Here is a 49,547-nt window from a genome sequence, read left to right on the forward strand (position 1 = left end):
GCACCTAATCTTGACTAATTCTGGGGTAAATACTCGTTGGGTTTTTGCCGGTTGGGCATAGGATTTCACTTTAGTGACTATATAACTAATGTCTCATACGAACCAGCATTGATATCAATGCTAGCCCCTGTCAGCGTGATCAGCAAGTCCAGAACAAAGAAGTGTCACCATGGGAGCAATATCTTCCGGCCTAGTTAGATCGGTTAAAGCAATGTCATTCAGTGCGAACTCTTCTGCCATATTCGCCAGGATTTCATCTGCCATATCCGTTCGAGTGAATCCCGGTGCGATAAGAAACGCTTTGATTCCTTGCTTCCCATAATGTCTGGCGATTGATCTTGTCAAACTTACAATGGCACCCTTGGAGGCTGCGTAAGCTATGTAATCTGTTGTATCACCACGAAAAGCTGCTCTCGATGAAATATTTACAATTCTACCATTTTGATTTTTCAGAGCGTGATCTACAAATTCTTTACAAAGAATACCTAGCGCAGTTGTATTAACCTGAATAGTTTCTTGCCAAACTTTGACCCAATCCTCAGTAGGCAAATTATCCGGAGCGGAGCGGGAGATTCCCGCATTATTTACCAATCCCGAGATCTCTCCATATTTTTTCAATCAATTTTGGGATAAAGCCAACGACTTGATTAATATCTGAAAGATCGCATAATTCAATATAAGATGGGTTTGATAACTCACCCTTGAGCTTTTCTGCTTCACTAGCATCCCTATTACAATGAATAATCACTTCAGCTCCGGATTCTGAAAGTTGTTTTGCGATAGCTCTACCAATACCTCTGGATGCTCCAGTGACAAGTATTCGTTGATTTTTGAGAGAAATATTCATATTAGAAATTACTAGGCAAAATGCTTCTTATGGGTGATTGTAAAATCAGGTTTGCTACCATTTTTCACGAATCATCAAATGCTGAATATGTGCTAAATGGTGCTGTGAATGCCACTGATACATAAGCGTAACTTCGGAAAGAGGAACTGAAGATTGTGATTCTGGGTGAAAATACGTTTTCTCAAAATCCTGAGTTTGCATAGATTTAAGTACGATTGCCCATTTCAAATGAATTCCTTTGATAAGCGTGAGTGACTCTGACACCGGAAGGGAGTAATCTTCTAATTTGGCCCATTCAGCTTCATCGTAAGGCTTAATAGTTGGATTTACTTCTGTTAGCGCCAATTTAAAGCGAATTAGCGCATTCATATGGCTATCAGACAGGTGATGAATCAATTGCCTTACAGTCCAGCCGCCCGGCCGATATGGGGTGTTTAACTGTTCTTCAGAAAAACCCTGTACGGTTTCTTCCAGGTACTGAGGAAACATTCCTAAGTATGTAATTGCCTCCTCTAAATTTTGATCTAAAATCAATTCAGGCTTCTGAAATTTGCCTATAGGGTACTTTAATAATTCGATATCAATCATAGTAATTATCCTCCTGCTGCGATAGTAACCAAATCTACATTTTTTGCTCCGTTCGCCAAAAGTACATTTGCACACGCACTCAATGTAGCACCAGTCGTCATCACATCGTCAACTAATAAAATAGATTTACTTGTAATACTAGAATAAGGTGCAATCTGAAAAACATCATCTACATTATACATTCGTTCGAGTCTAGATTTTTGGGTTTGTGTCTCGGTAAATTTTCCACGGAGAAGAGAAAGTTCAAACTTAACGGATCAGGCATCTGAAAGACCAAGCCCAAATTTTTCACTTTGATTATATCCTCTTCGGCTTTGTTTCAATGGATGCAATGGCACAGGTACAATCAGGTCCCAAAATCTAGAAAATCCATTCTCATTTAGAATTTTTCCATACATTAACCCCAATTCTTGGCCCAGTTGAGGCTTATTTCTATACTTCAGCTGATGCAGAAGTTTTTGGCTACTTCCGCCTTTGGTAAATTTCAGAAAGGCCATCACCATCCCGACGGTACTCAATCCTTTTACCTTATCGCACAAATCATTATCAATAGGTCTCAAATGATAACTTGTGACAGGAAGAGTACCCTTACAAACGATGCAGAGATTCTGCTCGGAGTCATAAAGAGATCTTCCACACATTAGGCAATTGCGTGGGAAAACTAAATCCAAAAAATCTTTTACAAAAAATAAACGCATTGTGAAAAAGGCTTGTTCCTATCTGCCAAGGGCAAATAGTGGTATATTTGCTACTTAATTCTTTCCTAAACAGTTAAGTTAATGAATCTCATAGAAGAATTCAACGAGTACCGCAGTCAGATGAATACAAAGATTTTGGCTGAAGACAATAAAATAATCAAGCGTTTATTTAATCTTGACACTAATGCTTATGCTGAAGGATCGGTAGATGTAAAGTCAAAAGAAATGATTGGACTAGCTTGTTCTATGGTTCTGAGGTGCGATGACTGTGTAAAATACCATTTAGGAAAGTGCCATGAAGTTGGTTTAACGAAAGAGCAAATATTTGAGGTATTCTCTATTGCATCACTGATAGGCGGGACAATAGTTATCCCACACCTAAGAAGAGCTGCAGAATATTGGGAAACACTTGAAAATCAATAATTTACAATGTTTAAACGCGATCTATCATTAGAAAAACGTTGGTCCAAACTATTGGAAGGGCTAAAAGAAACCATAGGAAAAAAACCTGCGGACTTAAATGGCGTACTCTTTCTTATTGGAGTTCAAGAACTTGGTCAAGGCAATAGGATATTTAGTAAGGAGCAAAAGCAAGATTTGATGCATATCGCTGTTTGCAAGGTGCTGAGCTATGACGGTTTTTATGAACTTGATTATGTAGATCAAGATGGATGGCCGCATTGGAAATTAGTAAAAGAGCTTCCTCATTTTGATTTGTTGGATCAGGAAAAGCTTTTAAAGATTCGGGTCTTGGAATATTTTGAAAAAGAATATGAAATAATAATTGATTAAATCGTGAAGATAGTATCGTATAACGTAAATGGCATACGTGCCGCAATGAACAAAGGATTTGTAGATTGGCTAAAGCAGGTAAACCCAGAAATAATTGGTTTACAGGAGGTTAAGGCCAATTTAGAACAAATAGATGCGAGGATCTTTTCACGATTTAGGCTACGAAATCTGTCTTGGTACCCAGCTTTCAAAAAAGGATATAGTGGAGTGGCAATATTGACTAAAATAAAGGCCAAAATCTGTAAAGCTTGGAATGGATATTTCCAGAGTGTGACGAGGAAGAGAAGATTACTTCAAGTAGATTTTGAGGATTTCTGATTCTTAAGTGCCTATTTTCCTTCTGGTACAACCGGGGATATCAGACAAACATTCAAATATGAGTTTCTTGATGACATATATGGATACATGCAGGATTTAAGAAAAACTAATCCAAATTTGATTTTAAGTGGAGACTATAATATTTGTCACAAGGCAATAGATATCCATAATCCGAAGTCAAATAAAAACACCTCTGGGTTCCTACCCGAAGAAAGAGCATGGATGGATAAATTCACAGAATCAGGGTTTATTGATAGTTTTAGGACATTTAATGATCAGCCAGATAATTATACCATTGGTGGAGCTACAGAGCAAATTCCAGAGCAAAGAATCTAGGATGGAGAATAGATTACCATATGGCAACTGAACCAATGAAAGAGACGTCTTAGAAGTTCAACCATTTTAGCTGATGCAAAACATTCAGATCATTGTCCAATATTACTAGAAGTAGAATAAAACAGCAGATACTACTCATTGAAAACAATTATGATGAAAAGCATAAAAATTTCCATTCCATCTCTCATTGAGAATATAAAAATAATTGAAAGTTTCATCGACAACGCTCGAGAAAACTTCGAGATCAATGATGATATCTACGGTAATATTATGATATCAGTGACTGAGTGCATCAGTAATGCCATCATCCATGGAAACCAAGGGGATAAAAACAAACTGGTACATTTGGAACTAGCATTAGAAGATGAATTGCTTTTGTTCACCATTCAGGATGAAGGAGATGGATTTGATTACAATGAGCTAAAAGATCCGACAGCACCCGAAAACATTGAAAAGCCTGGAGGAAGGGGTATTTTCCTAATCAAACACCTATCAGATGATGTGAAGTTTGAAGAAAATGGAACCAAGACGGTTTTATCATTTTATATGAACTAAACTATGCCGATAAATTTCTTTGCAGAAGAAGTCCCTTTTTCCTTGAAAGAAAAGAGAAAAAGAAAAGATTGGTTAAAAAAAATTGCAGAATCTGAAAACCACAAAATTGAAGATCTCAATTACGTGTTTTGCTCTGATGAATATTTACTCAACATAAACCAAGAATATCTTGATCATGATACATATACGGATATCATCACCTTTGATAATTCTGAAGAAGAAAACATTATAGAAGGAGATATATTTATAAGTATAGAGAGAGTAAAAGAAAATTCAGCAACACATAAAGTAAAAGAAGAAAGAGAGTTGAGTAGAGTAATTAGCCATGGGCTTTTTCATCTCCTAGGCTACAAGGACAAAACAAAAGCAGAGGCCATCATGATGAGAAGTAAAGAGGAGTTTGCTATAAAATTATTCGAAGAGATTTAAACGTTCCACGTGAAACAGTATTTTCCAAAAGACGAAATACATTCATGTTCCACGTGAAACAGTACAAAAATAGGATACGATGTTTCCAATATATGATGTCATAGTAGTAGGAGCAGGGCACGCAGGTTGTGAGGCAGCACATGCCGCTGCACAAATGGGCTCAAAAGTATTACTATGTACAATGAACATGAACACAATCGCTCAGATGTCATGTAACCCAGCAATGGGTGGTGTTGCAAAAGGGCAAATAGTGCGAGAAATTGATGCACTAGGAGGAATGTCGGGTATTATATCCGACAAATCTATGATTCAGTTTAGGATGCTAAATAGATCAAAAGGACCTGCTATGTGGTCTCCAAGATCTCAGAATGACAGAATGAAATTTGCTGAAGAATGGAGACTCGCCTTGGAACAAACTCCTAATGTGGACTTCTGGCAAGAAATGATCACTGGACTACTAGTGAAGAATGGCGAACTAAAAGGAGTCAGAACTAGTATAGGACTAGAAATCCAAGGTAAAAGTGTCGTACTAACTAATGGAACATTCCTAAACGGACTAATACATATTGGCGAAAAACAATTTGGGGGTGGAAGAACTGGTGAAGCAGCTGCGCGAGGTATAACAGAGCAATTGGTGCAATTGGGGTTTGAATCAGGAAGAATGAAGACTGGCACACCACCAAGAGTAGATGGAAGAAGTCTTGATTATTCTAAAATGGAAGTTCAACATGGAGACGAAAACCCAGAGAAGTTCAGTTATTCTGATAAAACAACAACTCTGAAAGAGCAAAGAACTTGCTGGATTACCTATACGAATAAAGATGTACACTCAAGTTTAGAAGAAGGATTTGATAGATCTCCCATGTTCAATGGAAGAATCCAAGGACTAGGTCCAAGATATTGCCCATCTATAGAAGATAAAATCAATCGATTTGCAGAAAGAGACAGGCATCAAATCTTTGTAGAACCTGAAGGATGGAACACTGTAGAAATGTATATAAACGGCTTCTCCACTTCACTACCTGAGGATGTACAATTCAAGGCTTTGCGAAAAATTTCTGGTTTTGAAAATGCAAAGATGTTTCGTCCAGGGTATGCAATTGAGTATGATTATTTTCCACCAACTCAATTGAAACTAACGTTAGAAACTCAGTTAATCGAAAATCTTTATTTCGCAGGACAGATTAATGGGACAACTGGATATGAAGAAGCTGCTTCACAAGGATTAGTTGCTGGAATAAATGCCAGTCTCAAAGTGCAGGAAAAGGATCCATTCTTATTAAAAAGGTCAGATGCCTATATAGGAGTTCTAATTGATGACTTAATAAATAAAGGCACAGATGAGCCGTATCGAATGTTTACTTCGAGAGCAGAATTTAGACTATTACTTCGCCAAGATAATGCAGATCTAAGATTGACTCAGAAAGGACATGATATTGGACTAGCTTCTGACGAACGTTTGGCCAAAATGAATACCAAAAAAGAAGAAACAGCAAGACTTATCAATGACCTTAAACAGAAAAAACTATCTCCAGTAAGTATCAATACTGGTTTGGAAGAATCTGGTACAGCAATTATCAAGGAAAAAATAACTGCAGAAAAACTTCTCAAAAGACCTCAAATAGGACTTAAAGACCTCAAATCTTTTAATCCAGAAATAAATGAATACCTATCTAACTATTCTATAGAAGTACTAGAACAAGCAGAGATCCAAATCAAATACGATAGTTATATAGAAAAAGAACAGCAAATGGTAGATAAGTTGAGTAACATGGAAAACTTCAAAATTCCATTGAATTTCGACTATAAAGCTATACCCGCACTTTCGACAGAAGGAAAACAAAAATTGACTAAAATAAGACCTGAGACGATGGGTCAAGCTTCCCGAATAAGCGGAGTGACACCAGCAGACTTATCTATAATCACTGTTTACCTTGGAAGATAAAATGCTAGAAAGACTTACAAAATGTCCACTTTGCAAAAGTGGACATTTTCTTAATTCTGAAGAAATTAAAGATTTTGCAGTAAGCCAAGAGTCATTTATCATATGCAACTGTACAAAGTGCGGATTGAAATTTACGAATCCTAGACCAACCGAAGATACGATAGGACCATACTATGATTTTCCTGAATACTTCTCTCACGAGGATAAAGCCAAAAATCTAACCCAGCTTGTTTATCAAAAAGTAAGAAAATATGCTGTTTCCCAAAAAGTAAAACATCTAAATAGCCTAAAGCCTTCCAAAGGCAAATATCTGGATTATGGCTGTGGCACAGGCGAGCTTCTTACCAAAGCAAAAGAAAGTGGATGGAAAGTAAAAGGTATAGAGCCAAATGAAAAAGCGAGAAACCTAGCAAACTCTAAGGTAGATGGAAAAGTCTATGCATCCATTGATGAGCTACCCAAAGGAAGTTCATTTGAGATCATTACACTTTTTCATGTACTTGAACACGTCCATTCACTTAGAAAGACTGTAAAAAAAATTATAAATCACTTAAATTCAGATGGTTATATAATTATTGCTGTTCCAAACCCAGAAAGTCATGATGCTAAAAAGTATCTAGAGCATTGGGCAGGATGGGATGTACCAAGGCATCTATATCATTTTAACCATAAGTCTATTGTAAGCTTCGGAGAGATTTTTGATTTACAACTTGTGAAGCAAATGCCGATGAATTTCGATAGCTACTATGTATCATTATTGTCTGAAGGATATATCAATCCAAATCAATCCTTAGTACAAAAATATTGGAAGGCCATCATGTCAGGCAAAAAGTCAAACAGTGAAGCGCGTAAGACTGCAGGAAATTATTCAAGTAACATATTTGTGTTCCAAAAGAAGTGAAACATTCAAATCTAATCGCACTTTTAATTTTAAGCCTATTGGCTTTATCATGTGCTAAACAAAGTACACCAATGGGAGGGCCTCAAGACGAAGACCCACCTATAGTCACTGGAAATGATTCCAAAAGACCAGAGTCTAAATACAAAACCCAAGGCGATAGTAATCACTTTTGACGAATACATTAAGCTAGACAATGCCAACAAAAACATCCTGATTACTCCAAGAATCAATAAGGATGAGGTAATTATTACAGCTTTAAAAAACACGCTTGAAATAGAATTAAATCAAGAACTTGAAGATAACACAACCTATGTCTTCAATTTCCAGAAATCTATTCAGGATTTATCAGAGGGAAACCCAGCAGAAAATCTAAAACTAGTTTTTTCCACAGGAGAACAAATAGACAGCCTAAGAGTAACAGGATCTGTCAACAGGTATTTTCCAGGGAAAAATGATAAAATAGAAAATGCCATAGTAGGTCTATATGCTATTGATGATACAACAAATGTCTTTATAGCACCTCCATACTATTTGAGTCAAGTTGACACTGCTGGAAACTTTTCCATATCCAACATCAAAGCAGGAAAATACTTTGCTTATGCGTGGCAGGATGATAATAATAGCTTAAAAGCAGAGTATAAATCCGAAGCTTTTGATTTCATAAAAGATACAATCACCATTAACCAAAACATAGAAGGTTTACATTTCAATCTTTCAAAAGGTGATCAAAATCCTATAAACTTACTTCGTTCGTCACCAATAGGTTCTAATTATACTATTGTATTGAACAAGACACCGAATGAAGTACTATTAAAGAATGACAAAATTGGAAGTGAAATATTTTATACCATAGGAGAAAAAAGAATCAATCTTTATTCAAAGTCAATAATAGCAGATAGCATATCATTTAATTTGAACGTAAAGGATTCGGTTGGATATGAAGTTGATTCATTAATCTGGGCCAAATTTGAAGAATCAGAAAGAAAACCAGAGAAACTTACCATATCAGCTAATTCAGGCAAAAATTTTTACCAAAACCTACCCATAGAACTAACCTTTAACAAGCCTATCACAGACATAAATTACGATTCCCTTTATCTAGCTTACGACACAGCCTCTGTTGTTAAGATTTCTCCAGAAATGTTAAGTTTCAAAGATTCTTTGAGAAGAGATGTTTTAAGAATTAATCTGTTGGTTCCGGACTCTATACCCTATGAGACATTTTCACTTAAAGCGGCAGATTCCTCCTTCAGAGATATAGAAGGGCAATACAATGAAGTTGCCTTGAGTGCTAATTACAAAAAGTTGAAAAAAGAAACACTCTCAGATGAAATATCAGGAAAAATTGAAGGATCAGAGGGACCATTTATTGTACAACTTTTGGATAGTAAAGGAGAGCTGATAAGGGAGTCCTATATAAGAAAGCGGTAATCAATTCTCCTTCAAATTAATAGAAGCAGCAAACTATCAAATACGAGTAATAGAAGATACAAACAAGAACCACCGATGGGATCCAGCAAACTTTGAAGAAAAAAGATATGCAGAACGGACTTTCAATTTCTTAGATCCAGAAACAGGAAATGGTAACATTCTAATAAGAGGTGGTTGGATTGTAGAAGATCTAGTGATCAAAGCTACACCTAATACAGGCATAAAAATGGACCAGGATTAGGCGTGGATAAGTACCAAATCAGTTGTGGATAAAAGTGGACTACTTCAGGATAACTGAACACTTTTCCACCTACCAGACACCAGCAATTCTACCAAGCCCCATAATTGGGGAAAAGCCAACAGTTATCCACTAAACAAAATCATTCTATCAACAGCCCTTTTACCAACAGTGAATAATTAAGACCTAATCCACAAAAATTGGGATATTCAATTACTACAATAATTCTCAACGTCTTACATGTGGACAAAAAGAGGATAACCCGTGGACAACTCAACTTTACTATCCCACTAAGAGTGGAGAAGAATAAACCTTCTTCTTTTCCACAAATCCACAGTCCTAATAACCTTAGTAAAGAATTTTTTTAAAAATCTATTTTACAACTATTATAAAAAGAGAGCGTGGATAACTCTTTGTAATGGCCTCACATTTTGGTAATATTATAAAGTACCCAAAATGACAAACTATGAAGCCATCCAGACTTTTTGATTTGATTCCTTATCAGATCGCTACTTACAATAAAGAGATAGCTCTTTCGAAGAAAGAAAATGGCGATTGGAAATCATTTTCATCGAGAGACCTAAAAGAAATAGTAGACAACCTAAGCTTAGCTTTTTTAAAGGTCGGATTGAAAAAAGATGAAAAAGTTGCGATAATTTCTGAAAACTGTCCAGAATGGAATTTCATTGATTTTGCCCTACAGCAGATCGGTGCTATTTCTGTACCCGTTTATCCTACAATCACCTCTTCAGATTTTGAATATATTTTTGATCATGCCGAAGTCAAAATGATTTTCGTTGGTGATCAGGAGATTTATGATAAAGCCAAAGAAGTAAGCGGAGATCGATTAATTTATAGTTTTTCTACAATCGAAGGTGCAATATTCTGGGAGGATTTCTTGGCGATAGGTGTAAATGAAAGTATTGAACCGTTAGAGCTGTTGAAAGAGACAGTAATGGGTGAGGACATGTTCACCATCATTTACACTTCTGGCACGACTGGGCGGCCAAAGGGTGTAATGCTTTCACATAATAATGTTCTTTCGAATGTATTATCCATTGCTGCGATTATGACTCCTGATCGTGGCACTTCCCGAGTACTTAGTTTTCTTCCGCTTTGCCATATATATGAGCGCACAGGTTCTTTCTGTTTTATGTACTTGGGTTTCTCTATTTATTACGCTGAGAGCTTAGAAACTTTGGGGGAATATATGAAAGAAGTCAAACCGAATGCATTTAATACAGTTCCTCGTCTTCTAGAGAAAATCTATGACAAGATAGTAGCTAAAGGCTATGAGCTATCAGGGATTAAAAAACAGCTTTTCTTCTGGGCATTGAATTTAGGATTGGACTATGAACCTGGTAAAAAAATGGGAGCTTGGTATGATTTTCAGTTGAAAATGGCCAATAAACTGATTTTTAGTAAATGGAGAGAAGCTTTAGGAGGAGAAGTACTTCAAATTAATTCCGGTGCATCAGCTTTACAACCTAGGTTAGCTCGGGTTTTTTGGGCTGCTGGGATCAAAGTGTGTGAAGGTTATGGCTTAACAGAGACTTCTCCTGTAATTTCAGCATCTGTCTGTACAAATGAAGAAATGAGAATAGGATGGGTGGGGAAAATTGTTCAGGATGTAGAAGTAAAAATCGCTGAAGATGGCGAAATCCTAGTCAAAGGTCCCAATGTAATGCTAGGTTACTATAAGCAACCCGATATGACCGCAGAAGTACTTCAAAACGGCTGGTTTCATACCGGTGACATTGGTGAGCTAGACGGATCTTTCCTGAGAATCACCGATCGTAAGAAGGAGATGTTCAAAACGTCCGGAGGCAAATATATTGCGCCTCAGCTGATGGAAAATAAATTCAAGGAATCCACGCTGATAGATCAGTTGATGGTCGTGGGTGAAAATAAAAATTATCCAAGCGCATTGATTGTGCCTAGTTTTGAAGGATTGAAAGACTATTGCAAGCATAAAGGCATTCCTTATACCACTGATAGGGAAATTATTCTCAAAGCCGAAATCGTTGAAAAGTACGATCGAGAAATCGAACAAATCAATAAGTACTTTGGTAAATGGGAGCAGATAAAGCGATTCAAGCTTTTGCCGGAAGCTTGGGGAATAGAATCAGGAGAATTGACTCCAACAATGAAATTGAAACGCAAAGTCATCTTGCAGAAATATGCCAAAGAGATTGAGCATATTTATCATGAATGAAATCCAACCAAGTAGATTTTACTATTTATTAACATTAATATATCCTTTTACTTAGGGAGTTTTTTCTTATTAATTATTCTGTTTTTAAGTGAAATATTTGCTTTATCACAATAATTGCAATGAATTACCTAGGTATTCAAGGCGATAATTTGTGATGCATGCATAACTTTTTTCAAATATAGTATGCATGCATACATTATTTTTAGTAGATCAGTACTCCTCGAGAATTGGAGAATTCCGTAGAGATGAAAAGAGAAGAAACAGTTGATTATCATATAAAAAGTGCCTGGCGTGCGATTTCCAGAATGTACAATCAGCAAGCTGCTGAGGAGGGATTTACTACAGCTATTGGATTTGTGCTGATCAATATCAATTCTACAGAAGGTACGCCTGCTACTAAAATTGCCCCAAAACTAGGTCTAGAGACTAGGAGTTTGACCAGAATGCTGAAAACAATGGAGGAGAAAGGAATGATTTACAAAATGCCTGACCCGATAGATAAGCGTTCTGTGAGGATCTTTTTAACAGATGAAGGCAAGAAGAAAAAAGAAAGGTCAGTGAATACAATCAAAGAATTCAATGATCAGGTGCGGGAAATCGTAACTGAAGATGAGCTTCAGGATTTCTTCAAAGTATTTGAAAAAATTCAACTGGTGATAGATCAAGTACAGACCGCCAAAGGAATAGATGTCAACAAACCAATCTTTGAACTATAAACCATATAACGACCACAAGGTATAAACTACCAAAAGCCCAAAATTATGAACAGAACCATTAAGAAAGTTGCCATTTTAGGTTCGGGTGTTATGGGATCCAGAATTGCCTGTCATTTTGCTAATATCGGCGTGCAAGTGCTTTTACTGGACATAGTACCCTTTGAACTTACCGAGCAAGAGCAGAAAAAAGGACTGACCAAAGAAGATCCAATAGTCAGAAATCGAATAGTGACCAGTGCTTTGCAAAGCACACTAAAGTCAAATCCATCGAGCTATTTATGACAAGGCATTTGCTTCCAGGATTACTACAGGAAATTTTGATGACGATCTCCCAAAAATCAAAGATTACGATTGGGTGATGGAGGTGATCGTTGAGAGACTTGATATCAAGCAGTCTCTTTTCGAAAAAGTAGAAAAATACAGAAAGCCAGGTACACTGATCACTTCCAATACTTCCGGTATTCCTATGCACATGATGTGTGAAGGAAGATCCGAAGATTTCCAGGAAAATTTTGCAGGTACACACTTTTTCAACCCACCTAGATATTTACGCCTATTAGAAATCATTCCTGGACCAAAATCTAAGCAGAAAAACATAGATTTCTTGATGGAATATGGAGACAAATTCCTAGGCAAGGAAACCGTTCTTTGTAAAGATACTCCAGCATTTATTGCTAATAGAATTGGTGTTTACGCGATTATTTCTGCAATGCACACCATCGAAAAAATGGGCTTAGGTGTATCTGAAGTTGATAAATTGACTGGAACACTAATCGGCCGGGCAAAATCTGCTACGTTCAGAACAATGGATGTGGTTGGTTTGGATACTACGGTTAACGTGGCCAATAACCTTTACAAAGCCTTACCAAATGATGAGTCTCGTGAGAAATTCAAACTTCCGAAAATCATGGAAGTACTGTACGAGAAAAAATGGTTAGGCGACAAAACTGGATCTGGATATTTCAATATGATCCGACACAAAGACGGAACAAAAGAATTGAAGGAAATTGATTTTGAAACCTTTGAGTACAAAGATCTAGAAAAGCCAAAATTCAAAGCGTTGGAAGCTGCTAAGGAGTTTGAAGACTTGAAAAAGAGAATCAAATTCTTAGTGAATTTTGATGACAAAGCCGGAGAATTCTACCGAGCCACTTTCTATGATTTGTTTAAGTATTGCTCCAATAGAATCCCTGAGATAGCTGATGAACTATTCAGAATAGATCAAGCAGTTTGTGCTGGATTTGGATGGGAACTCGGGCCTTTCGAAAACTGGGATTTACTCGGTGTGAAAGAAACGGTTGAAAAAATGGAAGCTGCTGGAGAAAAGCCAGCTGCATGGGTTTATGAGATGCTTGAAGCAGGAAATGAATCTTTCTACAAGGTAGAAAACGGTAAGAAGCACTACTACGACATTCCAAGCAAGTCCTATAAGGAGGTACCAGGAATGGATGATTTCATCATTTTGGATACACTTAAATCTGCTGGAAAAGTCATTTGGAATAACCCTGGAGCATCAGTCTATGACTTAGGCGATGATGTGATCGGTTTGGAATTCCATACTAAGATGAATTCAATGGGAGCTGAAGTGATCGAAGGGATCAACACAGCCATTGGAATGGCTGAGAAATCATACAAAGGCCTAGTGGTAGGTAATGAAGGTGCTAATTTCTCAGCAGGAGCAAATCTAGCCATGCTATTTATGTTCGCTGGAGACCAGGACTTTGATGAGATCAATTTGATGATTGCACAATTCCAGAATACCATGATGCGCGCGAGGTATTCTTCCGTTCCCGTGGTAGTTGCTCCACACAATATGGCATTGGGTGGTGGTTGTGAACTTTCACTCCACTCAGATCACATTCAGGCGCATGCAGAATTGTACATGGGCTTGGTGGAAGTTGGAGTTGGATTAATCCCTGCCGGTGGTGGTACTAAGGAAATGACCTTGAGATTTTCCAATGCTGTAAAATCCGGAGATGTAGAATTGAATAGGCTGCAGGATGCATTTATGAATATCGCCATGGCAAAAGTTTCTACCTCAGCGGAGGAAGCCAGAAACTTGGGCTATCTGAGAAAGGATGATGGAATTACCCTCAACCGAAATCGACAATTGGCGGAAGCGAAATCGAAAGTCATTTCTATGGATGAAGCCGGCTATACTCAGCCAATTGAGCAAACAGATATTCGTGTACTTGGAAAAGAGTCATTGGCACTTTTTGAAGCTGGAATCACTGGAATGAGGTATGGCGCATACATATCTGAGCATGACGCTTTGATTGCCAAAAAACTAGCCTACGTAATGTCTGGCGGGGATTTGTCCTCGCCAACTGAAGTTTCTGAGCGATACTTATTGGACTTGGAGCGCGAAGCATTCTTGAGCTTGACTGGTGAAAAGAAAACGCTGGAGAGAATCCACAGTATTTTATTCAAAGGAAAACCGCTTAGAAATTGATGTCTAAAGTACTAAGTACAATGTACCAAGTAACTCAATACTCAAAAAACTCGAAATAACATGGAAGCATATATAGTAAATGGATATAGATCAGCGGTTGGAAAGGCCAAAAAAGGTGGATTCAGATTTTACCGCCCAGATGATCTAGCTTCAGATGTGATCAAGCATCTGGTAGCAAATACGCCAGGATTAGAAGCCAAAATGGTGGATGATCTGATCGTAGGAAATGCCGTTCCGGAGGCGGAACAAGGAATGCAAATGGGAAGAATGATTTCTCTTCTTGCTTTAGGAATAGAGAATCCTGGCTTTATCGTCAACCGTTATTGCGGTTCTGGAATTGAAGCTATTGCCTTGGCTGTTGGAAAAGTGAAAGCCGGAATGGCAGATTGTATCATTGCTGGTGGTACAGAATCTATGTCTATGGTGCCAATGATGGGTTACAAAACTGTCCTGAATTACAAAATAGCTACTGAGCATCCTTCCTACTACATCAGTATGGGTTTGACTGCAGAGGAACTGGCAAAGGAATACGAAATCACTCGCGAAGAATCAGATGCTTTTTCGGTCAAATCTCATGAAAAAGCCATTGCTGCTATTGCTGCTGGCAAATTCAAAGATGAGATCGTTCCTGTAGAAGTGGAAGAAACGTACCTCGATGAAAAAGGCAAAAAGAAAACCCGAAAATATGTAGTGGATACGGATGAGGGACCTCGTCCTGGAACGACCATGGATGTTCTTTCAAGTTTGAAACCAGCGTTTAAAAATGGCGGGCAAGTAACAGCGGGTAATTCCTCACAAACTTCTGATGGAGCAGCTTTCGTAGTAGTGATGTCAGAGCGAATGGTGAAGGAATTAAACATAGAGCCAGTTGCTAGAATGATGTCTTATAGTGCAGCAGGAGTTGATCCAAGAATTATGGGAATTGGACCTAAAGAAGCTGTTCCGAAGGCACTGAAGCAAGCCGGATTAACTCTAAATGACATTGACCTGATCGAACTGAATGAAGCGTTTGCCTCACAGGGATTATCAGTAATCAAGGCGCTGGACCTCAATCCAGATATCGTAAACGTAAATGGTGGAGCTGTTGCTCTTGGTCATCCGCTGGGATGTACCGGAGCTAAACTTTCCATACAGATGTTCAATGAACTCCGACGCCAGAATAAGAAATACGGACTAGTCACTGCTTGTGTTGGTGGTGGTCAGGGTGTTGCCGGAGTCTATGAATTGTTGAAATGAGTATAAAGACATAAGACGTTAGACATGAGAAAGTAGAATCTAACGCTAGTCTTTTCAATATGATTGTTCCAATTTATCTATATCAATCATGCACAATTACAAAGAATTATTTGTCTGGAAGAGAGCAATTAAACTATGTGCTCACATTTATAAGTTAACTGCAGATTTTCCTAATGAGGAACGATTTGGCTTGATTTCCCAGATGCGAAGAGCTTCTGTTTCTGTTCCTTCCAGTATTGCTGAAGGAGGAGGGAGAAGAACTGATAAGGTGTTCGTGCATTTTCTTGGTATTGCTCATGGTTCAATCTGCGAACTGGAAACCCAACTCTGATGTAAGTATAGAATTGGAATTTACTGATTTAGAAAAAATTGATTTTGTCACAAGCGAAATCACTGAAATACAAAAAATGCTGTACGCACTGATTCTAAAGTTCGATGCAAAATCGAGCTAAGTCTTATGGCTAGCGTCTAAAATCTAACGTCTTTAACATGGCTACAAAATCAACCCAAGGAGGAGAATTCCTCATCAAGGAAACAGATGCGCAAGACATCTTTATTCCAGCAGAATTTACCGAAGAGCAAAGAATGATGGCTCAGGCCTGTCAGGATTTTATCGATACGGAGATCACCCCTTATGCACAGGAGATCGATAGCATGAAAGATCCTGATTTAGTCCCACGCATTTTCAAAAAAGCAGGAGATCTTGGTCTTTTGGGAATCACAGTTCCAGAGGAATACGGAGGAATGGGGATGAGTTTCAACACATCCATGTTGATCGCGGATATTATTGGTGCAGCGGGTTCTTTTTCTACAACCTACGGAGCACATACGGGGATTGGAACACTGCCTATTTTGTATTACGGTACAGAAGAACAAAAGAAAAAGTACCTTCCTAAGCTTGCTACTGGAGAATGGGCAGCATGTTATTGCCTTACTGAACCAGATGCAGGTTCAGATGCAAATAGCGGTAAAACCAAAGCGACTCTATCTGAAGATGGTAAGACATACCACCTGAACGGTCAGAAAATGTGGATCTCAAATGCTGGTTTCGCAGTATCTTTCTCATTGTGTTTGCCAAAATCGAAAATGATAAAAACTTGACCGCCTTCATCGTAGAGAAGTCACTTGGCGGAATCACAATGAATGAAGAGGAAAAAAAGATGGGAATCAAGGTTCTTCCACCCGTCAAGTATTCTTTAACGATTGCCCAGTGCCGGTGGAGAATATGCTTTCTGATCGTCAAAATGGTTTTAAAATCGCTGTAAATATCCTAAATATCGGTAGAGTAAAGCTCGGAGCTGGTGTACTTGGCGGAGTTAGAACGGTGACCTCCCATGCGATCAAATATTCCACAGAGCGTAAGCAATTCGGAGTGAGTATTAATTCTTTTGGTGCGATTAAATCCAAACTCGCAGAAATGGCAACCAAATCTTACGTCTCGGAAGCACTTTGCTACCGAGCTGGACAGGATATTGAGAATAAGTATCAATGCGCTCGAAGCAGAAGGAATGGCTGCTAATGAGGCAAAACTGAAGGGTGTTGAGGCTTTTGCGATTGAATGTGCCATCGCCAAAGTGCAGTGCTCTGAAGTGCTGGATTATGTGGTCGATCAGGGGGTACAGATCTATGGTGGAATGGGCTACTCTGCGGATGCGCCAATGGAACGTGCATATCGTGATGCTAGAATATCTAGAATCTATGAAGGCACCAATGAGATCAACAGAATGTTGATGGTAGGTATGCTCCTGAAGCGAGCGATGAAAGGAGAGATTAATATTTTCGATCCAGCAATGGCAGTTTCCAAAGAACTGACCTCTGTTCCTTCATTTGAGACAATTGATACTTCTGAGCTATTTGCAGCTGAAAAAGAAGTTCTGAAAAGCTAGAAAGTATTCCTGATGGTTGGTGGCAAAGCTGCCATGGCCCTTCAGGATAAAATTGAAGATGAGACAGGAAATCATGATATGAACCTTGCTGACGTGATGATAGAAATCTACGCAAGTGAATCTGCGATCCTTCGTACCGAGAAATTGGTTTCAATGAAAGGCGAAGATGTCTGCAAGAATCAAATTGCCATGGCGAAGATCTATCTTTCTGAGGCGGTTGACAAAATCAATACAGCTGCGAAAGAAGCCATTGGTAGTTTCACCAAAGGCGATGAGCAAAAAGTAATGCTTATGGGTTTGAAGAGATTCACCAAGACTGAACTTTATAACACCAAGGAATTAAGAAGACAAATCGCTGATTTTATGATTGATCAGGGAAAATATCCGTTCTAAGTTGTGATAACTTGAGTACCAAAGCCTCCGAAATGAAAGAGTTCGGAGGCTTTTTTGGTTTTATCCGCAGAGTCCACAAATAAAATGCGGAGAGCACAAGTCCTTAATTTTTCGAGCGAATGAGGGCTCAATTTTGACCTAATAGTATTTCATAATGATCTAATTCATGAAAAAGCTGCTCTAGTTCTATTTTTTGATGACCGAACTGATAGAAATGAAGATCAGAGTCTGTAATTATCTTAAAGTTTGACTGGGATCATAGAGTCCTTTTTGGTTTAACTTGCCTCTTTAAATGACTAAAGCTTTTAACAGTAACCAAAAACACGATGCACAGTATAGCCCCTTTTAAAATTATAGGAATTACCACACGAACTTCTAATTCTTCCGGAAAAGCAGCCGAAGACTTAGGAGCTCTTTGGGGAAGATTTTTTGAAGAGCAAGTTGGAGCAAAAATTTCAGGAAAACTTAATGACGATATTTACGCTATCTATACCGATTATGAATCTGACTATACTGGAGAATATACTTGCCTAATAGGATATCAAGTATCTCGCTTAGAAAATGTAGCCAAAGGCCTTGTAGCCAGAGAATTCGATGGAGGCAGGCATATCAAGTTTGTAGCTGCTGGAAAAATGCCTGAGGCAGTCTGTCCGAAACTTGGCAGGAAATCTGGTCCAAGGATTCTGAAATAGACAGAAAATATACTTCAGATTTTGAAGTCTATAGCTCCAAATCGCAGCAAGGAGATAATTCTGAGGTTGATATTTTTATTGCAGTCAAGTAAGGATTCCTGGTAGATTGCCCGCTAAAAAATAGTTGTTGACTCAGGTTGGGAGTCGCAGAATTCCCACTACCTTAACAGGAATCAGTTACATCATTTCTCAAATGAAACTATGGCAAAGCAACCAGAAGGTAAACCTAAGAACGATAAATCTGCGGCTACCAAAACGTTAAAGGAAAAGCGTGCTGCAAAGGCCGCTAAAAAGGAAAGTAAGAAAAATAATTAGTCAACAAACAGAGGTCACAAGCCTCTGTTTTTTTATGCTAGCCATTTTAACTAAAATAGCCACAGGTGTGGTGAGAGAATTTTACGGCTAAGAAAAATCACCTATATTTGAATCAATTGCACGGGGTGCCTTCCTTTTGGTGAGGCTGAGATAATACCCGAATTACCTGATTTGGATCATGCCAACGTAGGGATGCTAAAGCCAGAAAACGCCTTTGTTTTCTCTTGGTTGTCTGACCGCAGGAATTGCAGTTAACATTTTTGCAACCTTAAATTCCCTATGGAACTAGAGAAAAAGAACTTTGAATTACTGCCCGACGCGCAGAAAAACTGGCAAAATCGACCTGAGTGGTTTTTCAACCGCGCACACACAGATACTTATGAGCTATGGTACGAAGGGCGATACAAGCGCGCCGAAGTCTGGCAAAAGAAGGTCATGGAGCAGTTGGTGTCCAAAGACAAGCGAGTAAAGACACTCTTGGAATTCGGCTGTGGCACCACCCGTTTTACACGTTGGTGGAAAGAAATTGGCATTAAAGCTACAGGAGGCGATATTTCTCCACTGATGCTATCCCAAGCTATCCATTTGTTTGATGGTGATTTGGTAATGGCTGATTCCCATTACATGCCTTTCAAGGATCATACCTTCGACTCGCTGGCATTCATCACTACGTTCGAGTATTACAAAGATCCTGTGAAAGTAATTCGTGAATCTGCCCGTGTTGCCAAATATGGTATTGCAATGGGAATGATGAATCGAAATTCACCAAAGGTGCTTAGGAGAAGAGTTCAGCAGGCTTTTGGTAAAAACCCGTTCTATGTCACGGCTACTTTTTACACACCAGCGACGCTCATTAAGATTATTGAGGAAGCTTTGGAAGGAAGAGATTACACAATTGAATGGTCATGTACAGGTCTGCCAAAATGGTTTCCTGTCCAGCAATGGAGTGTTCCGTATGGCGACTTTTTCGGATTATATGTCAAGTTGAATGATGTAGAATAATGGCAGATCAACTCGGTAAAATCAACTTTGAAGGGTACCAAGATTTACTCGCAGGTAGATTTGGAGCTGCTCGAAAAGAAGTAAAACAAGGCCCTGCATTCGGTGTAGACGTCGCTATTACGTCCCTTCCGGGAGGTTTGGCGATGGCGACTACAAGCGATCCACTTTCCTTGATTCCCTCTTTGGGATTGCAGGAGTCCGCCTGGCTCAGTGTGCACCTCATGGCCAATGATATGGCTACGACAGGCTTTACACCGCAGTATGGACAGTTTGTCTTGAATTTGCCGGATACACTTTCCAATGCCGATTTCAATACCTATTGGAGTTTTATCGATCGATATTGCCACGAAATCGGGGTTGCTATCACAGGAGGCCATACTGGATTTGTTCAGGGACAAAATTCGACTTTTGCCGGAGGAGGTACGTTGATCACCATTGCAAAAGAATCCGAAATGCTTTGCTCCACAGGAGCTCAGGAAGGGGACGCCATTTTGGTGACGAAATCCTGTGCATTGACAGCTACAGCTATATTGGGGATGAGTTTTCCCCAAACTATCAAGCAAAAGCTTGGGATGGAAATTTACCATTCTGCGTGTGAGCAATTTCACCAAACTTCCTCGCTTCAAGATGCACTTTGCGCAGCTGGAACGGATAAGAAATACCCGGAAATCCATGCCATGCATGATGTCACTGAAGGTGGGGTGTTGGGTGCAATCTATGAAATGCTTGTAGCTTCGGATAAGGGCGGTGAAATTGACATTGACCAATTACCAATTGGCAATGTAGCTGCAGCGATTTCAGAATTGTTTGGGCTGGATCCAAGATATTGCGTAGGTGCTGGATCCATGGTCATTGCTTGCGATGGCAATAAATCTGAGGATGTGATCAAGCGACTTGCTGAAATAAATATTCTCTGCACTCAAGTGGGAAGAGTGACTGAAAGTATAGCAGGCATTCAAATCCAAAAATCAGGGATTACCTCTCCCTTAGTCTATATGGAGACTTGATCCCTATTGGGCAGCTTATTTTGATGCATTAAAAGCTGGATGGAAATGAAGGAAAAAGCGAAAATTAACTCTGGAATATATTTGGTGATTGATCCTTCGATGGAAGAAAGCACGCTTTTAGAATCATTGGAAAAAGCTATTTCGGCAAAACCTTGCGCTCTGCAGATTTGGGATAATTTCCCTTCTTCGGTTCAGGTAGCACCACTTATTTGTAAAATAAAAGAGATCTGTAGAGGTACTGGAATTCCTATTTTAATGAATAATCATCCTGAATGGGCCGAGCTGTTTGACATGGATGGAATTCATTTTGACGAGTTGTCCCCTGATCATACCGTATCGTTTCCTAAGTTAAAACAGCAAGGAAAACTCATTGGCGTGACGATCAATAATGACTTGGACCTGATCAAAGCTGCTATTCGGGCCAATGTGGATTACCTCTCTTTTTGCTCCATGTTTCCCTCATCGACCGCAAATAGCTGTGATTTGGTGGAGTTCGAAACGGTTCAAAAAACAAGGAAACTCACATCCATCCCAATTTTCCTAGCAGGTGGGATCACTACCCAAAGAATCGAACACCTAAAACCCTTAGAATTTGATGGCATCGCTGTGGTGTCTGGTGTGATGAAAGCTGCAGATCCAGAGACAGCCATTTCTCAATACAAACAATTACTTACTGACTTAAAAAAATGAAACTAGAAACGATTGAAAAGCTCTGCTGTCCATTTGATAAGCAAGATTTAACCTTAAAAATAATCCTCAAAAATGCAGAAGAAAACATCTTAGAAGGCTGGCTAAACTGTTCAAGCTGTAGTAGAATCTACCCAATTATCAAAGGTATCCCCATCATGAATCCTGATGACTATAGGGAAGCACACTTGGAGCAACCAGTATTGGATAGATGGCAAAATCAATTGGAAGGTAGAGAAATAAAGGATTTTAGGTTAAAAGAAAGCCCTTCTACTATCTGATGTTGCTGAAAAGAGTGTGGATGGTTCTATTATTTACTAGGAAAAAAGTAGCTTAGGAATACTCTTGAATTACCATACTATTTTTAAAAATGAAGAAATGGATTAAGAAAGCCAAAAACTTGATAACTGCTAAGCTGTCACTTATCTCTCCTGGTTTTTATGCATTTAAAGGCGCAGCCTTTGGCTTAATAGCATTCACAGTTTTATTGATTATCCTTAATGTTGTTAAATTTTCTTTTCAGATAGGCGATCCGTACTATTTGCTTTTTGGTCTATTGACTATCATTGTTATGGCTCTTCTGGGGGCGTTGGGAGTTTGGATTATAAAGCTTCTTTACCAAATCCCTAGGGGGTTCAAATTTGCGCTTCTTATGTGCTTGCCTATTCTGGCTATGATAGTTTATTTCCAGGTGGTATTGGTAGTACTATTGGCAGTGCTCTTTTCGATACTCGGCGCGGTATATTTTATCTTTGTACGTTCGAGCTTCTCCAGATTGACCACACCAAAAAAAGTGGTTGCTTCAATAGCTTTGTGTATTGCTCTTTTTGGAATCGGAGCCTCAGTATATTACTATTCTATTATTGGCTTGGATGTAGATCCAATTGAAAATGCAGCATTACTTACTGCAGACAAAATTCCGGCGATTTTGGGAAAATCACCTGGAGACAATGGAGAGTATTTGGTCAAAACAATTACTTATGGCAGTGGAAAGGACAAACATAGACCTGAGTTTGCTGAGAAAGTAACCTTTAATTTTTTAACAGATTCAGTGAACGGAGTTGCTTTTCTAGATAACTGGAATGGCTTTTCTGGTTGGTGGAGGGAGAAATACTGGGGTTTTGATGATAAATCGCTTCCAATCAATGGTAGAGTTTGGTACCCGGAAGGGCAAGGCCCATTCCCATTAGTTTTAGTAGTTCATGGAAATCATAGCATGCAGGATTATTCTGATCCTGGTTATGATTACCTGGGAGAACTATTGGCTTCAAGGGGAATGGTTTTGGTATCAGTCGACGAGAATTTCATCAACAGTTCGTGGACGGACATAAGGGAGGGATTAAGCGAAGAAAATGATGCCAGAGGCTGGTTGCTTTTGGAGCATCTCAAGGTTTGGCATGATTGGAACTCAAGTTCAGATCACCCATTTTTCAATAAAATAGACACTACAAAGATAGCTTTGATCGGTCATTCCAGAGGCGGAGAAGCAGTGGCTCACGCCGCTATGTTAAATGAATTGGATTTTTATCCGGACGATGCTTCTGTCAAGCTGGATTATCATTATAACATCAAGTCGATCGTCGCCATCGCTCCTGTAGACGGGCAATACGAGCCAGACTGAGATAGTAGAACAAAATTGAAGGATATCAATTACTTCGTGATTCACGGAGCTCAGGATGCGGATGTTTCTTCCTTCATGGGGTCTATGCAATACGAGCGGATCAGCTTTCAGGATTCCTCCTATCATTTCAAATCTGGACTCTATGTTTATGGTGCCAATCACGGGCAATTCAATACTTCTTGGGGAAATAACGATACCGGTAATCCTTTTCTGGGACTTTTGAATCTTAAGCAGCAGCTTGATGATTCTACACAGCAGAAAATTGCCAAGGTCTATATTTCAGCATTTCTTGAAGCTACTTTGCAGGGGAAAAAGGAATATTTACCACTTTTCCTAGATGCCAGAAAAGGGAAGAATTGGCTTCCGGAGACGATTTACCTGAATCAGTTTGAGGATTCAAACCTGCAAACCCTGGCAAATTTTGACGAGGATTTTGATGTTAAAACTCTAACCACTGATTCGGCGGGTGTAGAATCCACGAACTTATCGGTTTGGAGGGAAGCTGAAATCCAATTGAAATGGGCGAAAAAAGGCTCGAGAGCAGCTTTTTTGGGATGGAATTATGAGGTGGAAGATAGTTTGAAAGATGAAAAGGCTATAGACATTGTCGCAGACTCCTTAATTGCCAGCTACAGTTTAAACTTTGATCCTAATTCTTTTTTGCTCGATTCCACCAGTGTTTTGATGTTTTCCATGGCAGAATCAACCGAAGATGCTAACCCGAAATCCTCAGGAAAATGGCTTGTTAACGCTAATGATAATAATAACACTGAAGAAGAGGTGGATGAAGAAAATTCTGACGAGGAACTTGAAGAGGTTGTGGAATCAGATGAAGATGACACTGAAGAGAAGAAAGCGAAGAAGCCGCTGGATTTCACCATCCACTTACTAGATTCTGCTGGGCAATCTGTCAAATTCTTATTGAGTGAATTTTCTCCATTGCAGCGTGAAATTTCCGTGACCATCTGGAAATCTGATTTTATAAAAGGAAATAGTCAATCTGAAAAAGTATTTCAAACCTTCGCTTTCAACCTAGAAAAATTTGCCAAATCAAACCCTAGCTTCACTCCTACCCAAATCAAGACTATCAAGTTTGTCTTTGATCAAAGTATCTCCGGAGTTGTGGTAGTGGATAATATTGGGTTTAGTAAAGAGTTTTAGAAAGCATTATTAAAGGTCGAGGACTAGATGGCAGTCAGTTCAAGCGAAGTCGAGAACCTTTCGACTTCGCTCAGCCTGATTAACCATAATCAAAGGCCTACCACGTTTAATCCTTCTTCACAGTTGTGGTATCAGGTTTAGTGGAGGCTGGTGTGCTTTTAGGAAAAAATCCTTTCAAGAGCTTTTTGGCTTCATCCACAGCTTTATCTTTTGCTACATCCACCTGTTTTTCCAATTCCTTCTTTACACTATCCTGTGCTACTTCTGATTTTGCTTTGAGTGCCAATTTCATGCTGTCCTGAGCAGCATTGAATTGCTCATTAGCCTGTGTTTGGAGATTTTTTGCCTCACCACTTACTCTAGCTTTCAGTGCATTCGCAAGCAATGATTCTATACTGTTTCCTCCGGCAAGGGTGATTTTCGGCGAATTGTACGTTCCTGAAAGGTTCAAGGCCAATGGAATAGTAGTATTCTCATCCGTGGAAGTTCCAGTGATAGAGGATAAAAGAGCATTTGCTTGGGATCCGAATTTCCCGGCAGGAATCTGCATATTTACTAAGTAATTTATCGAGCCATCAAAACCCGCCGTACCTTGCACGTTTGCCTGATAATCCCACAGTTTCACATCGAATGGCTTCACATCCATCACGCCATTTTCAATCGAAATAGGGATGGTAATATTCTTGAGCTGAAGAGTATTCACATCTTTTAGCTTTGTGAGACTAGTGATTCCTTCTAATATTTTACTGTCTTTCAGAGCTGTCTCGGCCACTTTCAGCAAACCTTTTCCATCAAGACTTGACAATAATGGCATCATATCCTGGCCCAGTTTTCCGGAGAAATTTAGATCGGAATTGAATTTTCCTGTCAGGTTTTGAGCAATTGGAGCAAAAGCTTTAATGGTATTAAATGACTAAAAAGCTTCTGCAATGCTGAGTTCTGAAATGTTTAAGCTGAAATTAAATGCGGGCTCAGTCAAATCTCTAGGATCATAGTTACCTGACAATCCAATAGTACCTCCCATCGTTTTCATTGATGCATCTGAAAAGCTCAGAACGCCATTTTTTAATGACATATTTCCTTTCACCTCTTTTAGGTTCAAATTGTCATAGATTACTTCATTTGCGACCGCAGTCATGGTAAAGTCAATATTATTTGGTAGCTCGATTACTGATAGCTCAGTACTTGTCGTATCAGCCGAAGTATCTTCGCTCATCCATTCATTTACATTGAACCTACTGCTATTCATGGCGGAGCTGACCTTTCAAGGTTCCATTTTCACCAAGGAAGTACTCCATGTAATTGGAAAGGTAACCAGTGGCCTGCAATGGGCTTTCTCCAATCTTCGAATCGAATTCTGTTAAATTTATACGCTCTGGAGTGAATTCTGCTTTTGCGCTAGCGATCTCAACACCCTGAGGGACATCAGTAGAAGAATACTTGAACTTGCTGATATCCATGCTGCCGCGAGTCTCCAGTTGATTGTATTTTTCAGCCTGAACAGCCGCATAGGATCCTTTCGTATTGATATCCGCTTGAATATGACCTTCCATAGTCATGTCATCCATTGGAAAAATGGCTAATATCTTCCTGAGATCAACTCCTCCGATAATTTCTCCATCCCAGAAGAGTTTGTCAAAATCTCGGATTTTCATGTTTCCTCGTATTGCTTCACCTTCCAGCTCAAATCCAAACTGACTTAGATCAACCAGAAAATCCGTCATATTTCCATTAGGATTCTGCACGGAGGCATTCACGTTTAATTTCTCAATGGGTGCTGGATAATCTGCACTTTTTGCATATCCATTAGCCAGCAAAAGCTTTGCATTGATGGCAGGAATAATACCTGCGACAGAATCATATCGACCTTTGGCAGTAGCATCCACATCGAGATTTCCTTTTAAGGCAAGCCCCTCAATTGGGAAAATGGAGGTCAATTCCTCCAGATCTAATTTGCCTTTCAAAGCAGCATCGATTGTGTAACTTACCAAATCAGATAGATACAATTTTCCTGAAATAGGATTACTTCCAAAGTCTAAATTGAATGTGGGAATTGAAATGGAAGTATTATCAATATTATCCGTTTCGTTTTTTACCTGGAGGTCAAGATTCACGTTTTTCACTGGCTTTGGCAAGTCTGGGTATTGGAACATGCCGTCAGCTACTTTGAGCGAAATATCAAAAGAAGGAATTTTCACATCATTGTAAATCCCTTTGATAGTTCCATTGAAATCCATGGTTCCAGAGGTTTTTAAACTGGAAAAACTCTCCGAGTAGATACCAGGAATAAGTGATAAAATACTCTTGAACTCATTGTCAATTCCAGTTAAAACTAGATCCATTTCTATGTCATCGCTAGGCATTGCCAAGAATCCGCTCAATCCAAAAAGAAAATCGTTTAGCTGAAAATTACCTTCTCCCAGCGTGAACCTCATATTTTCCATGTCAATATTCAGCAGGGTTTCGCCCTTGAAAGTTTTGTTGGTAAGGTAACTTACATCTTCATAGGTAATGTCTGCTATCAAAGCTTCCATGTCAATCGGAAGGGCATACACATCTGCTGTAAAATCACCGGACCCCTGTGCATTGATCCCTCCTAAAGCCATAAAATAATCAAGTTGTCTATCGTCATAGACCAAATTGAGATTGCTGATTTCCATCTCATCCACTCCGATTTTAAAATTGCTATCAGCCGTATCTTCCGTCACTGTTTCTGAAGGGAAAGTGATGTCATAATTTGCTTTCCCATCTTCCAATACCTTGATGTAAAGATTTCCACCATTCAAATGGACGCCAGTGAGCGTAGGGTAGTCATCAAAAAGCACGGATTTAAGGTTGAAATCAATGGCCAATTCACGAAGTGAAACCAAAGTGTCCTTTTCAAAAGGGGCATTCCCAACAATATCGAAATCAGTGATTCTTGCCGATACGTTTGGGAATCTTCTAAAGAGGCTTAAGCTCACATTATCAATGTCATAAATGACTTTTGCATTCACAGATTGGGCAATTTCCCGGTCAATTCGGGCAGCAATTTTGTCTTTGAAAAGAAAAGGAACAGCTACTGCTTGGAGCTATCAAAAATATAAATACACCTAAAATGATGATCAGTGCCTTTTTCATATATGGTTTTATTAAGCGAATAGGTGGGTTTGCTGGAATAGGTAGATTCCAGTCAGGCAATAGATACGTAATTATTGCCCTTTGTAGGCTAAATAGTTACAAAATTTAAGCCGCGAAGCTTATACATTCTCCAAAGAGCTTGCATTTAGGAAAACTAAGTACAAGGATATTTAATTTAAGACCCTGGAAAGGAGATGCCTTTCACTCTACGATAGAGATTCAGGGCGTATTTGTCAGTCATTCCAGAAATGAAATCCACTAAGGACCGAAGTAAAGGATATGGGTTAACTTCAGCCCCCCAGCCCTTCAGTGGGAAATCTTCCGGCAGAAGTCGAAGTATGCTTTTGTCTTGCCCTGAGAATTTCTCTGGGTCATAAAATTGATGGTAAAGAGCTTTGGAAAATACTTCTAACAATCCTTCCAAAACTTGAAAACCTGCCGCCTCTTTTTCCAAAACCACTTGAGAACGATAAATTTTTTGAACCGAAACGTCAGTGATTTTCTGAAGTGCCTTGGCCGAAGGGATGATATCAGTCAGAGCTTTGTCAAAATTGCCTTTGCACATACTTTCCTCTAACCGGCCAAAGACTTCTACACATTCGCTGATTAACTCCCCAATTGCTAAGGCTCGCAATGCACCAAGGTTTTGTGTGACAGTTCTAGGCTCCTTTAATTTTTTCGGATCAAATTTATCCTTCAAAATCTGGAGCTAGAAGCTTCACTGTTTCCTCAAAGCTTACCAATCCCAAGGTACAGCCATCTTCCAGATCAATAATGCTATAGCAAATATCATCCGCAGCTTCTACCAAGAATGCCAAGGGATGGCGATACCAGCATTCAGGACTGGATTTTTCCATTCCAAGCACAGCTCCCATTTGCTCAAAATCGGCTAATTGGTTGATGAAAAACCCGTATTTTTTCTGGCTTCTTCGAGCAATATCCCGCTGTGCTATCATGCTTGGACGTGGATATTTGGTAAATGCCGCCAATGTTGCATAAGTGAGTTTCAGTCCAAAAAACCGCTCGGAAACAAGCATTCTAAAACCCTGAGCGTTTCCTTCGAAATTGCAGAGATCAGCTAATTGCTCTGTACGTACATGCGATTCCCAAGCATTTTCCGGCAGGATGAAATTTAAAGAAATCAGAAATAGCCTCTTCTCCTGCATGACCAAAAGGAGGGTTTCCAATATCATGCGTTAATGCCGCTGCGGCACACAATTGCTCCAATTTCAAATGGAGTAATACCGGTTTTATTCAGCTGCGGGTACTTTTCCAACAGCATTTCCCCTGCTGCTTTTCCCAGGGATCGCCCTACACTGGACACTTCTAAGCTATGGGTAAGTCTAGTATGTACGAAAGCCTGTTCAGGCAGAGGAAAAACCTGAGTTTTATCTTGAAGATTACGGAATGGAGAAGAAAAAATTATTCGATCATAATCTACTTCAAATTTGCTTCGGGTTACTTGTGTAGGTATAAATCCCGGATTATCACCAAATCTGCCTCGGGATAAAAGGCGTTCCCATTTCATCATGCCCAAAAATAAGAAGGTATTGAGACATTACTTTACTATTTGTCATTTTTGAGTTGGCATGGTCATTGGCATTTCCTTACCACTAAACTAAACTCGATTCGTATGAAAAATATATTTTCCTATCTCCTTATAGCATGCTGGGCTGTTTTTTCAATGTCATGCTCTTCCGATGATGAGAATCCAAGTGGAGAGTCAGCACGCGTTAATATTTTATTAGTGGATGCACCAGCCTCTTACGATGAAGTATGGGTAGAAGTACTAGCCGTTCGTGTGAAGATAGATGAGGACGGGATAGAGGATGATGACATTGATGACGACGATGAGTCTTCTTGGGTAGAAATTATTTATGACGAAAGTCAACCAATTAACCTTTTAGAATTAACAGGAGGAACTAGTGAGCATTTAGGAACAGAGAATTTTCCTGAAGGAGAAATCGATCAAATCAGATTGATTCTTGGTGAGAACAATTACGTAATCAAAGACGGTCAACGTTTTGACATGAAAACACCAAGTGCTCAGCAGAGTGGATTGAAAATTAAAGTGGATGAATACATAGAAGGTGGGATGTCTTATGATTTGGTAATTGATTTTGATGCTGCTAAGTCTATCGTAGAGGCAGGAAATTCTGGGCAAATCATCCTTAAGCCTGTATTGAGAGCATATTTAGACGAAGTTTCTACTGGTATTATGGGTCAAGTTCTACCTTTGGAAGCTCAGCCAGTTCAGGTAACTGTTGAAGGGGAAGGAGAATCTATGAATACATTTGTAGATGCAAATGGCAATTATAAAATCACTGGATTAGACGAAGGGGTTTATAAAATTACCTTTACTCCAAATGATTCCTATGAAATTGTAATGGTAGAAGGGATTATCGTTGAAGATGAAATGGTTACTACGGTGACTTCACAGGTCTTACCGGAAAATTAAGGTTTTAGATAATTTAGACCAGCTAAGGCTGGTCTTTTTTTTATCTAGGTTATCTTGAACTACTGTATTCAATAGATTTGGCCTAAATTTGCTTTGTGAAAAAACTTTACTTTTATCTATTTCCAGTAGCATGTGTGCTTTTCCTAGCATCTTGCGAAGACCCTGATTCAAGTCCAAGATCTTTACTCAATCTGATATTGGTAGATAGTCCTGCCAAATGGGATTCTGTTTTTGTGGAGATTGAGGGAGTAGATATAGAGGTATTGGCAGAAGGTCGAGAGACTCAGAGCCAGACTTTTTTCCTGAAATATAAATCCGGTGACAAAAGGATAAAAGTTAGTGATCTGGTGGGAAGCACTGCACTGCTATTAGGAAGAAGTGAATTGCCGATTGGTCAAATAATAAGTGCTAAGATTATTCTAGGGGATAACCATTCCATGTTTTTTAATGAGAAAAAATATGTGTTGGCGCTTTCGGATCCTACAAGAAATGAAATTTCATTAGAAACCTCAATCGATATAGAGCAGGGAATTTCCTATGATATCTTGCTGGATTTGGATCTTGAAAAGTCCATAGTCCAAGTATCAGAATCTCCACTAACCTACGAGCTAGATCCAACCTTTACTTTGATAAGTGGAATTGGTACGGTGGATATCAGCGGGACGTTGAAACCAACGACTCTTTATCCGGCGATTTACCTAAGCAATGGTGAGGATACCATATCTACGCATACTGATGCCACTGGCAAATATTATTTCAGAGTTCAAGCAGGTTCTTACAATATTTTATTTGATCCGAAGGACGAGTTGTATTTAGATACAGCCTATGCATCAAAGTTGGTGGTGAGTGAAGATAGTGTACTTGCTCCAATCACGTTTAAGAAAAAACCCTGATGAAAGCTGATGAACTCTACATGCAACGAGCTCTAGAACTTGCAGAACTTGGTAGGGGAAAAGTCAGCCCAAACCCAATGGTGGGTTGCGTGATTGTACATCAAGACAGGATTATTGGCGAAGGATACCATCAGCAATATGGTAAACCGCATGCTGAAGTCAATGCAATAAATTCGGTAGCAAATCAGGATTTATTAGCTGATTCGACGGTCTATGTAACGCTGGAGCCTTGTGCGCACTTCGGAAAAACTCCTCCCTGCGCTAATTTGCTGGTGGAAAAAAAAGTGAAGAAGGTTATTATTGCAGCTTTCGACAGTAATCCACTAGTGGGCGGAAAAGGGATCCAAATTTTGAAAGATGCAGGGATTGTAGTTCAAACGGGTCTTTTAGAACAAGAAGCAAGATTTCAGAACAAACGGTTTTTCACCCAAATAGAGAAGAAAAGACCTTATGTGATTTTGAAGTGGGCACAAACGAAAGACGGGTTTGTTGCTAGGGAGGATTATTCCTCCAAATGGATTACAAATTCTTCCAGCAGACAACTGGTGCACAAGTGGAGAGCTGAGGAAGATGCGATAATGGTCGGTAAAAACACCGCTAAATACGACGATCCGGCATTGAATGTGAGAGATTGGGTAGGGAAAAATCCCTTACGAATAGTAATTGATAGCAAACTCGAGCTGCCAAATTCACTTAAATTATTTGATGAAGCAGTACCTACGATCTGTTTTAATACGCTGAAATCTGAAGTAAAAGGCACCTTAGAATATGCTAAGCTGAACCCAGGCTTTAAGATTAAGGATATTCTGGATGAGTTGAATAAGCGAAATATTCAAAGCGTAATTATTGAAGGCGGAAGTTATTTATTGAATAAGTTTTTGGCTTCCGAACTTTGGGATGAGGCTAGAGTGTTTACAAGCAGTAACAAATTTGGTAGTGGAATAGCAGCTCCTGTTCCCCCTACCCCGGTTTCCGAGACTATAGAGATCTTGGACGACACTTTAAGAATTTATCATCATGTCTGAAAGTCTATACATACCTGAATCAGCTACTAAAGCTGAAAAATACGAAGCTATTTTGCCACAGATCGAAGCCTTGATCAGTGGAGAACCAGATCTATATGCGAACCTAGCCAATATCTCAGCAGCTCTTAAAGAAGCATTTGACTTCTTCTGGGTTGGATTTTATCTGGTGAAAGAAAATCAGTTGGTATTGGGGCCATTTCAAGGGCCGATTGCGTGTACAAGAATATCTATAGGAAAAGGTGTTTGTGGTACAGCGTGGCAAGAAGGCAAGACTGTTCTTGTTCCTGATGTGGATGCATTTCCAGTGCATATTGCCTGCAGCTCTGCATCTAAGTCCGAGATAGTTGTTCCGGTTTTCAGAGGAGGGTTGGTAGCAATGGTTTTAGATGTGGATTCCGATCAGCTGAATGATTTTGATTCGGTTGATCAGGAATATTTGGAGAAATTGATGGGAGTGGTGGGGAGCCAGTTGTGATTATACTTAATATCTGATAGAAAACGATAAATCTATATGAAGAAGGCTCTGGTCATATTGCTTTTAGTGTTTTTCTCACAAATAGTTTTTGGTCAAGATATCGAATCTATATCTGTTCAGGTTATGCTTGCAGATGAGCCACCAACGAAGTATGGTCCTCAAATTTTCGAAATAGCCTTTGTTTCAGAAGGCTCTAAATCTCTCAGTGCTGATTATTACATAGACCAATACAAGAAAAAAAAGAAAGTTAAACTTCAAGAGCCAATTGTAATTGAAGCACAACAACTAGAAAAGTTCGACAATTCGATATCGACAAAGAAATCTGAATTTTTGTTGGATGAGTTGGGCGTTGATTTTTCCAATTTAGGACTCTCAAGCTCATTGTATAAAACTACATTCAAAATAGAAGAAGAGGTAATTAGAATAGATTCTTTCAATATCTGTAGAGAATGGCAAAATTTAAGAAGCTTTTCAACTGGCGGTTTTTCTGTTAAAGTACATATGATGAAAAATGGCGATTCGTTCGATGTATTGGACTTTCGTTCTAATGACATTGGGATGTATAAATTGGATCTACAATCCCTTTTGATAATCCAGCCAATCCTTCAAAATAAAATTCCAGATGAGATGGGAATTGAAGGACTTTTCGATAAAGAATCCCTTATTGAACTATTGAATTATTATTACAAGGTTGTCGAATGTGAAGGATATTATTATAATGAATTTATCAATCAGAATCCTGAAAGAACAAAAGCAGAGAATAGAACTAAGGTTGGATGGAATTTTACCGAATATATGAACCATCTAACTAAAAATTAGTAGAGAATCCCTAAGTAGATATTTCATTGTGGCCGAGCGAAGTCGAGGCCCACAACACATTTCTATACTCTCTTTTTAGAATTTGAATATAAAAGTTGGGTTAAATCCTCCACCCAATCTTAATTGGTTTTCTAAGCGAAAATCGAAATCAAGCAGTCTTATCCCTTACTGACCCTCTCACAAAACTCCTTCACAATTTTCAAACTTTCCTCTTTTCGCTCTATCATTCCCAAGTGTCCGGTGTTTTCGAGTTCGAAATAGTCTGTGATAGCTTTTTGGTGCTTTCGACTCGCATCGATTTTTACGGCTCCATCCAGTGTACCAGCGATCATTAACTTTGAGCCGGAGTAGTTTTTCAATACTTCGAAACGATCTTTCCGATTTCTCATCGCTTTAGTCAATGCGATCAATCCATCCAGAGTACAATGTTTAGCTTGTTCTATCGCAATGTTGATTTCTTGTTCGAATTCCTCTCTTCTCTCATCAGGGATAAGTGGAGGTACAAAAGAAGTAACGAATTTCTCTACACCGTGCTTCTTTAAAAAAATGACTGTGCGATCTCTCATTCCCTTTTTTTCTTCATCATCTGCAAAAGCTGTGGAATGGAAAAGCCCAACTGCTTTAAGCCTTTTCCCCATTAATTCTAATAAGGCCAACATTACATATCCGCCTAGTGAGTGACCGATTACGATGGGATCTTTTATAGAATTCTCCTCCATCCAATCTTCTAGCTGTACTGCAATTTCCTCCAAGCTATTTTGTGAAAGAGCCAGAGGGGAGTCTCCACATCCTGGAAGATCAGGACATATTACTCTGAAGTCGCTGGACAAAGCATTTGAAAAGCCTCTCCACATTTCTCCGATTTCGCAGAAACCATGAATCAAGACAACAGGTTGCCCTTCTCCTTTTTCAAAAAAACTAATGGAAGACATCTTAGGAAATAGTTTTGGAAACCTCAGTGAGGCTTCTAACTGTAGCAGCTATTCCTTCAGGATCAAAACCGCATTCTTTATGTAATTCAAGCTGCTCACCATGCTCAATGATATCATCAGGAATGCCTAAACGCTTCACCTGAGCTTGGTATCCATGATCTATCATCCACTCAATTACTGCAGAACCAAATCCACCCATCAAGCAACCATCTTCTACAGTGATCACCTTTTTGAATTTGCCAAAAATCTCATGAAGCAATTCTCCATCCAGAGGCTTCACAAATCGCATATCGTATTGAGCAGGGTTTAAACCTTCTTTTTGAAGTTTCTCGCAAGCCTCTACAGCATAGTTTCCGATGTGTCCAATTGTTAAAATGGCGATTTCTTCACCTTCTTTTACAATTCTTCCTTGACCTAGTGGAATTTGCTCGAATGGTGTTTTCCACTCAGGCATTACACCTTTCCCTCTTGGATATCGGATAGAATAAGGGCCATTGTGAAGAGATGCGGAATACATCATATTTCGAAGTTCTGCCTCATTCATTGGTGCTGAAACGACCAAATTGGGAATACAACGGAAATAGGCAATATCGTAAGCTCCATGGTGCGTAGGTCCATCAGCTCCAGCAAAACCAGCTCTGTCCAAACAAAGAACCACAGGTAAATTCTGCAAACACACATCGTGCACGACTTGATCGTAAGCGCGCTGCATGAACGTAGAGTAGATATTACAGAAAGGAACAAGTCCTTGAGTTGCTAAGCCAGCAGAAAACGTTACTGCATGTTGTTCGGCAATTCCCACGTCAAAAGCTCGATCTGGCATTGCCTTCATCATGATATTCATAGAAGACCCAGACGGCATCGCGGGAGTTACACCCATGATTCGATCATCTTGCTCTGCCAATTCTACCAAAGTATGTCCAAAAACATCCTGATATTTTGGTGCTTGAGGAGTGCTTGGAGTGCTTTTATATATTTCTCCAGTTACTTTGTCAAATGCCCCTGGCGCATGCCAAGTAGTTTGATTTCCTTTTTCTGCAGGACCATATCCTTTGCCTTTCATTGTCACACAATGAAGGATTTTTGGTCCAGGAATATCTTTAAGATCCTTTAGTACTTCTGCCAAGTGATTGACATCGTGACCATCTACAGGACCGAAGTAGCGAAGATTTAATGATTCAAAAAGATTGCTTTGATTCAATAAGGCGGATTTGATTCCTCCCTCCACTTTGGAGATCACATCTTGTGCGCTTGTACCGAACTTGCTCAGTTTGCCCAAAATCTTCCAAACCTCATCTTTTGCTTTATTGTAAGTTTTGGAAGTAGTGATATCAGTAAGATAATCCTTAAGCGCACCGACATTAGGGTCGATCGCCATGCAATTATCATTCAGTATGATCAATAAATTGGTATCACTGACTCCTGCATGGTTCATGGCTTCGAATGCCATTCCTCCGGTCATTGACCCATCACCGATCACGGCAACGTGCTGCTTTTTGGTCAGGCCTTTGTATTGTGAAGCTACCGCCATGCCTAAGGCTGCGGAGATTGAAGTACTAGAGTGACCTACGCCAAAGGTATCGTATTCACTTTCTTTTCTTTTTGGGAAACCTGAAAGTCCTCCATATAGGCGGTTTGTATGAAAGCGCTCTCTTCTTTCAGTAAGGATTTTGTGCCCGTAAGCCTGATGCCCGACATCCCAAACTAGTTGATCTTCGGGAGTGTTAAGTACATAATGAAGCGCGACAGTGAGCTCTACTACACCAAGACTTGCGCTGAAATGACCGCCGTAAACGGATACATTATCAATAATAAATTGTCGGAGTTCATCACAGATTTGAACCAGTTTTTCTTTCGGAAACTTTTTAAGGTCTGCGGGACTATTTATTTGAGCTAATAATTCTCCTGGTTCAATCAGCATTTTGCAGCGGTAATGTGTTCAAATTAGAATAACAACAATTGTGCATTATTGTTTTTCCATCCAATAAATATTGACATTAGGCGATTGCCTCTTTCTCCTGCCGTTTCCAATTAATTTAGCTTAATTGAATATCTTTGACAACAAGGTGGCAAAATTAACCAATAATTTAGATATCCTTTGAGTTTCGAAATCAAATTACCTCTCTTCGAAGGTCCTTTTGACCTCATGCTCTTCTTCATCGAGCGTGATGAACTGGACATATACGATATTCCTATATCCAAGATTACCAATGACTTCTTGGATTATGTCCACCAGATGGAGCAAATGGAAATGGAGGTTGCAAGTGATTTTATCCTTTTTGCAGCTACGCTGATGAAGATTAAGTCGCGAATGCTTTTGCCAAGACCGGAGCTAAATGAGGAGGGAGAAGAAATTGACCCACGAGAGGAACTGATCAGGAATCTACTGGAATACAAGAAGTACAAATCTGTTATTGAAGAGCTTTCATTTATGGAAGGTGAAGAAATGTCCAAGCAAAAGCGGGGAAATATTGCAGCAGAATTGAAGTCACTTAGTAAAATAGATGATGTGGATGCAGAGATGCAGGACATGGATTTATATAAAATGCTAAAGGTTTTTCAGCGGACAATGGCTAAAATGGCAGCCCGTGTAGATGAAACAAAACACACCGTGATTCAGTATCCCTATACGATTGCCCAGCAAAAGGATTTTGTCCTTGAGAAAATCAGTTTTAAGAAAAAAGTGCCTTTTGATGAATTCATCAGCTACAAACCCGATAAGATTTTTGTGATTTATACCTTTCTAGCAATTTTAGAATTACTTCAACTTTCACTGGTTACCATCATTATAGGGGATGGTTTTAATAATTTCTGGGTGGAAAAGACTGAGCCAATAGCTGTAGCCTAGCCTATGAAATCGAGCATGTCGCAGGTGGCAAATACCCCCATATTTCTTCTCGGCGCGAAATTCAGCCCGATAATTATCGGCATGATACCAAAAAAGCTATTAAACAGATGAAACTGGATAACAAAAAGATCTTTAAAACACTCAATCCTAATAAAATCTGGGTTCCGGTTATCATAGGTTTAGCCATTGTTTTCGCGATGTTTTACTTTGATCCCTCGGTAAACAAAGACTCATTAAGTGGGATTTTTGATGCATCAATTCCTTGGATTGTTGTGGCCGTTTTAGTCATTTTGTTTCGCGATGCTGGGTATGTTTTTAGAATTCGTGAGATTACAGGTAGGCATCTGACTTGGAAGCGGGCTATTTATGTAATCATCCTTTGGGAATTTGCTTCTGCAGTGACTCCCTCAGTAGTAGGAGGTTCTCCAGTGGCTATTTTTATATTGAATAAGGAAGGAATCAAGCTGGGAAGGGCTGTTGCCTATGTGATGGTCACCGCTATTTTGGACAATCTATTTTTTGTAATCGGAGCTCCAATAATTCTATTTTTTGCAAAAGGAAATATTTTCCCAACGAGTAAGGTGCTGGAAATGCAATTGGAAAACAGTATGGAAGCCATATTCTGGATTTCTTATTCACTGTATGCTGCATACAGTATGGTGATGGCTGCAGCATTATTTTATAGACCCAGAGTCTTCAAATGGGTTTTAATCAAAATATTTTCAATCAAATGGCTTCGGAAGTGGAAGCATGATGCTCAGGAATATGGTGACCAAATCATCATAGCATCAAGAGAACTATCGGGTAAAAAATGGAATTACTGGGTCCCAATTGTCGTAGCGACTATCCTTATTTGGAGCTCAAGGTATCTGATGCTTAATGCTTTGATTTCTGCATTTGTACCATTGGCGGCCTTTGAGCATGTTATCGTATTTGCCCGGCAGGTGATTATGTGGATCGTGATGATGATATCCCCGACTCCAGGGCAGTAGTGGAACGGCTGAGTTTTTCTTTGGGCAATTCTTTACAGAGTTTCTGGGAAATTACACATTCGTTACCAGTATCTTATGGAGACTTTTATCCTATTATCCATACTTGATTTTGGGAGCATTTTTCCTTCCTAGATGGATTAAGCAGGTGTTTTTCAAGAAAAAGAACAAGAAAATAAATCCGGGACAAGATGTTTCAGGAAGTTAGTCAACCACAAATCGTAGAAATCACCGCGGGATTGCTTTTCAATGGAAATGATGAGCTCTTTATTTCTCAAATTGCAATCGATTCCAGACAGATTCTTCATCCCGAAAAAACACTATTTGTAGCGCTCCGGGGAGCAAAAGCTGATGGAGCTGATTTCATTCCACAATTAGCTGAATTTGGAGTAAAGACATTCTTGGTTCATCACGATTTTGATGAGAACGTCTTTCCGGATATTTGCATAATCAAAGTTGCCGATACCCGAAGAGCCTTGCAGCTTTTGGCCAAATACGAAAGATCTCTCTTTACAAATCCTGTGGTGAGCATCACTGGCAGCAACGGTAAGACTATTGTAAAAGAATGGCTAGGACAGATCTTGGGACAAAAGTACGCTGTAGCCAAAAGCCCAAAAAGCTACAATTCTCAGGTTGGTGTTCCTCTTTCCATCTTCGGAATAGAGACCTATCATCAAGTGGCAATTTTAGAAGCAGGAATTTCGAAGGCTGGAGAAATGGCAGCTTTGGAAGAAATGATCAAGCCGGATGTGGGGATTTTTACCAACCTTGGAACCGCTCATCAGGAAGGGTTTGAAAGCTTGGAATCAAAGCTTAAGGAGAAGCTTTCGATTTTTGAAGATTCTAATCTCCTGATTTACTGTGCTGATCAAAAATTGGTTTCTGATCAAATAGAGGCCTTATTTCCTGCTGAAAAGCTTATAGGTTGGTCGGACAGAGCTGGCTATGAATTTACCAGATCGGTGAAATTGAAGGAGAGCGGTGCTCGCCTGATATTGATGAAATCAGACCTGAGTACACATACATTTCAGGTGCCCTTTTCTGATATGGCTTCACTGGAGAATATCACCCATGTCATCATAGCCGCGATGACTTTGGGGCAAAGCCCAGAATCTATCCAAGAAGGCATATCACACCTCAAATCGGTAGATATGCGACTTACGCTAAAGCCAGGAAATAAACGATTCTCTCCTGATTGATGACACCTATAACAATGATTTGGCCGGGTTGAAAGTCGCGCTGGACTTTATGCAACAGCAGCGTCCCAAACGTCGCAAAATACTGATCTTGTCGGATTTGCTTCAGCAAGGTTCCCCTGAGAAAATTTATGAAGAAGTCACCGAGCTGATAAGAAAATATCAATTCGATCAGATATTTGGAGTTGGTAAAGAGATATTCTTATTGGAAAGGGAGTTCCCAGAATTTTTCAAGGGATTTACTTCTACGGGAGAGCTTCTGTCTAGTCTTGACCCTGAGGCTTTTGCGAATGATATGATATTGATCACAGGAGCAAGGGTTTTTGGATTTGAAGAAGTAGTCAATCGACTTCAGCAGAGAATCCACGGGACTACATTAGAGATCAATCTGAATGCGCTGACTCATAATTATAATTTTTATAAAAAGCTTCTTTCCCCAAAGACCAAAGTTATGGTAATGGTAAAAGCTTTTGCATACGGAGGTGGAGCTGTAGAAATCGCCAATCAAATTCAGACCATGGGGGCGGACTACTTAGGTGTGGCTTTTTCTGACGAAGGCGTCGCTTTGCGTAAGCAGGGTATCAAGCTGCCAATAATGGTGCTTAATACTATGGAGGAATCGTTTGAGCTTTGTAGTGAGTTTGATTTGGAACCGGTAGTTTTTAGTCCTGAGTTTTTTGAGAGTTTGGCGTCTTGGTGTACCATTCATCATAGGACCATGCGTATTCACCTCGACATAGATACGGGAATGCATCGATTGGGTTTTGAGAGAAAGCAGCTGGATGGATTGAAGGATTTAATTCAGGCAAATCCGCAATTGGAGATTGCTTCTGTTTATACTCATTTGGTTGGGGCGGATGAAGAGATTCATCAGGAGTTTTCTTTATCTCAATTGAAGGCTTTTGAAGAGATGAAAAATGATATTCTGCAAGTGATCACTTACAAACCGCTCATTCATGCACTCAATTCAGCTGGAATCGTTGCGTTTCCAGACTTTCAATTCGATATGGTAAGGTTGGGAATCGGCCTTTATGGAGTTGAAGTGACAGGAAAACATGCGTTATCCTTGCGTCCAATCAGTACCTTAAAAACTACAATTTCTCAAATAAAAACTCTTGAACCAGGAGAAACAATTGGGTATTCGAGAAAAGGCATCCTAATCTCTGGAGGTAAAATAGCTACCCTTGCGCTTGGGTATGCAGATGGGTATGATCGGCGGTTTAGCAATGGTAAAGGCTATGTGTTAATCAATGGAAAAAAAGCTCCTGTGATCGGGAATGTCTGTATGGACATGTGCATGGTGGATGTGAGCGGAATGGACGTGAAAGCTGGTGATGAGGCAATTGTATACGGAGAGAAAATTTCGTTGAAAGAGCTTGCGGATCAGATCGGTACGATCCCATATGAACTTCTGACTAATATTAGTACCCGAGTGAAGCGCATTTATTACCTAGACTAGGGTTGGTTTTGGCTTATAAATTTTTCTAAATTCCCCTATGAAACTCACCAAAAAACGCCTTGCTCATATTGTATTTGAGTCTGATGATTGGGCTTCGAAGACCTTCGATATTGTACTCTTATTTATGATTTTCGGAAGTATTTTCGTGGCAATTTTAGATTCGGTCGGAAGCCTACGAGCTAGATTCGGAGAGGTCTTTTTGATTTTGGAATGGGTCTTTACCATTCTATTTACCATTGAATACTTTCTTAGAGTTTGGCTATCGCGCAAGCCTAGCGGGTATATTTTTAGCTTTTTTGGAGTAGTAGATTTGCTAGCCATTTTGCCTTCTTACCTCAGTTTCTTTGTGCTCAATTCCCAACTTTTCACGGTAGTAAGAGCATTGCGTCTGTTGAGGGTGATACGGATCCTGAAACTTGGCCGCTACGTCGCGGAGGCGGAGTATTTAACTAAATCTCTGAAATCGAGTTCTCACAAAATACTGATTTTCATAGGTTTTGTGGTGACAATTGTACTGATCATGGGCACGTTCATGTTTATTATCGAAGGGCCACAGCACGGCTTTACTAGTATACCAATCGGAATGTATTGGGCGATAGTGACTTTGACAACGGTGGGTTTTGGAGATATTTATCCCGTGACTCCTCTCGGACAGTTAGTTTCGTCGCTAATTATGCTGTTGGGTTATGCAATAATTGCTGTGCCTACGGGGATTGTTTCATCAGAAATGGCGGCACAGAAAAGGAAGGACGAGAAACTGTTAGAAAATAACAGATGCCCAAAATGCAGATTTAGTCCAATTCATGCAGCAGATAACTACTGCAAAAATTGTGGAGAAAAGCTATTCTAATCTCCAAGCTTTAGAAAATCTTGTATGTTTTTTATTTTCCCAAAAAGCAGCAACACATCCTCATTTTCGAATTTGTATTCTGGTGTTACTACTCCGATCACGTTTTTGTATGGCGTATTAATTCCTAAAAGATTTTTTCGCTGCTCTATTTTAATAATCGTAAGGATATTGAGGTAAAATTCTTTTCTGATGTCTGCTTCTGCTACAGTCATTCCCACATATCGGCTAGGCACTTTTACCTCTACGATGTTATATTCATCAGAGATCTCCAAGGAATCCAGGACGCCTTTCATCTCTAGGCGTTTCGACAGACGATCGGCAGTTTCCTCCTCTGGGTGAATGATTTCGTCTACGCCGATGGCTTGAATTACTGTTTCATGAAGTTGGTTGATAGCTCGCGCGATGATACGATTGGACTTTAATTGTTTAAAAATAGCTGTGCTCATGATAGAAGCCCCGATATCCTCCCCGATCGCTATGATGACGACATCAGTGTCTTTTAAGGGGAGGTTTTTTACGGCTGCCTGATCTGTGGCGTCCATTACGATAGAGTGCGTGATGCTATCTTTGATCAACTCTATCCGACTTTCACTAGAATCCACGCCAATCACTTCGTGACCTAGATTAGTCAAGCGCTTGGCTAGATAGCCTCCGAAATTTCCAATTCCTACTATTATATATTTCATGTCTTCTCGATTACGTTATATAAACGGTTTCCTCAGGGTATTTGTACCGTTGTTCTCCTATCCTACGAACGATTGCAATTAAAATCGTGAGTGTTCCCACCCTTCCGATAAGCATTATTACCATCAATACTAATTTACTTCCTAAACTTAATTGTGAGGTAATGCCTAGCGTGAGTCCTACTGTTGAAAATGCGCTAAAAACTTCGAAAGCAACATCAATCATGGGGAGCTCGGGATCAAAAACCATCAGGAGGAAAACTCCTAAACCCATGACCAACACCGAAAGGGAAATCACCGCAAATGCTTTCTTCAGTGTCTCATTTGAAATCTGCCGTCTGAATACCTCTACTCTTGTTTTGCCAGAAGCTATGCTAAATGTGTTAAGCATAGCTACCGCAAATGTGCTTGTTTTTAACCCTCCTCCTGTAGATCCAGGTGAAGCGCCGATCCACATTAGAAAAAGGTAAACCAGAACGGTGGGAACAGCTAATTCCCGCATGTCCACCGTATTGAACCCCGCAGTTCTTGGGGTCACTGCCCCAAAAACTGTAGTCACAAATTTACCATAGGGACTCAGTCCTTTTAGGGTATGCCCCTGTTCTGATATTGCATAGACGACCATACCGATTACCAGGAGAATGCCGGTAGTATATACTACCAATCGTGTGTTGACGCTGGATACTCTTGGGGTATGTCTGTATTTTTCTATCCCGAGGATACTTTTCACATAGCCTACTACTAGGTGCTTTACATAAGAATAATAATTCAGCACTACAGGAAAACCTATTCCACCAAGTACAATCGCCAGTGCAATCGCCAAATGCATATTATAAGCTTCTCGGAAACCTTCCTCATAGAGCCCGTTGCTGAGCGTAGAAAACCCTGCATTGCAAAAAGCTGAGATCGCGTGGAAAAGCGAGAAGAATAGCTGATCTCCACGGCCTGAAAATTGTGCAGAGTCGGTAAAATGATAGATCAAAAAGGCGCAGAATCCTTCCACCAAAACGGTAAAGGAAATGATCTTAAATAGGGTTGTATAAATCTCATTTACATTGTTCTCATTGATGTAATCACGTATGAAAAGTCTGTTTTCTATGGAATAACTACCCTTAAAAAAGAAGCCAAAGAAACTCGTGAATACCATGATTCCAAGTCCACCAATTTGGAACAAAATCATAATTACTACCTGGCCAAAAAACGTGAAATCCTTGGCAGTATCCAGTACGATCAGGCCCGTGACACATACAGCAGAAGTCGCCGTGAACAAGGCGTCTATGAAGCTTATATCCCTAGTAGTAGCTTCAGGAAGGCTTAGCAGGCCCGTTCCCACGAAGATGAGCAGAATGAAAGAGAGTATAAAAACTAATGAAGGGCTGAGTTTTAGTTCATTTATGGTGAGACTAAATTTGCTGAGCTCTATGAAAAATAAGACGATAACCAGACCATTAATGAGATGGTAATGTGCTGTGAAATCCAAAACCAATTGAGTTATTTCATCTCCTAGCACATTCCAGCGGACTAATGAAGTAAGAATCATTAAAAGCGAAAGAAGTAACTCAAGGATTACACGTGCAGGAAAAATTGATTTTTCTACCAATAAAACTCTAAGAAGATAACCAACTCCTATGAGGATTAGGGAGATGTTGAAGAGCTCAGAAGCAGTGACCTCATTTTGAGGGTCTGTAGAATACCCAAAATGAAATAGCAAGAGACCAAAGGCAAACATGCTACTGATCTGAACGACTTTTTCCTGCACCTTAATCACCTTATTGAGAAAGATGATATTGCGATCAGGGTTAGAAAAAATTTTCAGCTTGAACTTCATGGGTTAGCAATAGACTTTAAAGGAATATCAATCGTTCTCTTGGGACTTTTTTCTGGAAAAGTTAAAAATCCCTTCTGCAGGATACAAATGGAATTTCTTATCCAGATTTTGTGATGAATAGATACTCGATTTGCCACTGAAAAGGTAGGCTATCAAACAAGCAATTCCCAAATATATCCCTGTTTCATATCCAAATAACTCCATTCCCATTACTGTACATGCCAATGGGGTGTTGGTGGCTCCCGAGAAAACACCGACAAAACCCATACCTGCCATCAAGGCCAAGGGAAGTGGAATCCAAGTAGCAAGGGCATTACCCAGCGTAGCTCCTGTGAAGAACAGTGGTGTTACTTCTCCACCTTTGAAGCCAGCACCCAAAGTAAAGCTGGTCAGGCCAGTTTTCGCCAACCAATCGTACCAAGGTAATGGAGTCTCGAAAGCTTCTACTATCCTGGGGATACCTAGTCCGATGTAGGTCGTACTGTCCGAAATGTATACAATTCCCGCGATCACCAGTCCGCCTATGACCGGGCGAAGCGGTGGGTAGGAGATGTGTCTAGAAAATAGATGAGAAAAAAAATGATTGCTTTGGGCAAATAATCTCCCGGATAACCCAAAGGCAATTCCAGCTGGAATGATCCAGAGTAGGTTCATCAAAGTATGCGGCGGCACCAGATCCACCAAATAATGCGTATGTGCAACTCCGAAAAGTGAGCTACAAACCCAATTTGCCACAAATGCCGTCAAAAAAGCAGGAAAGAGCGATTTCCATCGGATTTTCCGATGAAGCATCCATTCCAACGCAAATATTGCTCCAGCCAGCGGTGTCCCGAAAACAGAGGCAAATCCACCTGAAACTCCAGCTATTAATATGATTCTTCGATCTGCTGGATCAACTTTAAAATAGTTAGTGAGTTGGTCTGCAAGTGACCCTCCCATTTGCACGGCAGTACCTTCTCGTCCAGCCGAACCACCAAATAAATGTGTCAAAACTGTCCCTAAAAGGACCAAAGGAGTCATTCTAAGTGGAATGGGCTTTTCGGATTTGTAGAGTTCATCGAGTAAAAGGTTATTTCCTTTTACAGAATTTTCCCCTAATCGGTAATAACTCCAGCCTATCACAAATCCTGCAATTGGCAGAAATCCAATGATCCAGAGATGAGATTCCCGATAATCAGTTGCCCAATTCAGGGCAATCAGAAAAATAGCTGAGGCAGACCCTGAAAGTAAGCCGATTAGCAGACTCAAAACGATCCAGAGTAGTACGTACCGAAAAATAGATGTACTGTTCAAACTAGTTTTTTCAATTAGTTGGGCCAAATTAGGAATAGATATTGAATTTAAAGAAGCGTACTTAGTCTTATATTATCAGATAAGATTAACATATTGGATTGATATAGGGTTATCTTAAATTAAATTACCCATAGATGAAAAATATTCTTATTTCCGGAGGTTCAGGTCTTATTGGCCAAAAAATCACACAGCTACTGGAACTGAAAGGATATTCAGTGGCCTGGCTTAGTAGATCTAAACAACAGCAAAAGTCATTTTTATGGGATGTGGAAAAGCAAACTATAGATGCAGAAGCCGTAGAATGGGCAGATGCTATCATTCATTTAGCCGGGGCAGGTGTGGCGGAGAAACGCTGGACTGAAGAGCGCAAAAAGATCATTTTAGATTCACGAATTGATAGTACTCGATTGCTTTATACAGCAGTAGAGAATGCCGCTGAGAAGCCAAATACGTTTATTTCAGCTTCTGCTGTTGGTTTTTACGGTTTCGACACCGGAACAACTTTAATGGATGAAACGTATGAGTCAGGATCAGATTTTTTAGCTCAAGTGGTCGTCTCTTGGGAAAATGAGGTGAAGAAAATGGAAGAATTGCATCTTCGGACAGTAATGCTGAGAATAGGCATTGTGCTGGATGCAAATGGCGGAGCGCTTGGAGAAATGATGAAGCCACCTATTGCTGCACCACTTGGAAAAGGAGATCAGTGGATGAGCTGGATAAGTATAGAGGATTTGGCAAGGATGTTTGTCTTTGCATTGGAAAAGACTACGCTTCAAGGTGTCTTTAATGCAGTTGCACCAAATCCTGCTACCAATCAGCAATTAACCCAGGCAGCAGCTAAAGCAAAGGGTAAACCTTATGTTGGAATTGGAGTACCCGGTTTCGTACTAAAGTTAGTTTTAGGGGAAATGGCCGCGATGGTTCTTGGCGGAAATCGAGTTTCTTCTCAAAAAATCCAGAAGGCTGGGTTTGACTTTGAATGTCCAGATTTGACCCCTGCGCTAAAGCACATTTATAGTTAATGGGTGTAATGGCTTTTCCTATTGGTAGAATTAGGAAGTAGCTTTTTTTCCTTGAAGTAATTCTAAGATTTGCTCTTTGATAACAAGGTGTAGTCCCAGGCTGTCTTTGGAAACTCCATCTACAAGCTTGTAAGTATAAATGGCTTCGTCATTGACTACTCTCACATCAAAGCACTTGAAGAAAATGTTCTTTTGTTTTTCCAATTCCTGGCAATCTCCATGATGTGCGAAGAAATAATGTAGACACTTCCAGGCTGCTGGGCGATAGCAGAAATTATCATAGAAGAAGCAGTGGAGGCATCTTTTACATTGGTGCCACGAAATAGCTCATCGAAAATGACGACTAGATTTTTATCATTTTTGATCTCACGCGTTACTTCTTTTACTCGTTTTACTTCACTATAAAAATGACTTAGTCCATGATTAATATTATCAGAGAGATTGATCGTAGTGAAAATCCCGTCGAAAATACTCGTTTTCATTTTGACAGCAGGAACAGGGAATCCCAAATGAGCAAGATAAATAGCCAAGCCGAAGGCCTTGAGGAAAGTAGATTTACCTGACATGTTTGCTCCAGTGAGAAAACACATATTTTCTTTAGCTGAAATAGTGAAATCATTACCAACAGCTTTAGCCAGCTTTGGGTGAAACAGCCCTTCAATTTCTATTAGAGAACTCTGAGTTTTCTCAAATTCAGGAAAAGCGAATTTTAATTTTTTACTTGTCTGAGCTACTGCGTTGTATGCATCAAATTCATAAAAGCGTTCGAGTAACCAAAGGAGCTGTTCCTTTCCCTTACTTCTCAACATAAAATCAAACTCTGAAAAATGGAGGTAAAGCGGTTTTTGGCCATAGGAATCCATAAAGTCCCGCAAATTGCTGCTGTTGATTTGTTCTTGAATCTGATAAGCAAGATTGGATAGATACCAATTAGGGTTCAGGTCTTGGATTTTAGTAGCCAGTTGTAATGCTTCTTTCAAAAATTCAAACACATGTTGCATCCCTGTTTCCTGAATGTAAAAATTGTTTGAGGTGCGATACTTGTTTTTCAGATAGATTGACAGCGAACTGTATTGGGAAGAATTCACTGCTATGCCAGACTCCAAGTAGACAGTAATAAAATCAAGTTGCTTTCTGTCAAGCCTCAGTAGGCCATCATTTTGCTGAAAGAATTTTATAGATTCCTGTCTATTTTGAAGGAGGATTTTGCTTTTCGTTGGATTGCCAAACAACTTTTCCAAGTAAGCTTTTCCACCTTTTGATTCTGGCTTTTCAAATAGAGAAAGTAAACTTTCCTCACCGTAGTTGATAGCTAGACCCAGATCTTTCGATGTCTGCTTGTCAATAAGAAAATGCTCATCATCAGCTTCTGCCTCTTTTTCGGATTTCTCAGGAGGCAGGTAATTGTATTCGATGAGTTGTTTTGTATCGACTATTGGCTTCAGCGCTCCGCCCATAAGCAGGAAGGTTTTGTTGCTAACATCCATCAGATTCAGGTAGTCGTGATCAGTAATGATGATGCCGTTTTCTTTCTTATGTATATCAATGAGTGCTTTGATGTCCGCTCTGTAGAGTGGTTCTACTTGGGAAAAAGGTTCGTCAAGCAAGGCAAATGCCGTTGGAAGATTGAGAATCAGTAGTACTTGAAGGTATCGTTTTTCACCTCCAGAAAGTGCAGAGATCTTTTTATGTAGAATCGGCTTTATTCGAGTATTAGCAATAACTGAATTTCTACTGTTTTCTTCATCAAAGTATGTTCGAATGACCGAGGAAACAGATAAGCCATTTGGCAAGAAATTGCCTTGAGGTAGATAGGCTATTTTATCTCCATCTGAAAATGCTTTTTCCAGGAATTTACCGTTTATCCTAATGCTTTTACTTTCTGCATCAGTTGACCCAAAAATTATCTGAAGTAAAGTGGATTTGCCTGTTCCATTTCTACCTAAAATTCCAATTACTTCTCCTGTGGTGCATTTAAGATAGATATCAGTAAGTAAATGTTTATGGCCAAATGCCTTGATCAGACTATCTACTTCTAAGATGTGATGAGTCATAGGCAATTAAAAAATAAGGAAATAGGTGAGGGCAATGGCTGCATTTACCCCGAAAGTAAAGCCAATCAATTTTAACTTTTCATGCCCTAAATTGAAATAGAAGAAATACTGATGCGCATACCTTACTTCAAGTAAATATAGAGCGAGTAAGTAACCAATTGTCAAAAGTGGGAGAAAAAAGAAAACATCAAAACTGCCACCGTTTATGTAGGCTAGGAAAGCGATAAGTAATGAAAAAGGAATGTTGAAACTGCTGATTTGCTTGTAGTATAAAAAAAAGACTTCTCATGCTTTAGTGGCTCTAAAAGGCATACATCGAAAAGCATTTTGATTTCAAATCCTTTTCCCTCTACCGATCAAGAACCAAAGAATGGCTCCTAAAAGTGGTACTAGTACTACGATAATAATCCAAATGAGTTTGTCGTTTGGGTTTGCGAACTTACTGCTCACCACATCAAAAATGGTAATTGCATAAATTATTAACCCAATAGCACCTAGTCCAAACATATCAAGAGTAATTCGTTATTTTAGTGCTTTTCCCCATCGCCAAGTAAACAAGGGGACCGATAAGCTGGGCAAATAGAATAACTACGATCCAGATTATTTTCATATTGGGATCTTTGAATTCCGAGCGAAGGATATCTACCAGACAGTAAATCCATAATATGCCATAGATAAGACCAAACAGCAGTACAACTATAATGGAGCCTCCGCCCATGTTTTGAATAAAAGAAAGTGTCATTTAGTTTGAATTAGGGGATTTTGAAAATGTAGGCTTAAATCTGCGCCGTTCTTTTCTCTGGCTTCTGGCCATTGCGAGATATAAAAATGTGCCGATGACTGGCGCAAGTATTATAGTCACCACCCACATGAGTTTGCTATGAGCCGCCCTAAATTCCGCTCCTAGCGCATCAAATAGCGCATAAGCCCAAAAACCTAGGTAGAGTACAGAGAATAGGAATGAAATTTGCCAAATGAGTTGCCCATCTCCAGGTACTATTAAATCCATGTGTATTCTTCAATTATTTTAACCATTGAACCAAAATAGCTTTTTTTGAGGAACTAAGAGCATCAGATTTTCAGCTAAAAGTTAAACCACCAATCTATATGAAAAGAAGTCTGTTTTCGCTGATTTTATCCTT

At 39.5% G+C, this 49,547-nt stretch carries 45 protein-coding genes, 6 pseudogenes and 1 riboswitch; of the genes and pseudogenes, 33 read left to right on the forward strand and 18 right to left on the reverse strand.

Annotated elements, in window-relative coordinates; all coding sequences use genetic code 11:
• Positions 1-77: 77 nt before the first annotated feature.
• The 4 genes and pseudogenes from AC0L6R_RS03070 to AC0L6R_RS03085 all read right to left on the reverse strand — a co-directional run bounded on the left by AC0L6R_RS03070 (position 78) and on the right by AC0L6R_RS03085 (position 2,133).
• Positions 78-847 (reverse strand): annotated as a pseudogene (locus tag AC0L6R_RS03070) (SDR family NAD(P)-dependent oxidoreductase).
• 54 nt (positions 848-901) lie between these two features.
• Positions 902-1,435 (reverse strand): YfiT family bacillithiol transferase, encoded by a 534-nt coding sequence (locus AC0L6R_RS03075; protein ID WP_473269879.1) that lies wholly within the window; start codon positions 1,433-1,435, stop codon positions 902-904.
• Positions 1,436-1,440: 5 nt separating this feature from the next.
• On the reverse strand, positions 1,441-1,617 hold the full coding sequence (locus AC0L6R_RS03080; RefSeq protein ID WP_473269880.1) for a ComF family protein: 177 nt from the start codon (positions 1,615-1,617) through the stop codon (positions 1,441-1,443).
• A 75-nt stretch (positions 1,618-1,692) separates the two neighbouring features.
• Entirely contained in the window at positions 1,693-2,133 is a 441-nt protein-coding gene (locus AC0L6R_RS03085) for a ComF family protein (protein WP_473269881.1), read from the reverse strand.
• A gap of 81 nt (positions 2,134-2,214) precedes the next feature.
• Between AC0L6R_RS03085 and AC0L6R_RS03090 the strand changes: the two genes are divergently transcribed.
• From AC0L6R_RS03090 to AC0L6R_RS03195, 22 genes and pseudogenes are all read left to right on the forward strand, one after another.
• Complete coding sequence (locus AC0L6R_RS03090; protein WP_283411946.1) at positions 2,215-2,556, forward strand: carboxymuconolactone decarboxylase family protein; 342 nt, start codon at positions 2,215-2,217, stop codon at positions 2,554-2,556.
• Between the two features lie 6 nt (positions 2,557-2,562).
• Complete coding sequence (locus AC0L6R_RS03095) at positions 2,563-2,925, forward strand: hypothetical protein (protein ID WP_473269882.1); 363 nt, start codon at positions 2,563-2,565, stop codon at positions 2,923-2,925.
• 3 nt (positions 2,926-2,928) lie between these two features.
• Positions 2,929-3,699 (forward strand): annotated as a pseudogene (locus AC0L6R_RS03100) (exodeoxyribonuclease III).
• A 33-nt stretch (positions 3,700-3,732) separates the two neighbouring features.
• Complete coding sequence (locus AC0L6R_RS03105; RefSeq protein ID WP_283411943.1) at positions 3,733-4,134, forward strand: ATP-binding protein; 402 nt, start codon at positions 3,733-3,735, stop codon at positions 4,132-4,134.
• 3 nt (positions 4,135-4,137) lie between these two features.
• Positions 4,138-4,563 (forward strand): rRNA maturation RNase YbeY, encoded by a 426-nt coding sequence (gene ybeY, locus AC0L6R_RS03110; RefSeq protein WP_283411942.1) that lies wholly within the window; start codon positions 4,138-4,140, stop codon positions 4,561-4,563.
• Between the two features lie 79 nt (positions 4,564-4,642).
• A complete protein-coding gene (gene mnmG, locus AC0L6R_RS03115; protein WP_283411941.1) occupies positions 4,643-6,508 on the forward strand; it encodes a tRNA uridine-5-carboxymethylaminomethyl(34) synthesis enzyme MnmG in 1,866 nt (621 codons plus the stop codon).
• Between the two features lie 124 nt (positions 6,509-6,632).
• Positions 6,633-7,409 carry a class I SAM-dependent methyltransferase gene (locus tag AC0L6R_RS03120; RefSeq protein WP_473269883.1) on the forward strand — a complete coding sequence of 259 codons (777 nt, stop codon included), beginning with the start codon at positions 6,633-6,635 and terminating at the stop codon, positions 7,407-7,409.
• A 114-nt stretch (positions 7,410-7,523) separates the two neighbouring features.
• The gene (locus AC0L6R_RS03125) at positions 7,524-8,840 is read left to right on the forward strand and encodes an Ig-like domain-containing domain (protein ID WP_473269884.1); all 1,317 of its coding nucleotides are present in this window, start codon (positions 7,524-7,526) and stop codon (positions 8,838-8,840) included.
• A 704-nt stretch (positions 8,841-9,544) separates the two neighbouring features.
• The gene (locus AC0L6R_RS03130) at positions 9,545-11,293 is read left to right on the forward strand and encodes an AMP-dependent synthetase/ligase (protein WP_473269885.1); all 1,749 of its coding nucleotides are present in this window, start codon (positions 9,545-9,547) and stop codon (positions 11,291-11,293) included.
• A 245-nt stretch (positions 11,294-11,538) separates the two neighbouring features.
• Entirely contained in the window at positions 11,539-12,009 is a 471-nt protein-coding gene (locus AC0L6R_RS03135) for a MarR family winged helix-turn-helix transcriptional regulator (RefSeq protein ID WP_473269886.1), read from the forward strand.
• Positions 12,010-12,054: 45 nt separating this feature from the next.
• A pseudogene (locus AC0L6R_RS03140) lies at positions 12,055-14,461 on the forward strand (3-hydroxyacyl-CoA dehydrogenase/enoyl-CoA hydratase family protein).
• 60 nt (positions 14,462-14,521) lie between these two features.
• Positions 14,522-15,697, forward strand: a complete 1,176-nt coding sequence (locus AC0L6R_RS03145) for a thiolase family protein (protein WP_473269887.1) — start codon at positions 14,522-14,524, stop codon at positions 15,695-15,697.
• Positions 15,698-15,785: 88 nt separating this feature from the next.
• On the forward strand, positions 15,786-16,028 hold the full coding sequence (locus AC0L6R_RS03150) for a four helix bundle protein (protein ID WP_473269888.1): 243 nt from the start codon (positions 15,786-15,788) through the stop codon (positions 16,026-16,028).
• A gap of 158 nt (positions 16,029-16,186) precedes the next feature.
• Positions 16,187-17,976: pseudogene (locus AC0L6R_RS03155) on the forward strand (acyl-CoA dehydrogenase family protein).
• A gap of 326 nt (positions 17,977-18,302) precedes the next feature.
• Positions 18,303-18,668 (forward strand): GyrI-like domain-containing protein, encoded by a 366-nt coding sequence (locus AC0L6R_RS03160; RefSeq protein WP_473269889.1) that lies wholly within the window; start codon positions 18,303-18,305, stop codon positions 18,666-18,668.
• Positions 18,665-18,760, forward strand: a complete 96-nt coding sequence (locus AC0L6R_RS03165) for a hypothetical protein (RefSeq protein WP_473269914.1) — start codon at positions 18,665-18,667, stop codon at positions 18,758-18,760. The genes AC0L6R_RS03160 and AC0L6R_RS03165 overlap by 4 nt, the downstream gene beginning before the upstream one ends.
• A gap of 334 nt (positions 18,761-19,094) precedes the next feature.
• Positions 19,095-19,193: riboswitch (TPP riboswitch) on the forward strand.
• A 69-nt stretch (positions 19,194-19,262) separates the two neighbouring features.
• Complete coding sequence (locus tag AC0L6R_RS03170) at positions 19,263-19,985, forward strand: class I SAM-dependent methyltransferase (RefSeq protein ID WP_283411932.1); 723 nt, start codon at positions 19,263-19,265, stop codon at positions 19,983-19,985.
• The gene (locus AC0L6R_RS03175) at positions 19,985-20,992 is read left to right on the forward strand and encodes an AIR synthase-related protein (RefSeq protein WP_473269890.1); all 1,008 of its coding nucleotides are present in this window, start codon (positions 19,985-19,987) and stop codon (positions 20,990-20,992) included. The genes AC0L6R_RS03170 and AC0L6R_RS03175 overlap by 1 nt, the downstream gene beginning before the upstream one ends.
• 45 nt (positions 20,993-21,037) lie before the next feature.
• Positions 21,038-21,682 (forward strand): thiamine phosphate synthase, encoded by a 645-nt coding sequence (locus tag AC0L6R_RS03180; RefSeq protein WP_473269891.1) that lies wholly within the window; start codon positions 21,038-21,040, stop codon positions 21,680-21,682.
• Positions 21,679-21,960 (forward strand): Trm112 family protein, encoded by a 282-nt coding sequence (locus tag AC0L6R_RS03185; RefSeq protein WP_473269892.1) that lies wholly within the window; start codon positions 21,679-21,681, stop codon positions 21,958-21,960. The genes AC0L6R_RS03180 and AC0L6R_RS03185 overlap by 4 nt, the downstream gene beginning before the upstream one ends.
• Before the next feature lie 89 nt (positions 21,961-22,049).
• Complete coding sequence (locus tag AC0L6R_RS03190) at positions 22,050-23,300, forward strand: alpha/beta hydrolase (RefSeq protein WP_473269893.1); 1,251 nt, start codon at positions 22,050-22,052, stop codon at positions 23,298-23,300.
• Positions 23,301-23,315: 15 nt separating this feature from the next.
• Positions 23,316-24,461, forward strand: a complete 1,146-nt coding sequence (locus AC0L6R_RS03195) for a hypothetical protein (protein ID WP_473269894.1) — start codon at positions 23,316-23,318, stop codon at positions 24,459-24,461.
• Positions 24,462-24,567: 106 nt separating this feature from the next.
• On the opposite strand, the gene AC0L6R_RS03200 is transcribed toward AC0L6R_RS03195, so the two are convergent.
• The 4 genes and pseudogenes from AC0L6R_RS03200 to dgt form a co-directional block, all read right to left on the reverse strand.
• On the reverse strand, positions 24,568-25,278 hold the full coding sequence (locus AC0L6R_RS03200) for a hypothetical protein (protein WP_473269895.1): 711 nt from the start codon (positions 25,276-25,278) through the stop codon (positions 24,568-24,570).
• Positions 25,279-25,374: 96 nt separating this feature from the next.
• Positions 25,375-25,710 (reverse strand): hypothetical protein, encoded by a 336-nt coding sequence (locus AC0L6R_RS03205; RefSeq protein ID WP_473269896.1) that lies wholly within the window; start codon positions 25,708-25,710, stop codon positions 25,375-25,377.
• On the reverse strand, positions 25,703-27,457 hold the full coding sequence (locus AC0L6R_RS03210; RefSeq protein ID WP_473269897.1) for an AsmA family protein: 1,755 nt from the start codon (positions 27,455-27,457) through the stop codon (positions 25,703-25,705). The genes AC0L6R_RS03205 and AC0L6R_RS03210 overlap by 8 nt, the downstream gene beginning before the upstream one ends.
• A 299-nt stretch (positions 27,458-27,756) precedes the next feature.
• Positions 27,757-29,109, reverse strand: a pseudogene (dgt, locus tag AC0L6R_RS03215) (dGTP triphosphohydrolase).
• Between the two features lie 105 nt (positions 29,110-29,214).
• Here dgt and AC0L6R_RS03220 point away from each other — a divergent pair.
• From AC0L6R_RS03220 to AC0L6R_RS03240, 5 genes are all read left to right on the forward strand, one after another.
• Positions 29,215-30,039, forward strand: coding sequence for a DUF4382 domain-containing protein (locus AC0L6R_RS03220; protein WP_473269898.1), 825 nt, complete (start codon positions 29,215-29,217; stop codon positions 30,037-30,039).
• Positions 30,040-30,134: 95 nt separating this feature from the next.
• Positions 30,135-30,932 carry a DUF4382 domain-containing protein gene (locus AC0L6R_RS03225; protein WP_473269899.1) on the forward strand — a complete coding sequence of 266 codons (798 nt, stop codon included), beginning with the start codon at positions 30,135-30,137 and terminating at the stop codon, positions 30,930-30,932.
• A complete protein-coding gene (gene ribD / locus AC0L6R_RS03230; RefSeq protein WP_473269900.1) occupies positions 30,932-31,957 on the forward strand; it encodes a bifunctional diaminohydroxyphosphoribosylaminopyrimidine deaminase/5-amino-6-(5-phosphoribosylamino)uracil reductase RibD in 1,026 nt (341 codons plus the stop codon). Before AC0L6R_RS03225 ends, ribD begins: the two co-directional genes overlap by 1 nt.
• Complete coding sequence (locus tag AC0L6R_RS03235) at positions 31,950-32,432, forward strand: GAF domain-containing protein (protein ID WP_473269901.1); 483 nt, start codon at positions 31,950-31,952, stop codon at positions 32,430-32,432. The genes ribD and AC0L6R_RS03235 overlap by 8 nt, the downstream gene beginning before the upstream one ends.
• Before the next feature lie 36 nt (positions 32,433-32,468).
• Complete coding sequence (locus tag AC0L6R_RS03240; protein WP_473269902.1) at positions 32,469-33,251, forward strand: hypothetical protein; 783 nt, start codon at positions 32,469-32,471, stop codon at positions 33,249-33,251.
• A 158-nt stretch (positions 33,252-33,409) separates the two neighbouring features.
• Here AC0L6R_RS03240 and AC0L6R_RS03245 read toward each other — a convergent pair whose 3' ends face one another.
• Positions 33,410-34,183: an alpha/beta fold hydrolase gene (locus AC0L6R_RS03245; RefSeq protein WP_473269903.1), complete on the reverse strand. Its 774-nt coding sequence runs from the start codon at positions 34,181-34,183 to the stop codon at positions 33,410-33,412.
• A gap of 1 nt (position 34,184) precedes the next feature.
• Positions 34,185-36,104, reverse strand: coding sequence for a 1-deoxy-D-xylulose-5-phosphate synthase (gene dxs / locus AC0L6R_RS03250; protein ID WP_473269904.1), 1,920 nt, complete (start codon positions 36,102-36,104; stop codon positions 34,185-34,187).
• Between the two features lie 177 nt (positions 36,105-36,281).
• On the opposite strand from dxs, the gene AC0L6R_RS03255 reads away from it, so the two are divergent.
• The 5 genes and pseudogenes from AC0L6R_RS03255 to AC0L6R_RS03275 all read left to right on the forward strand — a co-directional run bounded on the left by AC0L6R_RS03255 (position 36,282) and on the right by AC0L6R_RS03275 (position 41,525).
• Positions 36,282-37,031, forward strand: coding sequence for a segregation and condensation protein A (locus AC0L6R_RS03255; RefSeq protein WP_473269905.1), 750 nt, complete (start codon positions 36,282-36,284; stop codon positions 37,029-37,031).
• A 107-nt stretch (positions 37,032-37,138) separates the two neighbouring features.
• Positions 37,139-38,228: pseudogene (locus AC0L6R_RS03260) on the forward strand (lysylphosphatidylglycerol synthase transmembrane domain-containing protein).
• The gene (locus tag AC0L6R_RS03265) at positions 38,212-39,219 is read left to right on the forward strand and encodes a Mur ligase family protein (RefSeq protein WP_473269906.1); all 1,008 of its coding nucleotides are present in this window, start codon (positions 38,212-38,214) and stop codon (positions 39,217-39,219) included. Before AC0L6R_RS03260 ends, AC0L6R_RS03265 begins: the two are co-directional and overlap by 17 nt.
• A gap of 88 nt (positions 39,220-39,307) precedes the next feature.
• Complete coding sequence (gene alr / locus AC0L6R_RS03270; protein WP_473269907.1) at positions 39,308-40,675, forward strand: alanine racemase; 1,368 nt, start codon at positions 39,308-39,310, stop codon at positions 40,673-40,675.
• 37 nt (positions 40,676-40,712) lie between these two features.
• A complete protein-coding gene (locus AC0L6R_RS03275) occupies positions 40,713-41,525 on the forward strand; it encodes an ion transporter (protein WP_283411916.1) in 813 nt (270 codons plus the stop codon).
• On the opposite strand, the gene AC0L6R_RS03280 is transcribed toward AC0L6R_RS03275, so the two are convergent.
• Genes AC0L6R_RS03280 through AC0L6R_RS03290 form a run of 3 tightly spaced genes read right to left on the reverse strand, consistent with a single transcriptional unit; the run spans position 41,522 to position 45,284 of the window.
• Positions 41,522-42,211, reverse strand: coding sequence for a potassium channel family protein (locus AC0L6R_RS03280; RefSeq protein ID WP_283411915.1), 690 nt, complete (start codon positions 42,209-42,211; stop codon positions 41,522-41,524). The genes AC0L6R_RS03275 and AC0L6R_RS03280 overlap by 4 nt on opposite strands.
• A 10-nt stretch (positions 42,212-42,221) precedes the next feature.
• Positions 42,222-44,036, reverse strand: a complete 1,815-nt coding sequence (locus AC0L6R_RS03285) for a TrkH family potassium uptake protein (RefSeq protein ID WP_283411914.1) — start codon at positions 44,034-44,036, stop codon at positions 42,222-42,224.
• Positions 44,037-44,063: 27 nt separating this feature from the next.
• The gene (locus AC0L6R_RS03290) at positions 44,064-45,284 is read right to left on the reverse strand and encodes a voltage-gated chloride channel family protein (RefSeq protein ID WP_473269908.1); all 1,221 of its coding nucleotides are present in this window, start codon (positions 45,282-45,284) and stop codon (positions 44,064-44,066) included.
• A gap of 179 nt (positions 45,285-45,463) precedes the next feature.
• Between AC0L6R_RS03290 and AC0L6R_RS03295 the strand changes: the two genes are divergently transcribed.
• A complete protein-coding gene (locus AC0L6R_RS03295; protein WP_473269909.1) occupies positions 45,464-46,351 on the forward strand; it encodes a TIGR01777 family oxidoreductase in 888 nt (295 codons plus the stop codon).
• A gap of 30 nt (positions 46,352-46,381) precedes the next feature.
• On the opposite strand, the gene AC0L6R_RS03300 is transcribed toward AC0L6R_RS03295, so the two are convergent.
• The 5 genes from AC0L6R_RS03300 to AC0L6R_RS03320 form a co-directional block, all read right to left on the reverse strand.
• Positions 46,382-46,516 (reverse strand): hypothetical protein, encoded by a 135-nt coding sequence (locus AC0L6R_RS03300; protein WP_473269910.1) that lies wholly within the window; start codon positions 46,514-46,516, stop codon positions 46,382-46,384.
• A complete protein-coding gene (locus AC0L6R_RS03305; protein ID WP_473269911.1) occupies positions 46,513-48,405 on the reverse strand; it encodes a MutS-related protein in 1,893 nt (630 codons plus the stop codon). Before AC0L6R_RS03305 ends, AC0L6R_RS03300 begins: the two co-directional genes overlap by 4 nt.
• Positions 48,406-48,738: 333 nt before the next feature.
• On the reverse strand, positions 48,739-48,912 hold the full coding sequence (locus tag AC0L6R_RS03310) for a PLDc N-terminal domain-containing protein (protein ID WP_473269912.1): 174 nt from the start codon (positions 48,910-48,912) through the stop codon (positions 48,739-48,741).
• 1 nt (position 48,913) lies between these two features.
• Positions 48,914-49,147: a PLDc N-terminal domain-containing protein gene (locus tag AC0L6R_RS03315; protein WP_283411908.1), complete on the reverse strand. Its 234-nt coding sequence runs from the start codon at positions 49,145-49,147 to the stop codon at positions 48,914-48,916.
• Positions 49,148-49,414, reverse strand: coding sequence for a PLDc N-terminal domain-containing protein (locus tag AC0L6R_RS03320; protein ID WP_473269913.1), 267 nt, complete (start codon positions 49,412-49,414; stop codon positions 49,148-49,150).
• Between the last annotated feature and the right edge of the window lie 133 nt (positions 49,415-49,547).

The sequence above is a fragment of the Algoriphagus sp. 10J20-15 genome (assembly GCF_055809615.1).

Coding starts and splice junctions, on each gene's coding strand:
- AC0L6R_RS03285 (WP_283411914.1), bottom strand. CDS start 44,036: ATGAAGTTCAAGCTGAAAATTTTTTCTAACCCTGATCGCAATATCATC.
- AC0L6R_RS03265 (WP_473269906.1), top strand. CDS start 38,212: ATGTTTCAGGAAGTTAGTCAACCACAAATCGTAGAAATCACCGCGGGA.
- dxs (WP_473269904.1), bottom strand. CDS start 36,104: ATGCTGATTGAACCAGGAGAATTATTAGCTCAAATAAATAGTCCCGCA.
- AC0L6R_RS03295 (WP_473269909.1), top strand. CDS start 45,464: ATGAAAAATATTCTTATTTCCGGAGGTTCAGGTCTTATTGGCCAAAAA.
- AC0L6R_RS03305 (WP_473269911.1), bottom strand. CDS start 48,405: ATGACTCATCACATCTTAGAAGTAGATAGTCTGATCAAGGCATTTGGC.
- AC0L6R_RS03080 (WP_473269880.1), bottom strand. CDS start 1,617: ATGTATAATGTAGATGATGTTTTTCAGATTGCACCTTATTCTAGTATT.
- AC0L6R_RS03145 (WP_473269887.1), top strand. CDS start 14,522: ATGGAAGCATATATAGTAAATGGATATAGATCAGCGGTTGGAAAGGCC.
- AC0L6R_RS03310 (WP_473269912.1), bottom strand. CDS start 48,912: ATGTTTGGACTAGGTGCTATTGGGTTAATAATTTATGCAATTACCATT.
- AC0L6R_RS03125 (WP_473269884.1), top strand. CDS start 7,524: ATGATTCCAAAAGACCAGAGTCTAAATACAAAACCCAAGGCGATAGTA.
- mnmG (WP_283411941.1), top strand. CDS start 4,643: ATGTTTCCAATATATGATGTCATAGTAGTAGGAGCAGGGCACGCAGGT.
- AC0L6R_RS03320 (WP_473269913.1), bottom strand. CDS start 49,414: ATGGATTTAATAGTACCTGGAGATGGGCAACTCATTTGGCAAATTTCA.
- ribD (WP_473269900.1), top strand. CDS start 30,932: ATGAAAGCTGATGAACTCTACATGCAACGAGCTCTAGAACTTGCAGAA.
- AC0L6R_RS03180 (WP_473269891.1), top strand. CDS start 21,038: ATGAAGGAAAAAGCGAAAATTAACTCTGGAATATATTTGGTGATTGAT.
- AC0L6R_RS03085 (WP_473269881.1), bottom strand. CDS start 2,133: ATGCGTTTATTTTTTGTAAAAGATTTTTTGGATTTAGTTTTCCCACGC.
- AC0L6R_RS03185 (WP_473269892.1), top strand. CDS start 21,679: ATGAAACTAGAAACGATTGAAAAGCTCTGCTGTCCATTTGATAAGCAA.
- AC0L6R_RS03200 (WP_473269895.1), bottom strand. CDS start 25,278: ATGATGCCATTATTGTCAAGTCTTGATGGAAAAGGTTTGCTGAAAGTG.
- AC0L6R_RS03075 (WP_473269879.1), bottom strand. CDS start 1,435: ATGATTGATATCGAATTATTAAAGTACCCTATAGGCAAATTTCAGAAG.
- AC0L6R_RS03275 (WP_283411916.1), top strand. CDS start 40,713: ATGAAACTCACCAAAAAACGCCTTGCTCATATTGTATTTGAGTCTGAT.
- AC0L6R_RS03150 (WP_473269888.1), top strand. CDS start 15,786: ATGCACAATTACAAAGAATTATTTGTCTGGAAGAGAGCAATTAAACTA.
- AC0L6R_RS03160 (WP_473269889.1), top strand. CDS start 18,303: ATGCACAGTATAGCCCCTTTTAAAATTATAGGAATTACCACACGAACT.
- AC0L6R_RS03245 (WP_473269903.1), bottom strand. CDS start 34,183: ATGTCTTCCATTAGTTTTTTTGAAAAAGGAGAAGGGCAACCTGTTGTC.
- ybeY (WP_283411942.1), top strand. CDS start 4,138: ATGCCGATAAATTTCTTTGCAGAAGAAGTCCCTTTTTCCTTGAAAGAA.
- AC0L6R_RS03235 (WP_473269901.1), top strand. CDS start 31,950: ATGTCTGAAAGTCTATACATACCTGAATCAGCTACTAAAGCTGAAAAA.
- AC0L6R_RS03190 (WP_473269893.1), top strand. CDS start 22,050: ATGAAGAAATGGATTAAGAAAGCCAAAAACTTGATAACTGCTAAGCTG.
- AC0L6R_RS03205 (WP_473269896.1), bottom strand. CDS start 25,710: ATGAATAGCAGTAGGTTCAATGTAAATGAATGGATGAGCGAAGATACT.
- AC0L6R_RS03090 (WP_283411946.1), top strand. CDS start 2,215: ATGAATCTCATAGAAGAATTCAACGAGTACCGCAGTCAGATGAATACA.
- AC0L6R_RS03175 (WP_473269890.1), top strand. CDS start 19,985: ATGGCAGATCAACTCGGTAAAATCAACTTTGAAGGGTACCAAGATTTA.
- AC0L6R_RS03280 (WP_283411915.1), bottom strand. CDS start 42,211: ATGAAATATATAATAGTAGGAATTGGAAATTTCGGAGGCTATCTAGCC.
- AC0L6R_RS03315 (WP_283411908.1), bottom strand. CDS start 49,147: ATGACACTTTCTTTTATTCAAAACATGGGCGGAGGCTCCATTATAGTT.
- AC0L6R_RS03240 (WP_473269902.1), top strand. CDS start 32,469: ATGAAGAAGGCTCTGGTCATATTGCTTTTAGTGTTTTTCTCACAAATA.
- AC0L6R_RS03130 (WP_473269885.1), top strand. CDS start 9,545: ATGAAGCCATCCAGACTTTTTGATTTGATTCCTTATCAGATCGCTACT.
- AC0L6R_RS03220 (WP_473269898.1), top strand. CDS start 29,215: ATGAAAAATATATTTTCCTATCTCCTTATAGCATGCTGGGCTGTTTTT.
- AC0L6R_RS03105 (WP_283411943.1), top strand. CDS start 3,733: ATGAAAAGCATAAAAATTTCCATTCCATCTCTCATTGAGAATATAAAA.
- AC0L6R_RS03095 (WP_473269882.1), top strand. CDS start 2,563: ATGTTTAAACGCGATCTATCATTAGAAAAACGTTGGTCCAAACTATTG.
- AC0L6R_RS03170 (WP_283411932.1), top strand. CDS start 19,263: ATGGAACTAGAGAAAAAGAACTTTGAATTACTGCCCGACGCGCAGAAA.
- AC0L6R_RS03135 (WP_473269886.1), top strand. CDS start 11,539: ATGAAAAGAGAAGAAACAGTTGATTATCATATAAAAAGTGCCTGGCGT.